A 57,671-nucleotide genomic window follows, 5' to 3' on the forward strand; every position below is an offset into this window, starting at 1 on the left:
AAAATAAGCCCAATTGCATTTTGTCAAAGAATTTATAATGCTCTGCAGTAGAAACGTGTCTTCTCTTTTGGGTAAACCAATCTTTAAAAGTTTTTTTAGGTTTAGAATAGGTAAAACTCTCTGGAGCAAATGCAATTGTGGTGTTGCTCTTGTTGGCGGCTTCGTTTACAAACAAATCATCATCTCCGGAACGTACCTGAATATGATTTATAAATCCGTTTACGTTAAAAAATTCTTCTTTTTTGTAAGCTAAATTTCTTCCAACGCCCATATACGGAAGTCCTGATTTTGCCCAAGAAAAATATTGCACAGCTGTCAAAACTGTTTCAAAACGTATGATTTTATTAAGAAATGATCTTTCTACTTTTTCATAACCGCCGTAACCCAGCACAATTGTTTTTTCATTAGTAAACTGAGAAGTCATGGCAGTAATCCAATCTTTTGAAGCTGGATAACAGTCTGCGTCTGTAAAAAGAAGGAATTCTTTTTTTGCCGCCTTGATTCCGAGTGTTAGAGCATATTTTTTGTTACCCCAGAAAGCTTCGTTGTTTTCAACCTTAACTAAACGGATGTTAGGGTACTTAGTTTCGAATTCTTCAAAAATTTCAAGCGTTTCGTCTCTTGACGCATCGTCAATTAAGACAATCTCGAAATCCGGATAATCTTGTTCTGCCAGCAAAGGCACATATTTTTTTACATTTTCTTCTTCATTTTTGGCGCATACGATAACAGAAACGGGAACGTTTTTTGGTTTGATTTCTTGTGGTCTGCTGAAAGCAAATTTCCCAAAAACTCCTAAGTAGTAACAAATCTGAATGAAAACAATAATAATAAAAGAGTAAAATATGTATATAAGCATCTGTTTTATTTAGTGACTAATAATTCTATTTCTGAGATTGCAAATGTAATTATGAATTCGTTAAATTCAACACCCAAAAGTAATTTACTTTCTGCATTTTGACATTTCTTCTGCAACGGCAATAGACTGAGCATTTTCGGTTTTTTGTAACTCCAAAATTATATTTTTATAGTTCTTGTCGTCACGGTTTTGAGATAGTTTTTTAACTGCCTGGATTTCTTCGATTTCGATTTCCAAACCAAATATACCACGAGCTTCGCGCATTGTTTTTGCAGATAATTCTTCGACTCTCACGGGATTTTCAGAATGGGTTTCGTACTTGTCTACCAATTTTTTTAGCTGTTCAATTGCGGTGGTTTCATCTACAATTTTTATTCTTCCGTAAACGTGTACTGCGGTGTAATTCCATGTCGGAACGTTTTCGTGGTCGTACCAAGAAGAAGAAATATAGCTATGCGGACCTGAAAAAACAGCCAGAACTTTATCGTCTTGTCTGAAACCTTCAGCCTGTGGATTTAATTTTGAAATATGCCCATGTAGAATTTCTTTTCCTTCGGCGTTTACGTCAAGTTCCATTGGTATGTGCGTCGCCCAAAGTCTTCCGTTTGTTTGGTTGATTAAAATTCCGAAACTGTTTTGATTTATGAATGCCTTAATAGATTCTGGATTTTCGTCTTTGTACAAGTCTGGTATATACATGGTTTAGCGATTATGTTAGTGATTTTCCAAAACAGACCGCTTCAAGACGGTCTTTGTATTTTCCGTAATTAGGAATTGTTTTATATCCTTGCTTTTCATAAAACCGAATAGCTTGCAGATTCTTCGCCCTTGTTTCTAGTGCTAACGTAGAAAAACCATTTTCTTTGGCTTTTTCTTCTAGAAAATTTAAAATTGACTGCCCGATTTTCTGCCCTTGATATTTGGCATACATCCTTTTGATCTCTCCAGTTTTTTCATCTATAGGCCTTACAGCTCCGCATCCTACTATTTCATTATTCGTTTCTGCGATAGCAAAAACAAAATCAGGATTGTTGTTTTCCCAATTGGTAAAAGAATTTTTTCCATCGCTTCCAAAACGAATATAAAGATTTTCAGATAGTTCTTCGATTATCGGAGCAGCTTTTTCGTTGTCTGGATTTGTAATTCTAATTTTCAATTGAATTGTTTTTAAAGTTTACGCTAAAATATAAAATCAACAATCCCAAAACAGTAAAAGTTGCTCCTTCGATTAAACATTGCGTGCCGAAATCATCAGAAAATAAAGCTCTTATTGGATGAAACGGACGAGAAATAATTCCTCTTCTAAAGAGTTTTAGTTTTAATAGAATGTACATGACCAAGGCAACCAAAATAGTGTTCAGAGCCGAAAGCTTGTTTTTCCAGTTTAAGAATGAAACTATAAAAATTCCGATGACAAGCCCGATGAATATCCAGATGTAGATTCCGGGAAAAAAGTTGAAAAAATCTTCTTTGGAAGGAAAGGAGTTTTTCCAGCATTCCGATGTTTGATCGTTGAAATGATTTATTGCACAAAGGAATTTTTCTGCAACCGAGAAATACCGCAATTGCAGTATTCCGTTTGTCAGTAAAGTTATTCCGAGGAATTGCAGTAAAATAACTCGAATATCCAGTTTTTTCATTAAATTTTGGTTAGGTAAGTTAGCTGTGTTTAATTTTAAATCACATTCACTTCAGCCTCAATTTGAATGCCAAAAATTTCAAAAACAGCCTTTTGAACTTCTTTTGATACTGTTAAGATTTCCTGTCCAGTTGCGTTTCCGTAATTTACCAAAACCAAAGCCTGATTTTTGTGAACTCCAGCATCTCCAAAACGTTTTCCTTTAAAGCCTGCTTGCTCAATCAACCAGCCGGCGGGAACTTTTACTTCGGTTTCAGAAACTTCGTAAAATTTCATTTCGGGAAATTTTTGATGGATTTTCTCAAATTCAGATTTTGATATAATTGGATTTTTAAAGAAACTGCCGCTGTTTCCTAATTCTTTAGGGTCAGGAAGTTTGCTTTGTCTAATGGCAATTACGGCATTACTGACATCTTTTAAGGTTGGTTCGCTGATATTGTTTTTAGCCAATTCAGCTAGAATATCTCCATAAGAAGTGTTGATTTTATGATTGCGTTTAGTCAATTTAAAAACAACCGAAGTAATAATATATTGGTCTTTTACTTCATTTTTAAAAATGCTTTCGCGGTAGCCAAAACTACATGCCGCATTGTCAAAAGTTTTCATTTCCTGAGTGGCAATATTCATCGCTTCGCAAGAAACAAAAGTGTCTTTAATTTCGGTTCCGTAAGCGCCGATATTCTGAACAGGGGTAGTGCCTACATTTCCAGGAATAAGCGACATATTTTCTAGTCCGCCGAAATTATTGTCGATTGTCCAAAGAACAAAGTCGTGCCACGTTTCTCCAGCCTGACTTTCAACCCAGACAAAATCATCGTCTTCTTTGATTATTTTTTTGCCTTTTAAATCAATATGAATAACCAAAGCATCGATATCTTTCGTTAAAAGCATATTGCTTCCGCCGCCCAAAATAAATTTTTTTTCATTTTTGTTCGCTAACAAAATGGTTTTTAGTTCGTCTATAGAATGAACGGCAACAAATTGCTTAGCATTGGCTTCAATTCCAAAAGTATTATATTTTTTTAAAGAGAAATTGGATTGGATTTCCATAAATAAAAGGCTTTTTAATCTGATTCAAAAGTAAGGATTATAAGTTTTTTTTCTAACCGCAAAGACGCAAAGTTTTCGCAAAGTTCGCTAAGCTTTGCGTTCATTGCGTAAATCTTAGCGAACTTTGCGGTTATATTATGTTTGAGAATCTAGCAACTCATGATATTTCTCCGATATAACCTTCATATTTACATCATAATTCGCATTTTCTTCTACGAATTTTCGGTTTCGGATAATAGCCTGATTTCGAGATTCGGAATTTTCAAAAGACCAGATTAATTCATTGGACAGCATTTCGATATTGTCAACTTCAATCAATTGTCCGTTTTCCCGATGCGCGATCCAGCTTCGATTTCCGGGAATATCTGAAACTATTGGGTAACAATTGCAAGCCATTGCTTCAAACAACGATGCCGAAACGCCTTCTGTAGTTGGCATGCTGATATAGATGTTTGATTGTTGCAATAATGTAGGAAGTTCTGTATTCGGAATTCTGCCTGTAAAAATGACTTTGCTTTCTATTTGAAGTGCTATAGCTAAATTTTTTAAATATTGCAGTCGTGTTCCGTCTCCAACAATTGTCAGTGAAAAATCAATTCCTTTTTGATGTAAAATTCCAAAAGCCTTTAAGATAGAATCATGTCTATATTCTGGTTGAAGAGAGCGCGTCACAATTGCTTCAATTTTATTGGAATTATTAGTTGAAGGTGCAAAAAGAGACAAATCAATTCCTTTAGGAAGAACCAAAACTTTGTTCATATCAACTCCGGAGGCTTTCATGTGAATTGCCATGACAGGTCCCCAAGCGTGAATTAAATGCGCTTTTTTGAAAGCTTGTTGCTGAATGAATTTCTTAAAAGAATATAAAATAGATTCTTCTGGCCATAAATCGGTTCGGCCTTGTTGCGCGATGGCAATCGTTTTAGAGCCAGATATTGAGGCAAGAAAACCATAACTGGTCGTTCTTTCTGCAATAACCATGTCTGGTTTTTCTCTTCGAATGATTTTTCGGATAGTAAGCGGAGCGAACAAATATTCTAAAATGCGTTTGAATCTCTGCGTGTTCGGAGTTTGAAGCTCCCAAGTAATGATTTCAAAATCACCAAATTCTTTCAGGCCTTTCATCCACGTTATGGCGTCGGCGCGGTAAGATTCTCCAAGAAAAAGTATTTTTCTTTTCATTCAATGAATACGTTTTTTGTTGCCACAAATTTCACAAATTTCCACAAATTAATTCGTGTCAATTCGTGTCAATTCGTGAAATTCATGTCAATTCGTGAAATTCGTGGCTATTTTTATTCGTCAGTATCTAAAGCGCGATTGATAAAATCATTTAAAGGTTTAAGAGCAATTAGTTTTTTGCTCATTTTCTTTGCAAAATCTTTTTCCAACACTTCAGAAACATTGTAAACTTGAGTGGCAGTGAAACTTTTCAGTTTTAAGAACTCAATTGCAGGATGGTCTTTTTCGTAACCACGTGGCATGCTTTTTAGAGAATTATTTTCGTTTATATCCAGATTTCCAAACTCTTTTTTAAAGTTTTTGTCGTTTAAGATTTCCTGCAAATCATCATAAAAAAAAGCGATTTCTTTACGGACTTTTTTCAGCTCATCTGAATCTGGCGAATAAAATCCGCCGGCTATAAAACTGGCGCCTTTTTCTATATGAACATAATAACCTGAGCGATTTGCACCTTTCGCACCAGACGAAAGCCAAACGCCTAAATGTGCTTTATAAGGAGACTTGTCTTTAGAAAATCGTATATCGCGATTGATTCTGAATGTACAATCTTTAACCTCAAGTAATTCCAGCGAAGGATCAAGCGGTTTCATGACATCCAAAAAAGCGCTTACCAATTGATGATAGTCTTTTTTGAAAACCTCATATCTCTTTTTATTCTCCTGAAACCATTCTCTATTGTTGTTCTTTTTTAAATCGTCTAAAAATTGCAATGATTCTTTAGTCAGCATATTCTATATTTTTGATTGCAGTTGTTTTTTTTTAAACTCGTTTTTTTAGTTTGCCACGAATTACACGAATTTACACTAATTTATTTTCTTATTTAGCCACAGATTAAAAGATTTACACAGATTGAATCATTTTACTACTTTCAAATTGTGGCAAAAATAATTGGTGTAAATTCGTGAAATTCGTGGCAAAAAAACTTTACAAATTAAAAATCTTATAGGTTTGATGCGTCGATTTTACAATCGCTTCGGTTCGTTCCGGATGAGTGTCAGAAATAAAAAGCTGGCCGAAAGTTTCGCTGTTTACCATTTCAATGATTTTGGCGACACGGGTTTCGTCCAGTTTGTCAAAAATATCATCAAATAATAAAATAGGTTTTACGCCGCTTTGTTTTTTCAAGAACTCAAACTGAGCCAGTTTCAATGCAATCAAAAAAGATTTTTGCTGTCCTTGCGACCCAAATTTTTTAATAGGATGCGAATCGATTTCAAACAACAAATCATCTTTGTGGATTCCGACGCTAGTATAATGAAGTGCCCTGTCTTTGTTGATGTTTTCCTGTAATAGAGTCAATAAATCTTTTTCAAACAAATGGCTTTCATAAACCAATTGCACATTTTCTGCCGATCCCGTTATTGCCTGATGGTGTACATTAAATATAGGTATAAACTGCTCTAGGAAATCTTTCCGTTTTTCAAAAATAGATTTTCCGTATTCGTTGAGCTGTTCATTATATATAGATAAGGTGTCGTTGTCAAAAGTATGATTAAGGGCAAAATATTTCAATAAGGCATTTCGCTGGGTGATCACTTTTTGATATTGAATAAGCTGATGCAAATAAGCGGCATCCAATTGCGAAATCACACTGTCCATAAATTTACGACGGGTTTCGCTTCCTTCGATAATCAAATCACGGTCGGCGGGCGAAATAATCACCAACGGAATAAAACCGATATGGTCTGAGAATTTTTCGTACGCTTTTCCGTTTCGCTTTAAGACTTTTTTTTGTCCTTTCTTGAGGCTGCAAACAATCTGCTCGACCCTTTCGTTTTTTTCGAGTTCGGCATCAATCACAAAAAACTCTTCTCCGTGTTTAATGTTCTGCAGCGCCATCGGGTTAAAATAGCTTTTTCCGTAGGCCAAATGGTAAATGGCATCCAGAACATTGGTTTTCCCGATTCCGTTTTTGCCCACGAAACAATTGATTTTGATGTCGAAATCAAAACTCGCTTCAGAAAAGTTTTTATAATTGAATAATGAGATTTTGTTCAGATGCATTTTTTAGAAGACTCTATATAAATAAAGTTGGAAATTTTGTGTCAATTATTTTTTGCTCAGCCACAAATTAAAAGGATTAAAAGGATTTTTTTGAAAAAATAATCTGTGTTAATCTGTGAAATCTGTGGCTAAAAAATAAATTCTTTAGCTTTCAGAAATTGATTTGAATTGTGGGTGCAAATTACCGAAAATTATCGATATAATTGGCTTTAGGACGATTCTGAGTTAATTTATTTTAACGCTTTCGCGAAAGCACAAATGATTATCGAAAATATTTCTTTTAAAATAGTGATAAAATTGAAATTTTTTATCTCAGTTTCAAGAAAAATTTTATTTTTGCCGTTCACTAAATTAATTTTAAATGGCAACTTACAATAAAAGAGGATATAAGACACCAAAGGAGAAGGAAGTTAAAGAAGTAACTGAGGAACAACAGGTAGTTATTGACGAAAAAGACAGCACTACAGCTGGCGTTTTCTCAAAATTAGACGAGACTGCTTCAAAAACTGAGGATTGGGTGGCTAAAAATCAAAAAATCATTATTGGTTTGGTTGCTGGTATTGCTGTTGCAACTATCGGTTATCTAGCTTACCAAAAATTTATTGAAAACCCAAAACAAGAAGAAGCGGCAAGCGAAATGTTTGTGGCGCAACAAAACTTTGAAAAAGCGCTAAACGGTGTTTCAAGCGATTCATTATATAAATTATCATTGAATGGTTCTGAAGGTAAATTCGGTTTTGTAAAAATCGCTGAAGAATATTCTGGTACAGATGCAGGAAACTTAGCTAATTACTATGCAGGAACTGCTTATTTGAATACAGGAAAATTTGATGAGGCTATTAAATATTTAGGAGAATTCAAATCTGATGACGTAATCTTAAGCGCTCTAGCAAAAGGAGCTATCGGAGATGCTTATTCTCAGAAAAATCAGCAGAAAGAAGCATTAGATTATTATGTAAAAGCGGCAGAATCTAACAAAAACGATTTTACTACTCCTCGTTTCCTTTTAAAAGCTGCTAAAACTGCTTTGGCATTAGGGCAAAAAGAAGATGCATTAAAATATCTTAACGATATAAAAGATAATTACGATACAGCTCCAGAAGCAGCTTCTGTAGACTTATTAATCGGATTAGCGCAATAAAAATTTTAGACTTTAGATTTAAGATTGTAGATTTGTATTTACGAATTTATAGTCTAAATCAAAATACTAAAATATTACAGATGGCTACTGAAAATAAAAACTTGTCAGAGTACGATAAAAACACAATCCCAAATGCGAAAGACTTTCGATTTGGGATTGTTGTTTCTGAATGGAATGATACAATCACAGAAGGACTTTACAATGGCGCTTTTGAAGCTTTAATCGATTGTGATGTTCCTGCCCAGCAGATTATACGCTGGAATGTTCCGGGAAGTTTTGAGCTTATTTACGGAGCAAAAAAAATGCTGCAAACTCAAAATGTTGATGCCGTTATTGTAATCGGATGTGTGATTCAGGGAGAAACAAAACACTTCGATTTTGTTTGCGAAGGCGTGACGCAAGGAATCAAAGATTTGAATGTTCAGACTGATATTCCTGTCATTTTCTGTGTTTTAACAGATAACAATATGCAACAATCAATCGACAGAAGCGGTGGCGCTCACGGAAACAAAGGGACCGAGGCAGCAATTGCGGCAATCAAGATGGCATATATCCGCCAACAGGCTTCAATTTCGCATGCTTTTAATCAGCCATTACTATCATCAGGCGCAATTCAGATTGAAGAAACTCCAATCAAAATAGACAAAGAATAAACACAATTGTTTTAAAATAATAAAACCTATACTGTGTGAAAATGGTATAGGTTTTTTGTTTTTTTTATGACAGCTGTTGTTCCAAAACCAAAGCAAAATTTACTAAATTTGTGCTTCTTGGTTCAAAAAACTTAACCTAATCTTAAAAAATATTTTCGCTTAATGTCAAGTATCATTCAATTACTTCCCGATCACGTTGCTAATCAGATTGCCGCCGGCGAGGTGGTGCAGAGACCCGCATCGGTCGTTAAAGAGTTGTTGGAAAATGCTGTTGATGCAAAAGCAACTGATATTAAATTGATTATAAAAGATGCCGGCAAGTCACTTATTCAAGTAATTGATAATGGTGTTGGTATGAATGTGACCGACGCGCGTTTGTGTTTTGCGCGTCATGCAACTTCCAAAATCCGTCAGGCAGAAGATTTGTTTTCTCTTCATACAAAAGGTTTTCGTGGAGAAGCTTTGGCTTCGATTGCGGCAATTGCCCATATGGAAATGAAGACCAAGCAAGATCAGGATGAATTGGGAACTCATATTATAATCGAAGGAAGTAAATTTGTTTCACAAGAGGCTGCTGTGGTTCCGAAAGGAACTTCATTTGCGGTTAAGAATTTATTCTTTAATATTCCGGCGCGCCGAAATTTTTTAAAATCAGATACTGTAGAATTTCGCCATGTTATGGATGAATTTCAGCGTGTTGCTCTCGCTCATCCTAATATTCATTTCACATTTTATCATAACGGAAGCGAAATGTATAATCTGCCTGCTGCGGGATATCGCCAAAGAATTGTGGGGATTATGTCGGGCAAAACCAATGAAAAACTGGTTCCAGTAAACGAAGATACCGAGATCATCAATATTCAGGGATTTGTTTGCAAACCAGAGTTTGCCAAGAAAAATAGAGGGGAGCAGTTCTTTTTTGTAAACGACCGATTTATTAAAAGCGGTTATTTGCATCATGCCGTAATGTCTGCATACGAAGGATTGCTGAAAGACGGTTGCCAGCCAAGTTACTTCTTGTTTCTTCAGGTTCCGCCAAATACGATTGATATTAATATTCATCCCACTAAAACAGAGATTAAGTTTGATGATGAGCAAGCTTTGTACGCTATTTTGCGAGCATCAATCAAACATAGTTTAGGGCAGTTTAATGTTGCTCCGGTTTTAGATTTTGATAGAGATGCCAACTTAGATACGCCATATCATTACAAAGATATGGAGGCAGAGACACCTACCATTCAGGTTGATACTACTTTTAATCCGTTTACAGACGATAAGACCAATCAGCATTACAGCAAAGCCAGTTCGGGAACTTCTAGTTACAGCAGTTCAGGAGCGTCATCGGGTTCGTCTTATTCTGGATCTTCGTTTTCTGGTTATTCGAAAAGAGTAGAACCAACCGCAAGCTGGGAAAGTTTGTATGTTGGTTTGGATACCGAAAATCCTGAAAGCATCGAGAGTTCTCCTTTTACATTCGAAAATGAAGAGGTTACTTCTTCGCTTTTTAATGAAGATGAGGTAGAGCAGGTAGCACAGAAAACGTATCAAATTCATAAAAAATACATTGTTTCTCCAATTAAATCGGGGATGATTATTGTAGATCAGCAGCGAGCGCATCAGCGTATTTTGTACGAACAGTTTTTGCTGAACATGACAGTCAATCAGGCGGCAAGCCAACAACTGCTTTTTCCTTTAGATTTGTTTTATTCCGCTTCAGAGATGAAACAGATTGAAGAATTAAAACCCTCGCTGGAAACAACTGGATTTGTTTTTGATGATTCGAAAACAGATCATTTAGTAGTGTCGGGAATTCCGGTAAATATTACCGAAAGCGAAGTTTCATTAGTAATCGAGCAATTGTTGAGCGATCTGCAGGACGGAATTCCGGCCAACAGTTTCAGCCAAAATGATACCATTGCCAAATCTATGGCAAAAAGTTTAGCGGTTAAAACGGGATCTTATTTAACCGAAAAAGAGCAGGATAATCTCGTAAACGGTTTATTTGCCTGTAAAGATCCAAATATTTCACCTTTTCAAAAACCTACCTTCATCACCATGCGTGTTGAAGATATAGATAAAAAGTTTGCCTTATGATGAATATGACTCCAGTTGTAAAACAGCTGCTTATAATTAATATTATCTTTTTTATTGGTTCGCAGTTAGTGCCAGTTTCTTATGAGTATTTAATGTTGTATTATCCAGAAAGCGATCAATTCAGGATATGGCAGATTATTACGCATATGTTTATGCATGCACCATGGCCAAATTTTGCTCATATTTTATTTAATATGTTTGCTTTATATAGTTTTGGTTCTGCGTTGGAGCATTTTTGGGGAGGAAAAAAATTCTTGTTTTTCTACATCTCATGCGGATTAGGAGCGGCTTTGTTGCATACGGGTGTCAATTACCTGCAATTACAGTCTCTTTTAAGTTCTGTATCTGATTTAAATTTATCGAAATCTGAACTGCATTTGATTTTGAATGCCGATTATCAGTCTTTGTTTGATGCAAGTGGCAAGATGGTGCAGGGAGAAATCGCAACGATATTGAATAAATCGCATTGTACACAGGAACAGTTTAATGTTTTACAGCAGGCTGGTATAATCATGCAATCACCGGTTTTAGGAGCTTCTGGCGCTATTTACGGTTTGCTGACTGCTTTTGCATTTATGTTTCCCAATGCACAGCTTGCTTTATTATTTATTCCAGTTCCGATAAAAGCGAAATACTTTGTTCCTGGAATCTTAGCAATCGATTTGTTTTTAGGATTCAAAGGCAGTTCTTTGTTTGGAACTGGCGGAACAGGAATTGCGCATTTTGCCCATGTTGGTGGCGCAGTAGCAGGGTTTTTAATGATGTGGTACTGGAAAAAAAATCAATTTAATGGCAATCGTTGGAATTAATTTCTAACTTTAATAATTAATTGTAAAAAACCAACAGAGGCTTTATGAATATTCTTGACGATTTAAAACTGCAATATAGATTAGGCGGTATAGCGATGCGCATTATTTATTGGAATATAGCTTGTTTTATTATTTCTTTGGTTTTTTTCTGGCCGAAATTCACAGGAGCATTTGACTATCCAAGCTGGTTGGCTTTGTCCTCAGATCCTCAGGTTTTTATGTTTAAGCCGTGGACGTTTTTAACTTATGCTTTTTTTCATTTTGATTTTTGGCATTTGTTGTTCAATATGATGGTTCTAAATTTTGCGAGCAACTTGTTTTTGACCTATTTCACTCAAAAGCAATATCTAGGATTATACATTTTAAGCGCGCTTTTTGCCGGAATTGTATTTGCAATAAGTTTTTATTTTTCGGATATTTATGGTTCAATTGTAGGAGCTTCGGCTGCCATAATGGCTGTTTTGGTCGCAACAACAACGTATTCTCCGCTAATGAATGTTCGTTTGTTTCTCTTCGGAAATGTAAAACTCTGGCATATAACGGCGGTAATTTTAGTTTTAGATTTAGTGCAGTTTCGCTCAGGAAATATGGGCGGACATATTTCGCATTTGGCTGGAGCGCTCTTCGGATTTGCTTACATCAAACTGTTGCAGAACGGAACCGATTTAAGTCTAATTATTACTCGCATGTTAGATTTCTTCGCAAATCTGTTTAGAAAATCCCCTAAGACCCCATTTAAAAAAGTTTATAAAAATTACAACAAACCTACAGAAAGAACAACATCAAAAATTGTAACAAAAGACAAAACGCAACAGCAGATTGATGAAATTTTGGACAAAATCAGCCAGTCGGGTTACGATTGCTTAACAAAAGAAGAAAAAGAGTTTTTACTTAAAGCTGGAAAATAATCTTGTAGGGAAAAATTATGAAAAACCTTTCCTGGTTTAATAAAATCATGTTTTTTTTGAACATAGTACTAACTGTAGTTACATTTAGTGTCTATATTCTTCCGTTTTTGGCACCGAAAAGCTTTCCGCTTTTATCGGTGCTTACGTTGTTTATGCCGGCTTTTTTTGTCGCCAACGGACTTTTCTTTGTCTATTGGGCAATTCAGTTTAAGAAACGCCTTATTTTGTCTGGTTTGGTTTTGCTTATCGGGATTACCTTTATCAATAAATTCTATAAGTTTTCTGCAAAAGAATATATCCGAGACGAAAAGGATTTCTCGGTTATGAGTTATAATGTCCGTCTTTTTAATGTTTTTAAATGGCTGGATCGCGACGACATCCCGTCTAATATCAAAAGTTTTATAGACGAAAAAGATCCTGATATTTTATGCATTCAGGAATATTCTAATTCTGCTCATTTGGATTTAAAGGTTTATCCGCATCGCTATATTTTTATTGACGGAAATAAAGTGAAAACTGGTCAGGCTATTTTTTCTAAATTCCCAATTATTGATGAAGGAAATATCGTGTTTCCTAAATCGGATAACAATGTAGTTTATGCTGATATTAAGCGCGGAAAAGATATTATTCGTGTTTACAATATGCACTTGCAGTCGATTAAGATATCTCCTGATGTAAGCGAAATTTCGGATGATATCGACAATGTAAATCAGAAGAAATCACAACGTATTTATGCTCGAATCAGCAAAAGTTTCAAGCAACAGCAAGAGCAGGCTGAAATCTTCAAAGAGCATATCAAAAAATGCAAATACCCAATCATTATTTGCGGAGATATGAATAATAGTCCGTTTTCTTATATCTATAGAAACATAAAAGGAAAACTGAAAGATGCTTTTGAAGAGGCTGGAGAAGGTTTTGGAGCAACTTATAAGTTTAAATATTATCCTGCCCGAATTGACTACATTTTTACGGATAGCAAAATGAAAGTTAAGCAGTTTGAAAGTTTTCCGGATTTCGAAAATTCAGATCATTATCCAATTATGACCAGACTTTCAATTGATTAAATTGATAAAAAGTTGAGGCTTAGATGTGTTGAAAGTGGAATAAAACCTAACAATCTAATAACCTAATAATTTATATTATTTCCTGAGTCTTCAGATAATCCATTGCAAATTTGCCTTCGTTAAAAAGCAAATCCAAAACACTCAAATTGTTGATAAAACCGTGTTTGTCATCAAAAACCTGGGTATATTTTTCGAATGAGTTGGCATCTTTTTTTCCATTTGCCAAATATCTAAAATCGGCAAAATCGGGTGTTTCATGAAAGTATTCAGCTGTTTTCCCGAATTCAATTTTCATTCGAAGACATTTGGTAACAATATCTAAAACTTCGAAATTCAAATCCATCAAGAAAGCATGTTTTTTCTCGAAAATAGGAGTTATGTCATCTTCGAAATATTCAAAGAAAGGAGAGCTTCTATAAGCGGCCTCCAATGATTTAAAATGCTGTTTCTGCCAATCAAATTCATTTTCAATCAAAATGTCTTTTGTTTTTTGATGTGCAGTTTTTGAATGCTTTACAGGAATGTTTAAAAGCTGAATTCCGTTCGGACTATAGATGTAAGTTCGATTTCTATTGGTCTGCTTCTGGAAATTATCTTCCATTTCAAAAGTAATAGTTTCAGATTGTGCCATTACAGCAAAATGACTAATAGAAGGAAAATATGTTGGAAGTAGTAGGGAATTCATGTTTTAGTTTTTGTTTAAACGTTTCAGGTTTCAAATTTCAAGTTTTACACGGACTTGAAATTTGAAACCTGACACAAAAATAACTTTTTTTAATTATTCTTTATTTGCTTTTCTTTTTTTCCAGAAAAACTCTCCAATAAAGTAAGCCGCAAGAAGCATTAAGAAATACTTAAAGTAAGATTGTGGCTGTCCTTCTCCGTCAACAGTTGTAAATACTCTGTCCCATCGGATTTTGTTAATGCCTTTTCCATTTGTATCCCAGCTCAACCAAATAAAGACTGGTTTTCCTACGATGTGGTTTTCAGGAACATATCCCCAATAACGGCTGTCTTCAGAGTTGTGTCTGTTATCTCCCATCATCCAGTAGTAATTCTGTTTGAAGGTATAAGTTGTAGCGGGCTTTCCGTTGATTAAAAATTTAGAACCTTGTAACTCTAATTTATTTCCTTCGTAATTTGTGATGATTTCTTTGTAGAAAGGAAGCGATTCGTTGTTTAATGCTACAGTTTTTCCGGCTTCAGGAATATAAATTGGCCCCATATTGTCCTGGCTCCATTTGTTGATATGTGGGAAAATAGCATTATCATTTCCTTTGTCGATTATTCTTTTGATTCCAGTTACCCCTGGAGTGTTTTTCAAGCGTTCGGCGCCAGCCTCTGTTAAGGCTCTAAAATATATGGTATCTCTTTTTTCGTTGGTTAAAAAACCATCTGTAATATCTAATTCTTTAAAGATTGTTTCGAAGTCAATAGGAGTTTTTCCGTCCAAAGCTACCGAATATGAAAATTGAGGTTTTGCTCTTTCTGGAAGCACCAATTTCTTGCCATTAATAAAAACAAAGCCGTCTTTAATAGATAAGCTGTCTCCAGGAATACCTACGCATCTTTTTACATAATTTGACTTTTTGTCTATAGGCTTAATAACGCCTGGTCTGCCTTTTGGCTCGAAGAAATAATGAACGGTATCTACAGGCCAATTGAAGACCACAATATCGCAACGGTTGATTTTTTCTATTGCTGGAAGCCTAAAATAAGGTAATTGTGGCCAGCTTAAGTAAGATTTGCTTTTTGTAAGCGGAATCGAATCGTGCACCATTGGCAGAGCAACAGTTGTCATAGGTACTCTCGGGCCATAATTTATTTTGCTGACAAATAAAAAGTCACCAATTAATAGTGATTTCTCTAATGATGAAGTCGGAATAGTATACGGCTGAATTACATAAGTGTGCACCAAGGTAGCTACGATAATTGCAAAAAGAAGTGAACTTATGGTGTCGCCAGTCTTATTTTCTGCAGTTAATTTGCGATCTGGATTGTGTTGTAATTTTTGAGTGTAATTGACATAGTAAATGTAAAAACCAAGAGTGACAAGTACTAGAATCGTGTCTAAAGTTGATTTTTTGCCAAAAGATCTTAAAGTTTCAACCCATACAACCGGAAACATTATAAGGTTAATGATCGGAATGAAAAGCAGCAATGTCCACCAAGTTGGTCTTTTGATGATTTTCATTAAAATGATTGAATTGTAAACCGGGATTGCGGCTTCCCAACTTTTTCTTCCTGCAGCCTGATACATTTTCCAAGTTCCGAGAAAATGAATAATTTGTACCGCTAAGAAAAATACGAACCAAGAGTAAAGTGTCATAATAGTATTTTTTATAATTGATTTAAGATTTTAGAAAAACCTTAAAGTTTATTTTTTTATTGTAAGTTTAAAACATCTTTCATAGTAAAAACTCCCTGTTTTCCTGCAAGCCACTCGGCAGCAATAACGGCGCCAAGCGCAAAGCCTTCACGATTATGAGCAGTGTGTTTTATTTCGATGCTGTCGATAGGTGAGTCGTAGTTGACTGTATGTGTGCCTGGAACTTCACCAATTCGTTTTGCTTCGATATGAATCTGATTGTTTTGAGCCTCTTCTAGAGTCCATTCATCATAATTGCTGTTCTGGATAACGCCTTGTGCCAATGAAATCGCAGTTCCGCTTGGTGCATCAAGTTTATGGATATGGTGAATTTCCTCCATTGAAACTTTGTAGGACTCAAACTGGCTCATGATTTTTGCAAGATATTCATTTAGTCCAAAAAAGATGTTTACACCTAAGCTAAAGTTAGAGCTCGAGATAAATCCGCCTTTTTTTTCGCTGCACAAAGCAAGCATTTCGTCGTAATGTTCCAGCCAGCCAGTTGTTCCAGAGACCACAGGAACTCCAGAGTTAAAACAAGCAGAAATATTGGATACAGCTGCAGTAGGGACACTGAAATCAATAGCGACATCGGCAGTTGATAACCCGTCGTAAGTGTTAAATTCGTCTTTTCTCAAAACAATTTCGTGACCTCTTTCTAAAGCAATTCTTTCAATTACTTTACCCATTTTTCCGTATCCTAAAAGCGCAATTTTCATTATGATTTTTATTTGATTTATTTAATAGAGAATTGTCTATTAAAACTTATAATTAAAGGTTAGTCCAACGTTTGGTTTAAATGTTACATCGTTGGGATAAATTTCGGGACGCATAGACAGCCTTTCGTTTACATTAAACTGTATTAAAGCGGCATCTACATTGGCGTCGATAATATTTAAGACATAGAATCCCACTACAAACAAGGCTGATAAATCTCTGTTTCTTTGGTAGAATTTCTGCCCGGCAATAAGTCTGTTGTCGTCCAGAAATTGGTAGTTGTCGTCATTGTAGCCTTCTAGTCTACGTTTGTAGGCATCTCTATATTGGTGGTACTTTTTGTTATTGTCAATATAGAAATACAAACTGGTACCGATTGCTCCATAAACTAACGGTATTTTCCAGTATTTTTTGTTGTATGCCTGACCTAGACCTGGTAAAATAGCCGAATAAAAAGCTGCTTTTGCTGGTGTTAGCGGATCTATTTCTTCTAATGCAGTAGTGTCTTTTACGACCAAAACCGTGTCTTTTTTTACCTGGGCAAAAAGAGAAACGGTTCCTGCTAAAAAGAACAATAGACCGATGGGGACAATTTTATTCACTATCCGTTTATTAATTTTATAATTCGGTTAAAGTCGGCTTCTGAATTAAACGGAATTGTAATTTTGCCTTTTCCGTTGCCTGCTACTTTGATGTCTACTTTTGAGCCGAAATAATCATTAAAAGTATTTTTTTGTGTTTCTCGTACCACAAATGCTGCGTCTGCTTTTGGTTTTCCTTCTGCTTTTGCTGGCACTCCTTCGTGGTAATTCTTCACCAAGGCTTCTGTTTCACGAACAGAAAGGTTTTGGCTTACAATTTTTTGGTAAATATCAGTCTGAACGTCTAAATCTTCAATGTTGATAATTGCACGACCATGTCCCATGCTGATAAAACCGTCTCGAATACCAGTCTGAATAATCGGATCTAGTTTTAAAAGACGTAAATAGTTGGAAATGGTAGAACGTTTTTTACCAACTCGTTCACTCATTTGTTCTTGCGTTAACTGAATTTCATCAATCAAACGTTGGTATGAAAGGGCGATCTCAATAGGATCTAAATCATGACGTTGAATGTTCTCTACCAAGGCCATTACCAATGACTCATTGTCATTAGCAATACGAATATAGGCTGGGACTGTTGTTAATCCTACTAGAGTAGAAGCGCGAAGACGACGCTCTCCCGAGATTAACTGGTATTTGTTGAAATCTAATTTACGAACAGTAATAGGTTGAATTACACCAAGTTCTTTGATAGAAGTGGCTAATTCTCGTAATGATTCTTCATTAAAATTGCTCCTTGGCTGAAACGGATTTATTTCGATAGCACTTATTTCAAGCTCAATAATGTTTCCAACGACCTTGTCAGCATTTTTGTCTTCTACTGATGAGATATCGTTTTCCGGATCTTTTAATAATGCTGATAATCCTCTTCCTAAGGCTTGTTTTTTAATTGCTTTTGTCATAAAAACTATTTGCTGTTTTTCTTTATAATTTCCTGTGCTAAATGAATGTAATTAACAGCACCTTTACTTGTAGCGTCGTAATTAATAATGCTTTCACCAAAACTTGGAGCCTCGCTTAATTTTACATTTCGCTGAATAACAGTATCAAAAACCATGTCGTTAAAGTGTTTTTGAACTTCTTCAACTACTTGATTTGATAAACGTAATCTTGAATCGTACATGGTCAACAATAAGCCTTCGATGTCAAGGTCTGGGTTGTGTATTTTTTGAATACTCTTAATGGTGTTCAATAATTTTCCTAATCCTTCAAGTGCAAAATATTCACATTGAATCGGGATAACTACTGAATCTGAAGCTGTTAAAGCGTTCAGGGTTAACAAGCCAAGAGATGGAGCGCAGTCGATAATGATGTAATCATATTCTTTTTTTGCCTCTTCCAATGCCGCTTTAAGCATATACTCACGGTTTTCTTTGTCAACCAATTCAATTTCGATCGCAACAAGGTCAATGTGAGCAGGTATCACATCTACGTTTGGAGCTGTACATTTTAAAATGGCTTCCTTTGGTGTTACAGTATGCTCAAGAATTTGATAAGTCCCAGTTTCAACTGTTTCTACATCAATTCCAAGACCAGATGTGGCATTGGCTTGAGGATCGGCATCGATCAATAATACCTTTTTTTCTAAAACACCTAATGCGGCTGCAAGATTTACTGATGTAGTAGTCTTTCCAACGCCTCCTTTTTGATTAGCAATAGCAATGATTTTGCCCATTTATTTTCTGAATTTTGAACCGTAAAAATACAATTATTTATGGTTTTTGAAAATCTATTTTGTTAACATTTATGAAACTTTGCTTTATCGTGGTTTCATGGTGCTTGACAGATTTTTAATTTTTCTTTTAAGCGAATTATTAACGGAATTTCTTTCTGCAACAATTGTTTTTTTTACTTGTAGGCTGTAAATTTTAATGATCAATGCTGTGTTTTGGCTATTGTTTTGCTTTTAAATCACGAACTAAAGTCATTGTGAAATACAAAATAGTTAACCCGCCTAAAACAATACAAACCCACATGAACCAAGATTGTTGCCAAAACGATGTTTGACGGATTGTGTTTTTGACATCTTTTTTTTGCTGGATATCATAAATCGAAGTTTGAGGAAGAACAGTTGGCACGCTGTTTTTAAAACTTGAAAGATCGTATTCAGGTGCATTCAGATTTTTTTGGCCGGTTTTAATTGTGTAGCTTTCGTCTGCGCTCAAATCGGCTATAAGGGATATCGGTTTTTGGTAATACTTTACAGAATTGATTTTTAAGGGCGGATTGTCATAATTTTCGATTTTTACAAAGAACTCTTTTTCGTAAATTTCAGAAAAGTTAAAAGTGTTTTTTGTACGCGAATTTAAATTAAACGAAACAATTTCTTCGTCGTATAAAACAGTTTTACGTTTTACCGTTTTTTTTGATTTTTTATAAAGAATGGCTTTTCGGTCGTAATAATTGGGTTGCGAAATTTTAAAAACGATTTGATTAATCACTTGCGGTGTGTCAAAAAGAAAATGAATTTCGGTTGTTTTGTCATCCAGATTTTCTTTCGCATATGACTGTTTCGGAACTACTTCTGCCAATTTATCTGATTGAATACTAGTAACGAAAGTTCCCGCTTTAAGGATGTTTAAAGGAAGTGTTTTTTGATCGTCAAAATCAATTTTTAAGAATTTATAATTACTGAGAGGGTATGAAATAGTTTTGACGACCGTAGGTTCTGAATTACTATTTAGTTCCGTTAAGATCTGCATATCTGATATTCCGAACCATTCTTTTTGGTCGTTACTTCCTGAAATGGTGTATTTTTTTTCTGAATTTGAATTGGCGATAAACAGAGAAATCTGATTGTTTTGTTTAGCAGACGCCACTTCTATAATGATGGAAGTACTTTTCTTTGGGGTAGCTTTCTTGGAGATTATAGTATATTCCTGAAAAAGATTTGAAAAAATTGCTTTATTATTTTGAATAAAATAAGGGACTTCTTTTCCTTTAGAGTCAAAAATTCGGATGTCGCTTAAATCATGCTTAGAATAGGATCTAATTTCTGGTGATAAAACAATTTCATGAAAACCACTTGCAGCAACTTTTTTTAGTTTTCCACTAGTGTGATATTGTCCAAAAGTTAAATGGAAACAAAGTAGTAAGAATAAATAATTATTGAGCTTCATCGGTTTCTGTTGGTTTTGTTTCGTCTATTACTAAGACTTTGATTTTCTGGTATACAAATGAAATGATCAGAACCAGAATTCCTAAAAGTATAAAAGAAATTATTTTTCCTGTTTCAGAAATATTGCTGATGTCATACAAAAATAGTTTTAATACGGTTAAGCCTAATAATGAAAGCGCAATGATACGCAGTGTTTTGATTTGTTTTTTTATTCCGATAATCAAAAAAACAAAAGCTAATATTCCCCAAAGAATCGGATAACCCGTTTTAACGATTTTGGTTCTGGCAATCATCAAATTATCATAAGCAGTCATCTCATTGTTTTGATTTATAGGTAGGTTCAGGAATTTCAGCCCGTGAAGCATTAATTCTGTACTGGCTATATAAATGACAATAAATGCGGCTGACCATGAAAAAGCTTTTTTTGCGAAAGCAGGAAAGGCAGGTTTTTCGGAATTTATTTTATAGAATAAATATCCAAAATAAATTATCAAGAATAAGTGAATATAGTGTAGGTAGAATGCGATTGGTTGTGCCTTGCCTGAAAGGGCAATGTCCATATTTTCTTCAAAGGCATAATGCGAAAACCAGAAAGCAAATAATAAGATGTTGGTCACTGCAATAATTGAAGCTGTCTTGAATCCGTTCTCGGTTTTCGTTTTTGAGAAATATCTCGCCAATAATGCGGTAAACAGTAAATGAAAAAGAACAGGAAGCGATGCTGCTGAACTCGCATTTTCGATAGCATTATTGGCCTGATAGGTCACTTCGAAGATTCCGGTGAGATAACCAATCACAAAGGCTAAACAGAGAATGAAGTTCCTGTATTTTTCAGGATTGAATCGTAATTCTAACAATTCGGTAGTTTCGGTTTCGTTTTTTAGTAAAAACCACACAGCAAAAAGCGATGCAGTAGCAAAGGCGCCAGTTGTAAAAATTGGATTCAGAATGATGTTAGCAACGCCTTCTAGGTTGTAATATTTATTCCAGTCCATAATTAGACTGATAATCATGAGGCAGTTTACAATTACAGATCCAAAACGATAACTGCTGATTTTTGATTTCTGCGAAAGCCAAAGCAATAAAACTGCTTCTGCAGCCCAAAAGAGCGTAATGTAATTTCCTTCAAACTGAATTGGAACGGCAAGCGTGACAAAGGTAAGCGTTAAGCCAATAAGGAGATATATAGCTTTTTTGTCCAAACCAAACTTTTTATAAAGGAACCAAGCATATATCAAATTGAGTAAAGCAATTGATGCAGTAAATAATCCTCTCAATTCTGGATGATAAATGTTTAATATCGACATCCCGGAGGCATAAAACAAAAAAGTATTGCTCGCTAAGATTGTCAACTGGACATTAGAAAATTCTCCTTTTGTTCTAATGTTGTTGACGATATTCATTAGAATAAAAATTAAATAAAATACAAATCCGAAAACAAATGCTCCCAGATAATGAGGTTTAGCCGATTGTAGTTCTCGAAAAAGCCAGCCTCCGTACAATAAAACTGTAAAAATGTACGAAAGCAGATTTACAAGATTCCACTTTTTGTAATAAGCCAACGCGAGTATCCCTATATTAAGTATTCCGATATAAGTAAGCAAAACGACATAATTTCCTTCGCCAGTACTCACCATAAACGGAACCGCAAATCCGCCGATAAGAGAAAGTACTGCTAATTCTATTCGGTTATAAGACAAAGAAATCAAGGCGCTAAAAGCAGTAATGATTACCATTATGCTAAAAGCTACGCTTTGGTTGAATAAGTGATAATCATGAAAAGCAATTCCGATTGTAAAGTAAAATATTGCAATGGCTCCTGCTACAATTACAGAACTGAAGGCTGCATAACTTTTGCGTAGTTTATGAGCAACGCCCATCACTAATGCGCCAGCTAAAATTCCGATTCCAACTCGTGCCGGTTCGTTAATCCAATCTTTATCGATAGCATATTTTACGAAATAGCTGATTCCTAAAACTAGAATTAGAATTCCGATTTTGTTGATCAGGTTTTCACCAATAAATTTTTCCAGATCTGGGTTTTGTTCTTTGAATTTTTCCCAGAATGTTTTTTCTGGAACTGGCGGAATATAAGGTTTTGACTCTGGTATTGGTTGAGAAGTTTTGTCAAGAGGATCTAAGGAGAATATCGGTTTCTTGTTTATTTCCGGTATTTCTTCTTTTATTATTGGCGTTGGAGAAATTACGATTTCTTCCTGTTTATCAGATTTAATTTCTTCTTCATGAATTATAGTAGGAGGTGGAGCAACAGTTTTTTTGATGATTTTCTCTGTTGGATGCTCTAGCGTTTTAAGATTCTCTATTTTAGTACTAAGCTTATGAATGTCGTTTTCCAAAACGTCGAAACGTTTTTTGATAGTGTTGATCACATAAATTAATAAACAAATAAGTACGGCTAGTAAAAATCCTTCCATAATAGAATGAGTAATAGTTTTAAGACGTTGTAAATATAATAACATTTTAACAGGAAAGCTCTTTTTTGGCTTTTTTCTGATTAATAAGAAGGGTGTTTGAATTGTATTTTGAAGAAATAACATATGCCGCAAAAAAAATCTTTTTTGAAGTGGCTTTTGTTGGTGTTGCAGAGTTCTCGCTCCACAACATTTCGTATTGATCCTTCACATCGGGACGCGATGAGCGTTCGTTATTTTGAAGCAAAAAAAAAGTCTTTCCAGAATTGAAAAGACTTTTGTCGGGGTGGCAGTCCCGAAAGTTTTCGGGAGAACCTGCGGCCTTCCCGATCCAAATCGGGACGCGATGAGCGTTCGTTATTTTGAAGCAAAAAAAAAAGTCTTTCCAGAATTGAAAAGACTTTTGTCGGGGTGGCAGGATTGGAACCTGCCGTCTTTCCCGATTCAAATCGGGACGCGATGAGCGTTCGTTATTTTGAAGCAAAAAAAAGTCTTTCCAGAATTGAAAAGACTTTTGTCGGGGTGGCAGGATTGGCACCTACCGTCCTTCCAGATTCAAATGGGACGCTATGAGCGTTCGTTATTTTGAAGCAAAAAAAAAGTCTTTCCAGAATTGAAAAGACTTTTGTCGGGGTGGCAGGATTCGAACCTGCGGCCTCCTGCTCCCAAAGCAGGCGCGATAACCGGGCTACGCTACACCCCGAAAGCGGATGCAAAGATATAAATAAATTTTGTTTACAAAAGGAAAATCGAAAAATAAATAAAAGTTATTTACAGATAGTTATTTCGGATTTATTTTCGGGTGAATTTTTTATAATTAAGCTTACATTTGCATCACAAAACAATACTATATTATGTCAGATACAATTGAAAAAATTAAATGTCTTATTATAGGCTCTGGTCCTGCGGGTTATACTGCGGCGATTTATGCAGCCAGAGCAAATATGAATCCGGTTTTATATCAGGGAATGCAACCTGGCGGACAATTGACGACTACAAATGAAGTAGAAAATTTTCCGGGATATGTTGATGGAGTGACAGGACCGGAAATGATGATACAATTACAAGAACAAGCAAAACGTTTTGGAGCTGATATCCGTGACGGATGGGCTACAAAAGTCGATTTTTCTGGAGATCTTCATAAAGTTTGGATCAATGATTCAATCGAACTGCATTGTGAAACGGTTATTATTTCTACAGGCGCATCTGCAAAATATTTAGGATTGCCATCAGAACAGCATTATTTAAATATGGGTGGAGGAGTTTCTGCTTGCGCAGTTTGCGACGGATTCTTTTATAGAAACCAAGATGTTGTAATTGTTGGAGCTGGAGATTCTGCTTGTGAAGAAGCACACTATTTGTCTAAACTTTGCAAAAAAGTTACGATGTTGGTTAGAAGCGAAAAATTCAGAGCTTCTAAAATTATGGAAGAACGTGTTCGCAAAACTGAAAATATCGAGATTTTAATGAATCACGATACTGTAGAAGTTTTAGGAGATAACAATGTAGTACATGCTATTAAGGCATTGAACAAAACAACTGGAGAAACAATCGAAATTCCAGCTACAGGTTTCTTCGTGGCTATTGGTCACAAACCAAACACTGATATCTTCAAAGATTATATCACGCTTGACGAAACGGGTTATATCGTAAATACTCCAGGAACATCTTATACAAACGTACCAGGTGTTTTTGTAGCGGGAGATGCAGCTGACCATGTGTATCGTCAGGCTATTACTGCTGCAGGTACTGGATGTATGGCAGCATTGGATGCTGAGAGATATTTAGCATCTAAAGAATAATTAGTTTCAAGTTTCAGGTTTTCTTTTGTTTCAAGCTATTGGAAAACCAAAAAAAATCAAATAAAAAATCCCAGTTTCAAGCATTGAACTGGGATTTTTCTTTTATATAAGTTTTGGTTTGTCAACCTGAAACTTTAAACCTGAAACCTGAAACAAAAAAGCTTATTTAAGTTTCTTAAACAACTTTGCTTCCTCAGAGAAACGAGTCAATTCGATTTTAGGATTTCCGAAGATTGAGATTTCCGATTTATCACCAACAGCGATTGAAAGCGTAAGTTCTGCAAAAATGGTTCCAGTCGAAGAATTTTCTGCAGTTACATTAGCATCTTTCAAAGTAAATTTTGTTCCGGTGAAAACCGAATTATTATCTAAGCGGATAGTAGCTTTTTCCGCAATTCCTTCAATGGCAGCAGTCGCTTTTTGATACAAATCGCATTTGAACTTAATAGCCGAAACCAGTGTTTTTATAGAAGAATTTTTGCTCAGCTGCAGACTTCCGTCTTCTGTTTTTAGATTCAATTCTGTTTTGGTTTTATCATCAGCGATTAAGCTAAACTTTTTTGCATTTGCGTTGAGAAACAATTTCGAATAATCAACACAATTAAAAGTTATGTTGTCCAATTGAAGTTCCTGAATAGCATAAACGATAGCCTCGTTTTTGGTAATAACTTTGTTTAAAGTGCTGGTGTAGGTAACGCGTACAGCCAGTTTTTTATAAATGGAAGATTCTTTGTTGGTATAAAGACGAAGCGTTTTTTCTCTCAAATCCATTCCAATGATGTCGTGCAGATTGTCATCAGCTTCAATCTTGATTTCGTTTTTCTCTCCGCGTTCTAAATAAACTTCTAAATTGTCATCAACTTCAATGGCATCAAATGCTCCGACTTCTTTGATAGAAGTTGTTACAATTTTAGAACCTTTAATTTTCTCTCTTTTTTGGGCAAAAGTAAATGTTGTAACAAATAGTAATAGGAGCAGCGCTGTACTTTTTTTCATTAATTCTAGATTTGATTTGGGCAAATATAAAAAAATCATCCACTTTTGGTGAATGATTTCGTTTATATTTAACAGATAAATTGCTTTAGTTAATACCGACGCTTCCTCCAGATTTTGCAGATTTTTCTACCGTTTTAGGAGAGCCGCTGTAGTTAATGCTACCACCGCTAGAAGCTTCTGCTTTCAGGCTTACAATGGCATGTACATTAACGCTTCCGCCGCTAGACGCATGTGCATCTACATCATTTGCAAGCAATTTGTCGGCATTGATATTGGCGCCGCTCGATGCAGACGATTTTATTCTTAAAGCTTTTCCTTCGGCGCTTATAGAACTTCCGCTTGACGATTCTAAAGAAATATTATCAGATTCTATATCGACATCCATTGTTGCGGCACTTGAAGTTTCAAGGCTGATGTTTTCTCCAGTGATAAGGTTTTTAGTCGTAATGGTCGAAGCGCTTGAAGCCTCTAGTTTGTCGATAATAGGCATTTTAACGGTTACCTTTTTCATTGTAATATTTCTGAATGAACTGAATTTGCATTCAATTTTAAGTGTTCCGTTTTCTACTTTCGTAATAATTTCATTTTGAAGATTATCATCTGCTTCAACTGTAATTTCTGTAGAATCTGATTGTTCTATGACCACATCTATTGCATTGCTCACCTTAACATTTTTGAAGTCGCCGTGAACAATTCTTTTTTCTGTTGTCACATTACCGCTTCCTTCTATAGCGTTGAAGTTGTAATTGCAAGATGCAAATAATAGAGCAGTAATTGTAACAATAATAAACTTTGTAATCTGAATGATTATTTTTATCATGGCTTTGGTTGTTAGTTGATTTTGATTATAACTCCGTTTTTATCTGTGGTTAGTCTTCCTTTAGTTTTTTTACCGTTTAAAACTTCTTTCCCGTTTATTTTTATAAAAACTTCTTTTACGGTATCGTTTTCAACTGTATGTATTTCGTTCTCGTATTCTTCATTGTACTCAGTATCATGATATTCATTTTCATCTGAAGGGCAATTTAAACATCTGATTTTTGAACCTTGTACTTTATAGTTATAATCACCGCTGAAGTGCAGGTTAAAGAAATCATTTTCAGAAGCATCATAATCTTTTACAGAAGCATCTGGTTTAAATAATTGTCCTTCTGGCAAATACAAATAAATGTCTACCTCTTGGCCTCTGAATTTGTTTTTAACATCTGTCAGAAAATAATTATCCAAAATTAACTGATTTCCTGTTATCTGATACTTAAAATCAATTTTTTCTGCTCTTTTTTTTGCGTTGGTAAACGAATTACCTCTGGCACTTTTCTCGATCTGTAAGTATGGCGCTGTCTCATCTGTGCGAAGGACATGTATGCGTACATTTGTTGAATAAATTACATCGTTTCCGGCAGAATCCTGAACAAACTTAAATTCTCTGTGCTGATTTAGGCTTTTTGCGTAATAGTCGCTGTATCTGAATTTTACAAATAACGTATCTTTTGGCGTAATGGCAATTGATTTTTTCTCTACCGTTTTGTTGTCATACGAAACCTCAGTCGCCTGCTTGATTCCGATACTGATTAGTATTGCAATGGCAATAATCCAAACAGCTAGCAGTGTATATTTGGTAATGTTTCCAATTGACTTTAGATTTGGAGACAACAATTTAAATCCTAAAAGAGTTAAGAAGAAAAATGGTATTCCGATTGCAAAAAGCATTAACAAACCAAACGACCAAATCGGATATTCTGTAAAATAACCCGCTTCGATAAAATTCTGCCACGGAAAATCAATAAAAAGATTAGTGCCTAAAGTAAAAACTCCAATTAATAACATGATTAAAGTTGCAAGTCCAGACATGATCAAAATAACTCCTAGGAATTTTGCAAATATTTTAAAAAGAGTCATTATAAAATCTCCAAATGAGCTGCCGATTCTCTCAGCACCAGACTTTACCTGGTTTCCCATTTTGTCATAGTCTGCATTTTTGAATTTTTCAGACAAGGAGTCGATTTCCTCGCGAACTTTTTTTTCGATGTTCGAAATGGTAACTGGCTCACCAGTCATTTCTAGTTTCTCAGAAGTAGTAACAGCTTCAGGAGTTACGATCCAAAGAACAAAATAGGCCAATATTCCAGTTCCGAAACCTGCAAAAACAAAGATCAAGAATACGATTTTAATCCATACCGCATCAATTCCGAAATAGTGCCCCAAACCAGTTGCAACCCCGCCAATCATACCTTTTTCTTTGTCACGGTATAATTTTTTATGTTTTCTGGTTGCAAAATCATTATAAGACTGATTTGTCGTTTCTTCGTCATCAATTCTATAATCCTCGGGCTGTCCCATAACCGCAATCACTTCGTCAATGTCTTTCAGTCCCACAACATGTTTTTCGCTTTTTTGTTTTTCTGTTAATAATTCAGAAAAGCGCATTTCGATATCTTTTAAGATTTCATCCTGACCAGATGAGTTGCTAAGAGATCTTTTTATGGCGTCAAAATATCGTGTAAGTTTTAAGTACGCATCTTCATCAATGTGAAAAGACATACCGCCTAAGTTAATATTTACTGTTTTGTTCATGACTTATTGATTTTGATTGGTGATTAGTTTTACGGCATCAGATAATTCTGTCCAGGTGCCGCTAAGTTCGTTTAAAAATGTTTGTCCTATTTCGGTTAATCCATAATATTTTCTCGGCGGTCCAGAAGTAGATTCTTCCCAGCGATAATTTAGCAAGCCGTCGTTTTTCAGCCTAGTTAATAACGGATATACAGTTCCCTCAACAACTAGTAATTTTGCGTTTTTTAAAGTGTCTAATATTTCTGATGTGTAGGCATCTTTTTCTTTTAGAACAGATAAGATGCAAAACTCAAGAACACCTTTGCGCATCTGTGCTTTTGTGTTTTCAATGTTCATAATTTCATTTTGTTTTTTTTTGATTGAACAATTCGTTTTTTGATTGATGATGATTTGATTGATGATTGATGATTGTTTCGAATTTATTCTTTAAGAATTAACCCGTATAACGTATAACTTTTAACCTTTTTAAGGATTACTTTATAAAAGGAATCGTAAGCGGATATTTGTAATATTCTCCGGTTGATGCTTTTATTGAAGCATAAATCACTAAAAAGAACTCAACAAATTTCAACAATCCGAAAAGCAGAACAGCCGTAATTCCTACACTTAAAAGGCCAATGCTGCCATCGAGATTAAAATTTCTGATTATAAAATCTTCGTCATTGATAATTGCCTGCAGCGGAAGGTTCTGAAAAAATACCGAAATAAAAATCGGAATTGCGATTAATGCCAAAATCAGAGTGTACAGCAATAAGCTTAACTGAAAATTTAAAGTCTGTTTTCCGTGGTGATTGACAAATTCAGATTTTTCCTTATAGCTTGTCCAAATGATGATCGGAAAAATATAATTCCCAAACGGAATAATGTACTGACTTAATGTACTTAAATGTGTGAACGCCGCAGTGTTCTTTTCTGATGTTTTTTCCATGATGAGTGGTGTTGATGTTTCCATGATTAAAAGTATATAGTAATTTCTTATGCAAATATATGTCTAAAAAACAGTATCTTGTTTTGCATAGTACCAAATATTAACAAAAAATTAACAAATTACTTTTGTTAAAGGAAGGTTTAAAATGTTGAAAATCATAAAGAATACTCGATTTTACTGGGCTTGTATCTGTTAAAAAAATATTTATTGTGCGTGCATAGTTTTTTTGTATTTTTACTAAAAAATAAAAAGCATATGGCACTTTCGGTATCAAAATTCAATAAATTCGTCTTTTTCAAACTGCCTTCGGCATTCCTATGTGGTGTGCGTGTAAAAGCAATAAACGAGACCAGTTGCACGGTTACAGTCAAACACAGATGGATTAATCAAAATCCGTTTAATTCGATGTATTTTGCGGTTCAGGCAATGGCGGCAGAGTTGACGACCGGTGCTTTAGTGATTTCTCAAATTCAGGAAAGCGGAAGAAAAATATCGATGTTGGTTGCCAATAATAAAGGAAATTTCACTAAAAAAGCAACTGGCCGAATCACTTTTGTCTGCAATGACGGACATGTAATTGCCGATGCCATCAAAAAAACTATTGAAACAGGCGAGGGACAGACTTTTTGGATGAAATCTATCGGAACCAATGAAGAAGGTGTTCAGGTTTCTGAAATGGATTTTGAATGGAGTATTCGGGTGAAATAGGGTGTTGTATGCCACGAATTCCACGAATTAGCACAAATTGAAATGCAAAGTAGCTAGTGAAATGTGTGGAGAAAAAACATAAAAATAGGCTTCGAATAATTTCGGAGCCTTTTTAGTTTATGATTTATTCTTACTTTTTAGCACAACAAGCTTTTTTATCTTTTTTGCTTATTTTTTTGCAGCAAGCCTCTTTTTTAGCTTTGTCTTTTTTAGCCGTTTTTATATCCTGTGCGTTAACACCAATTGTAAATAAAGCCACGGTAAGGAAAGTAATTACTTTAGTCATTTTTTGTTTTTTTAAGGGTTGAGATTGTTGTTTTTGATGAATCAAATATAATGGGATTTTATTCTTGTAAGAATAGGTTGGTTGTTAATGTTTTTGTAAAAATAGAAGTCATCATTCGCAATGTTTGCCGCTTTCTGATTTAATCTATATGAATCTGCGTCAAAAATTTATAAGCAAAAGGATTTCAAGCTCACAATAGCTATCGGGATTAAAGGATTTTAGTAGTTAACCCGTTGGGTGTAATTAAAAAATAAAAGCATTTTAACACATAGAAGCATAGTTTTTTGTGCCGAAAAAAGAAAATGGAAGAAACAAGTTTCCACACATAGCTAAACTATGTGCATTTAGACTAGTGAAACGCCTTTTTTAAGTTTAGTTAAACTATGTTTCTATGTGTTGAAAATAATTTCACCCAGCGAGTTAGTAGTTAAGAAAAATCAATAATTCAAATTCAACCCAAAACCAATTCCCATGTCGCTGTCGTAATGTGTAGTGATGCCAAAGTTTCGGGCCACAATGTATTTCAGACCAGCCATATATTCTTTGTCGGTATTCCACATTAGATTCATCCTTAAACGTCTTGAAAGCGGAATGTCTTTTCGCTCAAACTGAAGACGCACATTTCCATCGGTATAAACTTCAACCTGAGCTTTGACAAGCATTGGCAAAGTATACTCAAGTCCAGCGCTAAAAACCGAACGATTGTCTTTGGTGTTTTTTTGTCCGAACAGATTTTGTTCCTGCTCGTCCATTCCCATTTTTCTGTATCTCCAGTCGAAACCAATAAACGGCATCAGCCATTGATTTTTACCAATATATCTACCGATATGCGTTTCGGTTTCATAACCATGTTTGTCGTTGTAACCCAATCTCCATTCGGTTCCAATGCTCCATCTGGTATTGCTGTACATCGCTTCACCGTCGTTTCCGTTAGAAGCAAAATCATTTTCTGCCATAAAATGAAACATACGGTCATCCATTTTGAGCATTTTATAAGCCATTTCTGGATGATGAATCAACGGATTTGGAGCTGAATTTTCATAACTAAAAATACGTCCCATTCCCGCCATCATATGGTATAAAATATGGCAGTGAAAAAACCAGTCACCATCTGCATTTGCTTCAAATTCGATGGTATCGGTTTCCATCGGCATAATATCGATGACGTTTTTCATCGGTGAGTAATCGCCTTGGTCATTCAAAAGCCTGAAATCGTGACCGTGCAAATGCATCGGATGGCGCATCATCGAACCGTTATATAATGTGATACGAACAATTTCTCCTTTTTTGATTAAGATTTTATCAGTTTCAGAAACCACTTTGTTGTCTAAACTCCAAACATATCGGTTCATGTTTCCAGATAATTCAAAACGCAGTTCTTTAACGGGCGCATCTTTAGGAAGATTAGTTTTAAACGGCGATTTTAGCATTCCGTAATTGAGCGTGACGATTTCGGCTGTTTGGGTGCTGTCACTTTCCATTTTCATTTCTTCCATATCATGATTGGAATGATCCATTGCGGGTTTTGTATTTTCGTCTTCACCAGAAATTTCTGGATACATAACGGCATTCATATCCATTTTGTTCCAAGACATATTCATGCCCATGTCGTTCATTTCGCCGTTCATTTTCATCATGTCGTTCATCATTTTCATTCCTTCAAAATATTTTAATTTCGAAAGATGACGGATCGGCTGTTTTTCGCCTTCGCCTAAAAATAATGACGTAAATCCTGTTCTGTCTTCGGCTGTAGCCAGAAAAGCAAAAGATTTATTGTCTTCTGGAAGGGTTACCACAACATCATAAGTTTCAGAAACGGCAATTATCAAACGGTCGACTTCTACAGGCTCAACATCATTTCCATCACCGGCAACAACCGTAATTTTTCCGCCGCCATACGTCAGCCAGAAATAACTGGAAGCACCTCCGTTGGCAATTCTTAAACGCACTTTTGAACCGGGCTTAAAATCAGAGAACTGTTGCTCGTTTTTGCCATTAATGTGAAACTTTTCATAGTAGACATCGCTTACGTCCATGGCGTTCATTCGTTTCCATTCGTTGGTGATTTTGGTCGAAAAATGACCTTTTTTGATGGCTTCGGCATAACTTTGCGTTGTTCCTTTTTTAATGGCAAACCAATCATTGGCATTGTGCAGCATTCGCTGAATATTTTCAGGTTTTAACTCCGACCATTCGCTGAGAATAACTGGAATAGTAGGTAAATCATCAATTCCTTTTCGAATCGTAGGGTCGTCTTTCTTTTTGTTGATGATAAAAAGTCCGTATAAGCCAATCTGTTCTTGTAGACCGGAATGGCTGTGATACCAATACGTTCCGTTTTGAATAATTGGAAAAGAATATTTATAAGTAGTTCCTGGTTTTATTGGCATTTGGGTTAAATAGGGAACACCATCTTCTTTATTAGGAAGGAATAACCCGTGCCAGTGCATTGCTGTATCTTCATTTTTTAATTCGTTATGCACATAAATTTCGGCAATATCTCCTTCGGTAAAAGTTAGGGTCGGCATCGGAATTTGGCCATTAACCGCTATAGCTCTTTTTTCTTTTCCCGAAAAATTGACAATGGTATCACGCACATATAAATCGTATCGAACAACTTTTTGGGCATGTAGCGATATTGTGGCAAAAAAGAGTAAAATAATATATTTGAGTTTCATCATTACAATTTTAGATTTCTAAGTCGCAACGCATTTACGATTACAGATACAGAACTGAGGCTCATGGCCAAGGCGGCTAGCATTGGCGAAAGCAAAATTCCGAATATAGGATATAAAATTCCTGCCGCAATTGGCACTCCTAACGTATTGTAGATAAAGGCAAAAAACAGATTTTGTTTGATGTTTGACATTACGGCGTGGCTGAGGTTTTTGGCTTTTACTATTCCGTTTAAATCTCCTTTTACGAGTGTAATTTTGGCGCTTTCAATGGCGACGTCTGTTCCGGTTCCCATCGCAATTCCGATGTTTGACTTTGCAAGAGCAGGAGCATCGTTAATTCCGTCTCCCGCCATGGCTACGATTTTACCTTCGGCTTGCAGGCGTTCGATTTCTTTTAATTTATCTTCTGGGAGACAATCGGCTTTAAAAGAACTTAAATGCAAATGATCGGCAACGGCTTTTGCTGTATTATGATTATCGCCCGTTAGCATGATTACTTCCACGCCTTGATTGATTAATTCTTCTATGGCTTTTGCACTGTTTTGTTTAATAGCATCAGTAATGGCTACAAAACCCATAATTTCTTTTTCAATAGAAATATAAGAAATAGTTTTTCCTAGATTTTGTTCGGCTGTTACCTTGTTTTCTAAATCTTGATTGATAGAAACACCGATTTCATTCATTAGTTTTTTATTTCCGAGCGCCACTTTTTTATTTTCGATAATTCCAAGAACTCCTTTTCCTGCAATAGTTTCAAAACCGTGAACTTCTTTTAGCGAACTGTTTTTTGCTTTCGCGAAATGAACAACTGCTTTCGCCAAAGGATGTTCGCTATGCTGATTTAACGAAGCAATAAGTTGAAGCAGCAAATCTTCGTTATTATTAAGGGCATATATTTTTTCTACAGATGGTTTTCCTTCCGTAATCGTTCCGGTTTTGTCGGTAATCAGAACATCTATTTTGTTCATGTTTTCGAGAGCTTCGGCATTTTTTATCAGAACTCCATGTTGCGCTCCTTTTCCAACTCCAACCATAACCGACATTGGTGTTGCTAATCCTAAAGCACAAGGGCAGGCAATGATTAAAACAGCAATTGCATTAATCAAACCATATATATAAGAAGGTTCTGGACCAAATTTCGCCCAAAGAAAAAATGTCAGAATTGAGATTAAAACAACAGTAGGAACAAAATATTTGGCTACTTTATCGGCTAGTTTCTGGATCGGAGCTCTCGAACGGCTGGCATCATTCACCATTTGGATAATCTGCGAAAGCATAGTTTCTGAACCCACTTTTTCGGCTTTCATTACAAACGATCTGGTTCCGTTGATGGTTCCTGAAATTACAGAATCTCCCACTTTTTTATCAACAGGAATAGGTTCTCCTGTAATCATCGATTCGTCGATATGGCTTTCTCCGGCAGTAATTTTTCCGTCTACTGGAATTTTTTCTCCCGGTTTTACACGTAATAGATCTCCTTTTTTTATGTTATGAATTGAAATTGTTTTATCAGTTCCGTTTTCGACTAAAGTTGCTTCGGTTGGAGCTAATTTCAATAATTCCTTGATAGCGCCATTGGTTTGTCCATGTGCTTTAGCTTCTAGTAACTGTCCGAGGATAACCAACGTGATGATGACCGTTGCCGCTTCAAAATACAAATGAATGGTTCCGTGATGCGACTTGAATTCTGCTGGAAAAATATCAGGGAAAAACATTCCGGCGATACTAAATAGGAAAGCGACACTGGTTCCGATTCCGATAAGAGTAAACATGTTTAAATTCAACGTTGCAATAGATTTATAAGCGCGAACAAAAAACATCCATCCAGCATAAAACAATACTGGAATTGAAAACAGAAACTGTACCCAATTCCATTTTTCAACCGACATTATATTGTATAAAGGATTATTCGGAATCATTTCTGACATTGAAATAATAAAAATCGGAAGCGTAAACAATACGGCGATTTTCATCTTTTTCAATAAATCTGTATAACTTTTGTTGTCTTCTTCTGAAGCTTGCATCGCAACGAGATCCATACCGCAAATTGGGCAATCTCCAGGTTCGTTTGAAATAATTTCCGGATGCATGGGACAGGTAAACTGTGTATGGCTGATAGCGACTTGAGGCACTAGATCCATACCGCATACCGGACAGTCGCCAAATTTATCGTAGGTCTTATCTCCTTCGCAATGCATAGGGCAGTAAAACACTCCTGTTGCATTATGTGGCATGCTATTTTCTTTGGCGTGATTGTGATGTGAATGGTCTTTTTTGGATGAACAGCAGGATTTTATAGCATTTTCGCCTGAGTTTTCTGCGGTTTTCATTTCAATAGTGTAGTTGCCAACAGCCGATAAAGCTTCTTGAAGTTTTTCGGTTGTGACATGTTTTTCCATCGTAATGGTCGCTTCTCCCGGATTTAGATTTACTGCAGCTTGAATTCCCTCAATTTCATTCAAAGTATTTTCAACTTTGGTTCGGCATCCGTTGCATGACATTCCAGAAATTATATAGTGATGTTTCATTGCTTTGTTTTTTGGTTTACAATGCAAATTTCCGAACTAAGGTTTACTTCGGTTTGTAAAATTTTGAGAATGATTTGTAAGATTTACTAAAAGAGTTGAATTATTCTCGCAAAGTCTTGAAGTCGCAAATTTTTTTATTTCGCTCAGATTAAAAATAATTTAAGCTGATATAAAAATAAATCTGCTCAATCTGCATAATCTGCGAGAACATACTCTTTTTAGATATTCAATTTACTCTGGATAAAAAAACTTTGTGTTTTTGCGAGGGATTTTTAACATAGCGCAAGGTTTCAGCCTTGGGTACACATATATTGAAACTCCGGCAGATTTAATTTTCATGACCTAAAAAATATCTGCCGAATCTGCTTAAATCATTTTAAATCTGCGTGAAACAAATAGTACAGCATATATTATTTCTCGCAAAGTCTTGAAGGCGCAAAGTTTTTTGTCACGCAGATTTAAATTATGCAGATTAAGCCGATTTATTTTTATATCAGCTTATATAAAAGTTAGCCACAGATTAAAAAGATTATGCAGATTTTTAAAATCCTTTTAATCCCTATAATCTGTGGCTAAAAAAACTTATCGGTTAAATCAGAAACTATATATTCTCAATCTGAATTCGTTTTTTATCTTTTGATTGTTTAAAAGAAGTAGGAGTAAAGCCTGTAATTTTCTTGAATTGATTGCTTAAATGCGCCACATTGCTGTAGTTTAGAATATCCGCAATTTCGCTCAAGGAAAGCTCATTGTATATCAATAACTCTTTTACTTTTTCAATTTTCTGGCTAATGAAATATTTTTCAATCGTAGTATTTTCAATTTCAGAAAACAAATTGCTCAGGGAATTGTAATCTTGATTTAGATTTTCTACCAAATAATCAGATAGATTGGTTTTTAACTCATTGTTTTTATGATGAACCAAGTCGACAATCAGATTTTTAATCTTCTCTATTGTTTTGCTTTTTTTATCATCTAATAAGTCAAAACCCAAATCCTGCAAATTTTGAAGTAGTGTCTCTTTCTGGTTTTCGGTTATTTCATTTTCTAATTCCACTTCGCCGAGCTCGACAGAAATAGTCGGAAGTCCGAGTTTTTCAAACTCAGACTTCACGACCATTTTGCATCGGCTGCATACCATATTTTTGATATAAAGCTTCATTCTTTATTTGATGGTTTCAACCACATTTCCGCAAGTCAGCATAGAAGAGCCATAGTATGGATTTTTAACCGCTTTTTCTTTGCTTAGCCAATCAGCATCGGCCATTGGGCAATATTGTTTGTAAACTGCCTGATCTGGATTTGAGACTTTCATCAAATCGTAAGTGTTTTTAGATAACGATTTAAAAGATTCGCGCTGTTTCTTGATATCTGTATTTGATGAAATGGCTTTTGCATCTGCAGTCAATTTTTTAACTACTTTCATCCAAACTGTATGTTCGTTGCTTTTAAGTTTGTCCATTTTTACTGCGTTGATCGCTGTAAGTAAAGTGGCCGCTTTTGCCGAAGCAGATTTAGCGTCACTTTTAATTAAAGCATCTTTTACTCCAAAATAATTATCAAAAACAGATTGTAATTCGCTAGCCACTAGAATGTTTTCTGTAGTGGTTTGTGTCTTAATTCCGTTTGCTGTAATAGTGTTTGCAGAAGATAATATTGCGATTGCCGCTAAAATAGCTGTAATGTGATTTTTCATTTTTATTTGTTTTTACAAAAGGAAAACGTTCCCTTTTAGATTAATTTTTATTGAATATGAAAGTATGCAACAGCACCCACTGATGGCTGTTACAGAATAGAAATCATATTTTAGGCGGTGACCATATAGTAGTGAAACCAGCAGAAATATTGGCTTCGTTGTAATAATTGATTGATTTTTCTATAGAGAAATTAAAGTTGTTTTGAAAAGTAAAATCAGTTAAAGCTGGAACATTCAACTGAAATGATGAGTTTGTACAGTTGCTGTGACTACATTTTCCGTCGCAATTGTGTTTTTTCTTTTTTGATTTTGAAGTCTCCTTGCAGCAGCTTTTTGTACAGCAATCTTTTTCTTTTTTGTCTGTATTGATTTCTTTTTTGTGTGAAATTTTTTCAGATTGCCTTCCACATGAATATCCATACGTCGGAATCAGAAAGAAGCCAATCGTTATTAAAAATGATAGTATGTAGATTTTCTTGGTCAAAAGGAAAACTTGTTTGTTGTACAAATTTAGATAAAAATATTCAGGCAGAATGCTCTTTTAGGATTTCAATAACTAAAGCTTTTTAAAATCAGTTGGTTTCATATTTCTCTTCTTTTTGAAATAGTTCGTCAAATGGCTTTCGTCTGTAAAACCAAATTCATAAGCAATCTGCTTAATTGGCAATTGATTGTTTTGAAACCTTTTCTCAATCAAAGTTGTTCTCAAATTATGGATGTAATCTCTATAACTGATGGCGAAAGTCCTTTTGAAATAAGCACTGAAATACGTTTGAGCAATATTAAAATGTGCTGCAATTACTTTTATTTGAATCTGTTTTGGCTGGTAAATATTCTGATGAATGTAATTTGCAATTTGTTCATTATCAATATGGGCAGAAGTCATCTGCAGGTTCATGCATCGAATAGTTTCTTTTATCAGACCGAAAATGGAAAGAATTTGGTAAAAAACGATAGGCGAATTGGCAACATCAATATATTGGTCGTATTTTGTAATATTCTCGACAGTGTTTCTAAGAATCGTTTTGCAGGGTTCGTCAAATTTCAGAACCGTTTCTTTTAAGATTTTATCCCGCATAAAATTTTCTGGAGTGTGAATCAGGAACTCATCACAGGTCAGGTTTTGTTTGGAATTGAAATAATTGTCAGTGAATTTGATGAAGATAAAACGTGTACTTTTCTTTATGTCAAAATAATGTTTATCGTCTGGCGAAATCACAAATAAATCACCCGCTTTATAATGAAGCAAATTGTTATTGATGTGATGAATACCGCTTCCCTTTTTTATGTATATGATTTCATAATAGGTGTGCGAATGCGGAGGCAGATGAAATTTTTCCTCTTCAAATTCATCTAGCATTAGTGTTTTGAATTGATTCAGCTTCGGCATAACCTATTTTTACAAATTTATATCGTAAATGTACAATTTATTTCGGCTATAGGGGTTTTAAATTTGCAACGTAGAAAATTTATTCCTTTCTAAATTAATCAAATGAAAAAAAGTCTTATTGCGCTCTCATTAGGAGGGCTAACTATTGGAATTACAGAATTTGTAATGATGGGCCTTTTGCCTGACATTGCCTCAGATATGAAAGTTTCGATTCCCACTGCAGGATATTTAATCTCTGCTTATGCGCTTGGGGTTGTTATTGGAGCACCGTTGCTGGTTATAATCGGAAGAAATTATGCACCTAAAAAGATGCTGCTGATTTTGGCCTTAATGTTGACAGTTTTTAATGCATTGTCGATCATCGCTCCAGATTATAATTTTCTGTTTGCCTCAAGATTTCTTTCAGGACTTCCGCACGGAGCCTTCTTTGGTGTTGGTGCTGTAGTAGCGAGCCGTTTGGCCGACAAAGGAAAAGAGGCGCAGGCAATCTCCATAATGTTTGCCGGATTAACAATAGCCAATTTGATTGGTGTTCCGATTGGTACTTATATTGGTCATCATTTTATCTGGCGTTATACTTTTGTAATTATTGCTCTTGTTGGTGCGCTTACGTTATTGGCAATTTATTTCTGGATGCCTAATCTTGAAAAAGGCGAAAGCGTCAACATGAAGACGCAGCTGTTGTTTTTTAAGAAAACAGAAGCTTGGCTGATTATTGGAATCACAGCCATTGGTTTTGGTGGCTTGTTTGCTTGGATCAGTTACATTGCTCCTTTACTGATAAATGTTTCAAAGTTTGCTCCAGAAGACGTATCGACTATTCTTATTTTAGCCGGATTCGGAATGGTGGTTGGAAATTTTGCTGGAGGAAAACTCGCAGACCGTTTCTCGCCAGCTCCCACAACACTGGCTTTGCTGCTAATAATGTCTGTAGATTTGATTCTGGTTTATTTCTTTTCATTTAATCAGTACGTTTCATTGTTTCTTACTTTTTTAACGGGAGCTATCGCATTTTCGGTAATTGCGCCAATCCAGATGCTGATGATCCGTACGGCAACAGGGGCGGAGATGATTGCTTCTGCCTCGCTTCAGGGAAGTTTTAATATCGGCAATGCTCTTGGTGCTTTTTTAGGAGGACTTCCTCTCACGGCTGGATTTAATTATGCTTCTCCAAATTTGGTTGGCGTGGCAATGTCTGTGATCGGAATGATTATTACCTTAATTTTAATGAAACTTCATAATAAGAACTTACAGCTGAAGACTGTTTAAAAAAAAACACTTTTTGAGGAGCCCTTAACTTTTGTTTAAGGGCTTTTTTATTGGGCATCTTAATCATGTCTTTATAATGAGACTTCTGTTTTAGAAGCATTTTTGCTCTAAGTCAGAAAATACCTTTTAAATTATTGCTTGTTTTCCAAAATAAAAGTCAATCTTTTGCTGAATTTAAGTGTGAAAAATACACCTAATAATTTCGTAATTTATATTCATGTAATCGATTGTTTTTTTTGCAAAAATCAAATCAAATTAGCGATTAATAAAAATATATTTAATATTTTATGTCGGTATAAATTATATATGTGATATAAAAAACCGAGTATTTTTTTGATATGTAATTTTTTTTGGGATTTTTTTATGATTTTTTCTTTTTCGTTTAAAAAAAATATCTATGTTTGTGTAATCGATTACAACTTTTAGTTTTATGTTCGAAATCGATTAAGTAGCAGAAGGTAAAAAAATCGCTCATGTTAAGCTACTATTGCTTTGAAGTAATTTTATTACTGTTAAAATCAATTTTTAAAACTATACTATATGATTCAAAAATTACCACAAAAAACCACTTAACCACAAAAAACTTAAAAATTTAGTAACTTAAACAATCAACCATGAACTTTAAAGATTTATTAAACAAAAGAGCAAATTTCTGCTCTGTACTTGTTTTCTTACTGTGCTTGCTGAGTAATCAGATTTATGCACAGAGCACTACAATAGAGGGTACCGTTAAAGATGCCGCAGGGCTGTCTCTCCCTGGGGTAAATGTCCTGGAGAAAGGAACTAAAAACGGAACTTCTACAGATTTTGACGGACATTATAAGTTGAAATTAACCAATCCAAAAGCAGTTTTGAGTTTTTCTTTTATAGGATTTAAAACGGTTGAGGTTCCTGCAGACGGAAAAGCAAAAGTAAATGCAACGATGACAGAAGATTCGAACAGCTTAAATGAAGTTGTTGTAATTGGATATGGAACCTCTAAGAAATCTGATTTAACTGGAGCGGTTTCGACTATTTCGGGTAACGATTTAAAGAAAGTTCCGGTAGCAAATGTCGCTGAAGCTTTAACAGGTCGTATTGCTGGGGTGCAGGTTACTGCAGCAGAAGGATCTCCAGACGCAGATATCAGAATTAGAGTTCGTGGAGGAGGATCTCTAACTCAGGATGCTTCGCCATTAATTATTGTGGATGGATTTCCGATCAATAATATGAATGATATTTCTTCATCTGATATTGAGACGATGACTGTTTTAAAAGATGCTGCTTCGACTGCAATTTACGGATCACGTGGTGCAAATGGGGTAATTCTTATTACAACTAAAAGTGGTAAAGATGGTAAAATTGCGGTAAACTTCAATATGTTCTACGGTATGAAAACGATGGCCAAACAAATAGATGTTTTGTCGCCTGAGGATTATACTAAGTGGCAATACGAGTATGCTTTGCTTTCGCAAACGGGAACAAAAGTTCCTAGCAACCCAACTTCATATACTAGATATTTTGGAAATTGGGAAGACCACGATATGTACAATGGTCTAAGAGGTAATGATTGGCAAAAACAGATTTTTGGACGTACAGGAGAGGTTCAAAGCCGTGATTTAGGAATCAGAGGTGGAACTGATAAGCTTAATTACAACTTTAATTATGCTCATTATGATGAAAAAGCCATTATGATTGGTTCAAATTACAAAAGAAACAACTTGGCTTTGGCTTTAAAAAGTAAATTAAGTGATAAGATTGATGTTGGGTTTACTATGCGTTATTCTGATACAGAGATTGATGGTGGAGGTGTAAATGAGCAAAATGAGAAATCTTCTTCAGATTCACGTATGCGAACTATTGTTGGTTATGCACCAATTCCAGTTTCAGGATTGACCTCAGACGACGTTTCTGGAGATGGTACAGATGTCTTGATTAATCCTTTAAGATCAATCTATGACAATAACCGTCAACAATTTCGTAAAAACTTTAATATGTTGGGAAGTTTTGGATGGGAGCTTGTAGATAATTTAAAACTGAAAGTAGATTTAGGTCTTGATAACTACAACAGCTTGGATTACCGTTATTATGGACGTAGCACTTATTATGTGGCTAATGCTCCAGCTAGTGGATTGCAAGGTAAACCAGCTATGGTTATAACAGATGGTAAAGAAAGACGTTTTAGAAATGCTAATACATTGAATTATGATTTCAAAAAAATAATGGGTGAAAACCATCATTTGACAGCTTTAGTTGGACAAGAAAGTATCAATTATGAGGTAAATACTGTAACTTCTACTATTCATGGATATCCTTCTTTCTTCGATTTTAATCAAGCAAAATCACTTACATCTCAAGGAACACCACAAGCAGTTGACAACTATTATAGTCCAGACGACAGATTGTTATCATTTTTTGGACGTGCTAATTATGATTACAAAAACCGCTACATCTTATCAGCTACATTCCGTGCCGATGGATCTAGTAAATTTTTGAGTCAAAGTCGTTGGGGATATTTCCCGGCTTTTGCAGCAGGATGGAAAATTTCAGAAGAGAGTTTTCTTAAAGATAAATCATGGATAGACCTTTTAAAAGTAAGGGCTAGTTATGGTGAAGCAGGAAATAATAATATACCAGTAGGACAACAAACTCAGATTTTTCAATCTATACCAACAACTTGGATTAATGGCGTTACTAGTGTTTGGGCTATTCCAAAAACAATGCCTAACCCTGATTTGAAATGGGAGACTACAGTAACTCAGAATGTTGGTTTGGATTTTGGATTTTTCAAAAATCGTTTAAGTGGTAACTTTGATGTTTACAAAAATATTACAAGCGATTTATTAATCAATTTCCCAGTTCCAGGATCTGGATATGAATTCCAATACCGCAACATGGGAGAAACTCAAAATACTGGTTTTGAGGCTACTATAAATGTTGTAGCTATTGAAAAACCTAAATATGGATTGAATTTTTCATTCAATATGGGAATGAATAAAAATCGTATCAATTCATTAGGAGTTATGAGCAATTTTGGACAAGGTACGGGCTGGGCATCTTCTCAAATAGGAGATGATTATCTAATTGCTGTTGGTTCTTCACTTGGTACTATGTACGGATATAAAAATGATGGTAGATATGAAGTTTCTGACTTTGATTATGTTGGAGGCAAATATGTTCTAAAAGCAGGGGTAACTCCTACTGCTACTACTCTAGTTGGAGATGGAAGCTCTATTAAACCTGGAGATATGAAATTAAAAGATGTTAATGGAGATGGTAAGGTAGATTTAAATGATAAAACAGTTATTGGTAATGTTAATCCTAAAAGTACAGGAGGTTTTGTTATCAATGGAAATGCTTACGGATTTGATTTAATGGCAGCTTTTAACTGGAGCATTGGTAATGAAGTTTATAATGCTGATAAGATTGAATTCTCAACAGCTACAGCTTCTGGACAGTATAAAAATTTAAATTCTACAATGGCTGATGGAAAAAGATGGACGAATTTAGATCCAGCTTCAGGTCAATTAGTAACAGATCCAGATGCATTAGCGGCTCTAAATGCTAATACAACTATGTGGTCTCCATATATGAGAAGCGCCATATTTACAGATTGGGCAGTTGAAGACGCATCTTTTTTAAGATTAAACACGTTAACATTAGGATACACAGCCCCAGAGATGTTTACATCTAAACTTGGAGTCTCTAAATTAAGATTCTACTTAACAGCGACCAATGTATTTGTTTGGACTAACTATTCGGGTTCTGATCCGGAAGTTTCAACTAAACGAAAAAATCCTCTTACTCCAGGGGTTGATTCAAGTCCTTATCCAAGAAGCAGACAAATGATTTTTGGGATGAATCTTAATTTCTAATTTTAAATTATCACAAAATGAAACATAAAATAATAATTGCAGGATTGATAATTTCAAGTCTATTTAGTTCTTGCCAACAATTTGAAGACGACTATTTAGAAACAGACGCACCATCAACATTAAAGCCAGAATTAATCTTTTCTGATGCTGAACTTGCAAAAGGAGCTATTGACGGAATAAAAGTGCCATTTGCTGAAACAAACTCGTATAGAGGAAGATTTTTGCCATATTATGGATTAAATACAGATGTAGAATGGTACAATGCTTCACAAACAGCTGGAGATAAAGCAGATTTGTGTGTTTATGATGCAAAGCCTAGTAATACAGAGATGAATACTGTTAACAATGCTTATGCAATGATGTATTTAGGTATTGAGAGAGCAAATATTTGTATTGAGGGTATACGCAAGTATGGTAATGCAAAACCAGGTACAGAAATGGGACAATTATTGGGAGAGGCATTAACGCTCAGAGCAATTTACTACGCCGATTTACTTAAATCGTGGGGCGACGTTCCAGCCCGTTTTGAGCCTATTACTACTGCGACGTTATATTTGCCTAAATCAAACAGAGATGTTATTTACAAACAATTAATTGAAGATTTAGGAGAGGCATCAACATTAGTAGCATGGCCGAATGAAACTTCTTATACAAATACTGTAGAACATGTTAATAAAGCTTTTGTAAAAGCATTTAGAGCACGTCTAGCATTGGTGGCAAGCGGTTATCAGCAATACCCTGACGGAGTTAGAAGAAGTAACGATCCAGAACTTTCGGTTGCTAATATGTATGCCTTGGCATTAAAAGAATCTCGTGAGGTGATTCAAAGTGGTTCTGCTCATTTAGAATCTACTTTTGAAGGATTATGGAGAAAATACAATGAAGAAGTTACTACTGCTGGTGGCGAATCACTTTGGGAGCTTCCTTTCGCAGATGGACGTGGTAGAATGCTCTTTACATTTGCTGTAAAACACACAGCGGCTCAAGACCAATTTCAGGCTAATGGGGCTAATCGTGGAGGTGTAGCTGGACCATTACCATTTGTTTTCTATGATTATGATCAAGTTGATACTCGTAGAGATGTTACTTGTGTACCTTATAAATATGGCACAGCAAATGCGAACTTTATAGCTAAACAAGAGTTGGGTACCTTGGATACTTGGTATTTTGGTAAATATCGTTATGAATGGATGAAACGGTATGTAACTTCTACTAATGACGATGGGGTAAATAAAATGTACATGCGCTATGCTGAGGTCCTTCTTATTGCCGCTGAAACAGCAAATGAACTAGAGGGGCCTGGGGCAGCAATGCCATATCTTAAAGAAATTCGTCGCCGAGCATTTTCTGCAGCAGATCAAGCTGTTAAAGTTGAAAATTACGTTAATAATTTGACCAGTAAAGAATCGATGTTTAATGCTCTTGTTGAGGAGAATAAATATGAATTTACAGGAGAAATGGAGCGTAAGCAAAATTTAATTCGTTGGAATTTGTTAAAAGTTAAATTAGATGAAGCAAAACAAAAAATGGCAGATTTATCAACTCGTTCAGGGGCTTATTCTACTGTGCCAACAACTTTATATTACAAATACAAATCCGATAATGTTAGTTTAGATGTATATGGATTGAATAGAGGAGAAACAACAAATCCTGGATCGACTTATTCTTCTGTTGTGTGGACATGGACAGGTACAGCTGCTGATACTAAGATAAACTCGTTGTACAAACCGGGAGTTAATCCTGATAACAGACAATTTTGGCCAATATGGCAAGTGTTTCTTGATGGAAGTAATGGTCAGCTGAAAAATGATTATGGTTATTAATATCTAGAAAATAAAAAAGTTATTAAGATGAAAACAAAATATATATTTACAGGATTAATAGCCCTATTACTACTTGCAGTTGGAGTTTCAAGTTGTGAAAGTTACAATGAAGAGTTATTAGACGGTGTAGGAAATACGAGAGAATTCTCTCCAATTGGACTTACGGCTAGAGTTAGAAATTCAACCACAGTTGAATTAAACTGGACGGTAAAAGCTGATGAAAACGCAGATCATTATGTGGTGGAATTTAGTCCAGATGACCCGGAGTTCAAGACTATTTACAAGACAGTAAATGTAGCGCCTACAGAATTACCTATACAAGTGCCATTAGAAGGGGAAACAACTTATTCCATTAGAGTAAAAGCAGTAAGTGCCTTCGGACTAGAAGATTCAAAATGGACAGTTACAACGGCTACAACATTATCGGAACAAATTTTCTTTCCAATTAAGCCGGAAGAAATTCAAGCAAGGTCTGTTACTTTGCGATGGACACCTAATAGTAATGTAACTCAAATTTTAGTCCAACCAGGTGATGTAATTCACACTATAACACCAGAAGAAAAAGCTGCGGGAGTTGCAATTGTTACGGGTTTAACCCCAGAAGTAAGTTGTACGGCTACTTTAAAAAATGGAACTAAAACTAGAGGGATACTAACTTTTATGAGCGGTGTTGATCTCACAAAAGGTATAGTTGTTAATCCGGGAGATGATTTAAATGCTAAAATAGCTCAGGTAACAGCTGACTCAAGATTATTGCTTATGCCAGGTATTTATCAGACAACAGGTGAAATATTGGTTAATAAAAAACTTGTTATTAGAGGAGTAAGGCCAGAAAATAAACCTAAACTTACTGTAAAATTCACTGTTACGAATAATCCTGCTAATCCTGGTGATGCAGTGAATTTGTCTTTGATTGATTTGGATTTGAACGGAACAGGTTTGACAGGAGGTGCTATCACAATCGGAACAGCACAAGCGCAGCCTTTAGGTGATATTTTAATAAGCAACTCTTATGTTCATGACTATCCTTCTCAACTTATGTATGGAAATGCATCAGCTAGATTGAAATCATTTACTATAGACAATAGTATCATTAAAAATGTAAATACTGCTGGAGGTGCTGATTTTATCGATTTTAGAACTACATATGTTGAAAGTGTTACTTTAACAAAAAGTACATTTGATAATTGTTCATCACGTGATTTCATACGTTTAGATGCAGCTTCTGGTTTCTCAGGAGGAAGTCTAACTAGTAATGTAGTAATTGATGGTTGTACGATATACGCTCCTACATTGGTACTTGCTAGTAGAATTTTGTATGTGCGTTTTGCAACGAACGTTTTAGCGGTACGCAATACATTGCTAGCAGTGGGGGCAGCAGTATATACAAACCAAGTTGCAACAAATGCTCCAGGATTTGGAAATAATAATAATTATAATTCACCAAATTTAAAAGCGGCATTAACTAATAATAGACCAGATACTGGTGCAACAACACTAGATCCTCAATTTGCAAATGCAGCAATTGGAGATTTTACATTAGGAAACCAGACTTTGATTGATAATAAAGTTGGAGACCCACGTTGGATAAAATAAAATTTCATGGTTAGTTAATACGAAAGAGGGATGCAAAATAATTGTATCCCTCTTTTTTTGGCTTTGTCTAACACTTAGAATTATTCTATCTCAAAATCAAATTTTTGTAATAAACCTGCAAGTGCCGAATGGGAAACTTTGGTTCCTTTGATTTTGTTTTCTGATGGGTCGAAAGCGTAATTTTTAGACGTTCTGAAATCGGTTTTTTCTAAAATACTTTCCACGAAAGTGGCACCAGAAAGATCGCAATTTTTGAAAATCGCTAAAGATAAATCGCTGTTCGAAAAATCTGTTTCTCTTAAAGAGCAATCTTTAAAGTTGGTTTTCTTGAGTTTTTTGTAAATAAACGTAGCGTAATCTAAGATGCAATCTTCAAAATTCATAGAGAATAAAAAACTGTTACAGGCACTAAAGTCGAGCCCCATTAGCTTGCATCCAATAAATTTGATATTTTTCAATCCTGTATTTCTTAAATTGGCTAGGGAAAGATTGCAGTTTTTAAAAGCGCAATCCAGAAAATCATTATGGCTCAGGTCGCTTTTAGAAAAATTACAGTTAGTGAATTCGCAGTTAACAAATTCGGTATTCGACAAGTTTTGTTCCGAGTAATCTACGTTATCAAAAGTTCGATTTTGATATAATTTGATTTCCATATTCTTATGAAGAGGTTGAGGCTAATTCTGATTGTTCATACAATACAAACCCGTTGGGTGAAATTATTTTCAACACATAGAAACATAGTTTAACTAAACTTAAAAAAGGCGTTTCACTAGTCTAAATGCACATAGTTTAGCTATGTTTGGAAACTTGTTTCTTCCATTTTCTTTTTTCGGCACAAAAAAACTATGCTTCTATGTGTTAAAATGCTTTTATTTTTTAATTATACCCAACGGGTAATACAAATTATATTGTACTATTTGCCGTTGTGCGTCAGTATTATACCGTGTGTTTTTTGGATTTAATTAGTTAGTTGATTTGTTATGGTTTTACTCTAATTCGATACAGTCAAAAATGCCGTTGTTTAGAATTAGATTCGGAATATCAAGATCGCTGTCGATTCTTAAAATATTATCACAGTCTTCAAGATCAAAATTCCACAAAGTGCCTGGTAATAATTCGTTAAGTAAGGCAGAAGCCGATTCAAATTTTGACGGATTGTCAACAGAAGTTTTAAAGACATAAATCATAATTTGCATTTTTTTAAAAGGCAAATTTCTGAAAAAAGCCAAGCTGTTTGTTAGGATGTAATAATCAATAATTAGGACTTATCAATCATTTTTCGATATCGTATCGGTGAAATTCCTTCTGCTTTTTTGAAGAAGCGACTAAAGTAAGACTGGTCTTCGAAACCTACTTGTGTTGCAATTTCGCCTACAGAAAGTGTGGTTTGAAAGAGTAAATATTTGGCTTCTAACAGTATGTTTTCGTCAATCCATTTCACAGCCGATTTTCCGGTTACTGTTTTGACGCACTTATTTAAATGATTTGGGGTAACATTTAATAGGGAAGAGTAATAATTGACTTGATGCTGTGTTTTTATATAATCATGAATCAGTTCCGTGAATTTTGATGTTATAACCTCAGCAGCCGAAATGCCTTTTACCGTTTTTACCGTGTTTTTATTCATCTCGTAAAAAAGAGTAATCAGGTACGATTGTACAATATTAAGATCTGTAAATGCAGTTTCAGAATATTCTTTTTTCAATCTTTTTAAAATATTGACAATATCTTTAATGTCCTCAGGAGGAAGGCTTATTTTCGGATTTCCCGAAATCTTCAAGAAATCGAATTCATTTAAAAGTTCCCGGCTTCCATATTTCCTAATCAAAATATCAGGATGAAACTGACAGATATATCCTTTGTGTATATTGTTGACATTTTCGAGAGAAAAAATCTGTCCAGCCGGCACCATAATCATTTCGTTATCTCTAGTGATGTATTCCTGATGCCCCAACTTCATAACATGTTGCCCCGAAGCAATAAAAATTAAGGTATGGCAGGAGTGCTTAGAAGGTGGTACTGGATGCTGCATCTGCATGATTTCTTCGATTTCGAGACAAAAGAAATGGTCAGAATTGGATTTGAAAAGCAGGTGAATAGGATTGTATTCTCCCAGAAACTTTTCCCGAAATCCTGATGGGCTGTAGGTTTCTACTTTTTCAGTCTTTTTTGTTTTCATCAGTAATATAATCTAAAATCGAGTAGTTTGCAAAGATTGTAATGTTTGGTATAAAGATCTTCGACCACTTCAATAAGATTATCGTTTTCCTGATACAAAGAGAAAAAAGCTTTGTCAATCGTGCTGCAGCTGGCGATTTTGTTATAAGTTGAGCCGTAACCAGAAATAGCTCTTGCGCCTGTAATGTCTAAGAAATATTGTGCTTCTTCTTCGTTTAGGTCTAAAACTTTTAGATTGGCAAAATGAATGATTTTGCCTTTCATTTTCCCCTCAAAAAGTTCTGCGATTTCTTCTATGCTGTAGTAATAATCATGAAGACAGATGTTGTTTTCCTGTCCCGGCATGGCAAGATAAATGATTTCGTAATCCTTAAAATTATGATCTTCGTAAAGCAAAATATTCAGACTCTCTTCCAAGCCTTCAATAGTATCGCATGTTTTATGAATACTCGAAATTCCTTGGTCTATTGCAAGTTCTTCGAGGCATTTTACCACATTTGTAGTAATATGATTTTCTACGTCGGCGACACCTTCAAGGCAAAAAATAAACTTTTCGTTATCCATAAATCCAGATTCTGTTTTTGCTTAAGTCTAATCTTCAGTTTTACAAAAGTATTTTTTCTGAAAGAAATTTTGCTATGGAATGCCGATTTTAACTTGTTTTTAATTTGAAGATATAGGATAATGAAATCTTTAAATCAAGAATCAAAATAAAAAAAGCGAATCAGTTTTTGCACTGATCCGCTTTTGGTTTTTAATATGGTTTACTGATTGCTTTTCTTCAATGCATCCAATAGTTCTGCAAGATCGACAACTCCGTAAGTAGAGCAGTAGTCTGATACAGCATAAGGCAAAATAAGGCTATTGTTATGAATAATGGCACCACAAGAATATACTACATTCGGAACATATCCTTCGCGTTCATCTTCTAAGGGCGAAAGCAATGGCTCCTTCAATCTTCCGATTTCTTTAGAAGGATCATCAAGATCAAATAAAGATGCTCCAATGCAATAACGGCGCATGGTTCCGACCCCGTGTGTGATTACCAGCCAGCCTTCTGTTGTCCATAGGGGAGAACCGCAGTTTCCGATTTGTGTGAATTCCCATGTGTATCTTGGTTCCTGAAGCAAAATCGGCGTGTTCCATTGAGTGACACGTTCAGAATACATAATATAATTGTTTACACCGTCTATACGGGCCAGCATAGCATATTTACCTTTTATTTTTCTAGGAAACAAAGCCAGATTTTTATTTTGTGCACCAGCTCCATGCAAAGGCATAACTCTGAAATTATAAAAATCTTCGGTAGAAATTAATTTAGGAAGTATTGTATGACCGTTGTAAGCTGTATAGGTTGCCATGACGCGTGCAGAATCGTCGTCGTCGACAAAACGCACAAAACGAGCATCTTCGATTCCGCGGCTTTCAGAATCCGAAATCGGAAAAATGACACGTTCAGTAATGTCAGAATCGTGCTTAAACTGCAAGTCGTAAAAAGAATTCGCAAGCCATAATATTTCCTGAAGCGCTATTCGTCTTTCTTCGCGAATTACAGGGTCGCTAAGGTTTTGTTTTAGTATGTTTTTTAAAACGGCAAATTCAAATTCATTCGGAAGATCCTGCATGATTTGGACAATGTATTTGTCTGTAGTATGCATCTCTGACAATTTGGTCAAAAATCGTTCTTTATTGAATAAAGTCTTGTGCTCGATTTCGGCCTTGTCAATATGATTACCAATTTTCATGATATGAAGATTGTTGTCGCGGTCCAAAATTCCTCTTCTAAAAACGATGGAAGAGATATGGCCTTCTCCTGTGGCTCGAAAAGAAATAATAACTCTCTTTTCGCCTGCTTCGAGTCCGGTTTGGTCAAAATCTTCAACAATTGAAGGATTAAAAATTGCGGCAGATTCAATTGCATATTCCATTGTGCAATAGGATCCAATAAGCATTTTACGGTCGAGAGATAATGCTTCGTAATCTATCTGCATGGCTTCGATTACGGGTCTGATTTTTTCGCAGTGTCTGAAAAAAACTGCTGAAATATTTCGATGACGTCTTGCAAACTCTCTTAAGGTTTGTTCCAAAGTCTGCAAAACTTGTTTGTCGTCGAGCATCATGATACGAGTTACCATCTGCTGGGTTCTTTCGTAACCGTTCATGAAATAACGAGCAACAACTCTTCTGGAATCGGGTGTAAATTTTATGTTTTTTCGGGTGACGGATACTCGCATAGATTTTAATTTAGTTTTAGAATTCGACAGCAGATTTCTTTTGTGAGTCTAAATACAAAATTATCAGGAATATAAATCCTGATACGAGCTTTTTTGCTTAGGACGAAATCTGTTTCTAACAACAAGTTAATAATTTTGTTAAAGAAAAAAGCCTAATTTTTTATTAAAATTGTTTTTCCGCATTTATTTCTTAATTGATGAAAGAATAAAATTACAGAAAAAGGAATCTCTAGATTTTCAATGAATTGAATGCGGTTTTACAGACAGAAGAATTTGAGCAAAGTGGCGATTATAACAATTGGAAAATTTATTGTAAGCTAAATAAATCGGTTTGAAGCAATAGTTGGTAAATTCATATGTAAAGTTTGTACTTTTGCATTTATGAATGATAACTTTATAAATGAGTATTTTGGCATAGGAATACAAAATGGTAAGACACCCGAAAATTTGGGAGTTTTGTGGCGTTCGGCTCAAAACATGGGCGCTACTTTTATATTTACCATTGGTAATCGATATGCTAAACAAGCATGTGATACTCATGATGCTGTAAAAGCGATTCCTTATTTTCATTACGAAACTTTTGAGGATTTCTATGAAAATTTACCTAAAGGAGCAAGATTAGTGGGAGTAGAACTGGCAGAAAAAGCCTCTGATTTAGAAACTTTTGAACATCCAAGAAGATGCGTTTATTTATTGGGGGCAGAAGATCATGGTTTGTCCAAAAATGCAATGAGCAAATGTCATAGTTTAGTGAAATTTAAATCAGCAAAAAGCCTAAATGTGGCGGTGGCAGGAACTATCATTATGTACGACAGAAATTTGCCAAAGCCACGTTCATAAAAAAGGTTTTTTATCAATTAGTTTTAGTAGCTATTTAGTAGTTGTTATTCCTCCATTTTATATGAATTGATAAATCGAAAATTCTTCTCTAGCTTTTTTTTTCTGAAAACTTTATATTTCCAGGATTTTTCATTTTTTGAAATGGAATCTCCGACCAATAATTTAAAAGTGTCTACAGCGGTAATGTTAATTTGCAGGTCGTTTGGTAGATAGTATTTACAAGTTCTCTTCTGTCTATTACTGCTGTCTATAATTTTTGCATCTATTTTTGAATTATAAAATCGCTCTCGAGCTCTATTTCCAATCAATCCAAAAAAGCCTAAAATGATAAAAGGAAGCGAAATCACTAATATCTGAATGAATTTATTAGATTTCATATTTTCCTGACAGAATTTTTTATTCATTCTTTTTAAGATTAAGGTAATACATTATGTAACTTTATCAGATTCCACAAAGTGAATAAGCAGTAAAACAAAAAAGCATTCAAATATCTAACCGATTTATTAAAGATTTTCATGAAATTGTAGCATAGTAATTCGTAATTCTGTTCTTATTAAGCGTCTTTCCATGCGGTTTTAATTTTACTTTATAGCAATTAAATAATTTTCCCGTTTAGCACAAAATTGCCAAGGACAAATTATATCTAAATTGCACTAAATAGCAATGCCTTGTATAGCTATTAGCGGTAATTTTAATTAATTTCAAAGATGTTGGATTTTTCTATATTTTTAATATCAGCCTCATATTCTTTAGAAGTAATTACTCCTTTGTCTTCAAAGTAAAATTTTAAAAAAATCTTTGAAACACTGATAGGAATTGTGTTTGAGGTTTTAACAGTTCGATTCAATCCACTAAAAAGGGGCTGTAGCTGAAAGTAAGAATATTTTTTATATTTTTCATTTTCTGAAAATTTATAATAACCTTTGATTATTCTACTTGAAGTGTTGTTTTTAAAATCAAACTTTACTGTTGTAAATCCGTTTTTAGGATCGGTTTCTAAGTCACATTCGGAAAAGTCCTCTTCTATGTCTTTTGTTTCAATATTTAAAGTTTTGGATTCACCAGGTATAAAATATTTAAAGCAAACATTTTCATAATAGTACGGAGAAGTTGCGTTAAAACAAATAATATTGTAATGTACAGAGGTTTTGAGCTTATATTTCAGCTTAACACTTTTACCTGCGGGTAATTTTTTATCAATTAAATTTTCATTAAATATTTGTCCGCAATAAGGTGCTTTAAGTATAGAGTCATATTCAATTATGTAAAAATTTGTAATTGGAGTTTTAGTATTATTTTTCACAATTATTTGACTGTGAATTTTAAAACTTATCAAAATTAAAATTGATAAAAGTGTTGTTTTTTTCATGTTTTTTCTTTGTTATTATAGTATTTCATATCTTGAAAATGTTCTTATGAGAGCTATGCGAATGTCTCCTGACTTCGCACCCGCAATCTAAATCAAATATAAACAAAAAAAGCTCCAGATTTCTCTGAAGCTTTTGTCCCTGTAGCGGGAACAGGACTCGAACCTGTGTCCGCCGCGGCGGATATGAGCCCGCCGCGCTAAATCTCAGAAATAAGATTTTTTATGAATTCTCTTCCTATTCCGGTTTTTAAATATTTTTCTCTTTTTATTGCTTCGGTTTTAGAATTAAAAAATTCAACATGAATAACTATCCATGGTCTGAATTTTAGAGTATAACCTTTTGTCCCAAGAAAATTATGTGATTTGAATCTATCAATTAAGTTAGAAGTGAAGCCAGTGTAGGTTTTCTTAAATTTTTTAGAATAAAGAATGTAAACAACAAATTCATCCATATTACAAAATGCTATAAACAAAAAAAAACACCACTTGCAATAAGTGGTGTTTTTCTTAGTAGCGGGAACAGGACTCGAACCTGTGACCTTCGGGTTATGAGCCCGACGAGCTGCCTACTGCTCTATCCCGCGATGTTTCGGGTGCAAAGATACACACTAAATGCATTTTTACAACAGTTTTTATGATTTATTTTTGTTTTTTTAATTTAAAACGCTGATTTTTAGGTTTTTATGTTTGATTAAAAGAGCTTTTTAAACTTCATATGATAGTAATTCTTCGTACGGATTTCCTTTTAAACCCAATAATAAAGCAAAGGCAGGTTCTGTTTTATGTCCGTTTTGTTTTAGTTTAATGATCTCTACACGAAAATTTTCACCTTTTGAACGAAGGATTTTAGCTTCAACAACCATGTGTTTATAAGCATTTTGATTTTGCGTTGGAATATTTTGTCCAAATATTTCAATTTCGAATTCATCTAGTCTGAAACTCGCAACGACGCTTTCCTGAGCATTAATTATGTTTTCTTTTATCCAAAAGCCATTGTATTTTTGAAAAAGCAATTTTACTTTTTCAATAAAATAAGTTTTGTTTTTCCAATAGCAAATAATATCCAAATCACTTCCGTCAATATCGATATTTATCGGAATTGTTCCGGTTATGAGAGCGTCAAATTCTGCCAGATTTTCCAAAACTTTATAGTGGGTAAGAACCTCAAAAGCCCGTTTTTGTTTTAGATTTCCGTTTTTTAGATAGGCGATTTTTGTAAAATCAGTCATTATAGTTCTTGGTTTCTTTAATTTCGTCTTCGAGTCTTTTTCTGATATCGATTTTGGCTTTTGTAAAAACAAAAATAGTGGTCAGATATTCTCTTGCATACTTGTTTGTAATTTGTCCGCCAATTACCGAAGTGCCGAAAAACGGAGATGTTTCTGCAAATTCCTTGCTTTCTTCATCAAACTCCTTTATGCGAATCAGGTTTTTATACGGGATGCTAAGGTCAAACCAGTTTACGTAATCGGCATTAAAAGAAACGGCTTTTATCCCTTTTTTTGAATAAAAATTAATAGCTCCCGCCTGACCGTAATTATCGCACAAAACAAGAGTTTCTTTTTGATTCGGAAGCAAATTGTAAATTGAATCGGTTTTGCGTGCCAATTCTTTCCATCCGAGCATATCGGCAAAATCTTGAGGCAATTTGTGATTTTTTCCGTCTTCCCATCGAAGCATTCCTAACTTTTTATATTTTTCCTGATGAGAAGCGATGTATTGCGGACTTTTATTTGGAAAGACAATATCGTACATCGGAATAAAAAATAAAACGGGAAATAATGCTACAACTGGCCTTAAGAATCTCTTCCTGTCTTTTTCTGAAATATCGGACAAAAACACAGAGCCAAAAGCGATATAAATTGGGTATAAACCGATGGCATAATAAGCTTTGGCTTTGAAATAAATAAAAATCAGAAGAGTGAAAACTAATGAAAAGGATAAAAACTTAAATTCTTGAAAAGGTTTATAAAACAACAACGCATAAAAACCTGCAAGAATTACCAATATCGAACCGATAAAAAACAGCAGTTGTTCTTTTAAAAAATCGATACGATTTACGTTTACCAATTGTGTTTCTGACAGCTCTTTCATATGATGAACAATCGGGAAATTATTATTGTACTGCCATAAAAGATTCGGAAGCATTAGAACTAATCCGAAAATTAGAGCGATGTATAATTCTCTTTTTACGAATATCATTCGCTGTTTTGTCAGTAGTATTGCAGGTACGATTCCGAGCAACAGAAATACGATATTGTATTTGTTTAGAAATCCGAAAGCAAAAGTTATTGCGGCGAAAAAAAGCCATTTTGTTTTTTCAGAACTAAAGTATCGAATTAAAAAATAGTAAAACAAAGTCCAGCAAAGAACATCAAGCGAATTGGGCTGAAAAAGCATATTCAGCCTTAGCAAACACGAAAATAAAATACAAAGAGCGCCTAAAGTCAGGGCATAGAAGCCACCTTTTAGATGTTCGATTGTTTTCCAAACAACTAAAAGAGTTAGAGCACCAAATAGGGCAGGGAAGAACTTTATCCAGAAAACTGAATTTCCGAGAAGAAAAATCAGATAAGAAATCCATGAGGTTACTGGCGGAACAGACAAATAACCCCAAGCCAAATGATGCGCCTGGTCGAGATGTAAGTATTCATCACGTTGTAAATCGTATGCAGCGTTTACCAAAAAATAGTGTAGCGCAAATTTTAAAATAATAAATCCGATTAAAACAATGGTTTTCTTACTCATTCTAGTCTGGTTTGGAGCGGGTTAAATTTTAGTTTCAGCTAAGATATTATTTATTTTGAAAATTGTTTTAGAAATTAAAATGCGTCAAAATAAAAAAGCTCCAGATTTTCTGAAGCTTTTCAATGTTGTATAACGTGCTAATGCAAGAAATTATTCTTCTAAAGCGGTTTCAAATTCCATGTGGTCAATAACTTCTGCTGCTGGTTTTTCAGGTTTAGAAGCTTTCAAGGAGTTGAATCTTTCCAGCATTTCGGTTTCGCCTTCTTCGCCACTGAAATAAGGGAAAACATCCATAATTGGTGTTTCTGAAATTGCAGGAATTGAGTATTCTCCCATAGTGTTTTTCATTATATGAAGCGTATTGTCATAAGCTTCGCGAACATCATTTGCCTGCACCAGCATATACATGCTAGTTTTTCTTTCCTTACCGCTTTCTTCATCATAAGCAATTAAGGTGATTTTAGATTTAAACCAACGGTCAGCGTTTTCAAAAGGATGAATTTCAGCATAATTGGCCACTTTGATAGATGTGATTTTAAACTCTTCACTAGTATAAGCGGCCATTTCTTCATTCATTCTTTTCTCAGCTTCTGTATACGACAAAGCATCAACCAAATACGGTTCTGTTAATACTTTTTGTCCTCCAGTTTCATCTGTTTTTCTATATTTTACTTTGCATTCGTACCAAACTACGCTCATCTCTTTTTAAATTTTAAGGATGTCAAAGATAAATTTTCACACAGAAATAAATCTTAATTAGCACTATAAAATATTCACAAATTAAGATGATTATAGTAACCTTTTGAGGTTCTGTATTTTAGTGGTTTGTTTTTGAAAATAGGATTTTATTTATAGATGTTGCGTTGTTTTTTGTTTTGAAATTAAAACAAGTAATTAAAAATCAATACGTTGTTTTTTGAGATTCTTTTTTTTGCCTTTTTTTCATTCTTTTTTTAAACCAGCGCTCTGTTTTTCACGTAAGTGTTGAGAGACGATATCTGGGAGTGGGGCACATTCGAAATGAAATGATTTGTGGAACAATGAATCATGCTGCATTACCGATATCGTCTTTTTTATATTAAAAATTTAAGACGAATCGTATTGGGAAAATTAAACATTCAGAGATTAAAAGAAACTTTGAATTATCTGGAAAGCAAACAGCGTGAATTGAAACGAAATGAGCGACATGATACGCGAAGCATAGAATCTATGATCAAGTACTTGAAAAAAGACATGATTGAACAGTTTAAGCTAACGGAGCATCTTTTTTATATTAAACAAGAAAGCAAAGACACAGAAGTTTTTATAAAAAACGTAAAAGAAATCATAGAATGGTATCCAGATTTTTTTTAAGAAAATCAGTTCATATTTTTTGATTTCTAGATTGGTAATCTAAAAAATGATACAATTTAGAACAGTGATTTTGAAGCCGTTTTTGTGCTGTATGACTAATTTTGAGAAATAAAATTTCATT

Annotated in this window: 53 protein-coding genes and 2 tRNA genes (1 of these 55 only partly in view); 14 read left to right on the top strand and 41 right to left on the bottom strand. The window is 34.8% G+C overall.

Annotated features, from left to right (window positions below; genetic code table 11):
* The 8 genes from E0W73_RS12430 to recF all read right to left on the bottom strand — a co-directional run.
* On the bottom strand, positions 1-859 hold the 5' portion of the coding sequence (locus tag E0W73_RS12430) for a glycosyltransferase (protein WP_135222404.1). It extends 248 nt beyond the left edge of the window; 859 of the gene's 1,107 nt are visible here — the first part of the coding sequence; its start codon is at positions 857-859; its stop codon lies beyond the left edge, outside the window.
* 84 nt (positions 860-943) lie between these two features.
* Complete coding sequence (locus tag E0W73_RS12435; protein ID WP_135222405.1) at positions 944-1,558, bottom strand: FMN-binding negative transcriptional regulator; 615 nt, start codon at positions 1,556-1,558, stop codon at positions 944-946.
* A gap of 10 nt (positions 1,559-1,568) precedes the next feature.
* Positions 1,569-2,015: a GNAT family N-acetyltransferase gene (locus E0W73_RS12440; RefSeq protein ID WP_244248482.1), complete on the bottom strand. Its 447-nt coding sequence runs from the start codon at positions 2,013-2,015 to the stop codon at positions 1,569-1,571.
* Positions 2,005-2,499, bottom strand: a complete 495-nt coding sequence (locus E0W73_RS12445) for a hypothetical protein (RefSeq protein ID WP_135222407.1) — start codon at positions 2,497-2,499, stop codon at positions 2,005-2,007. Before E0W73_RS12445 ends, E0W73_RS12440 begins: the two co-directional genes overlap by 11 nt.
* A 35-nt stretch (positions 2,500-2,534) precedes the next feature.
* On the bottom strand, positions 2,535-3,548 hold the full coding sequence (gene murB / locus E0W73_RS12450) for a UDP-N-acetylmuramate dehydrogenase (RefSeq protein ID WP_135222408.1): 1,014 nt from the start codon (positions 3,546-3,548) through the stop codon (positions 2,535-2,537).
* A 135-nt stretch (positions 3,549-3,683) separates the two neighbouring features.
* Positions 3,684-4,730, bottom strand: a complete 1,047-nt coding sequence (locus E0W73_RS12455; RefSeq protein WP_135222409.1) for a glycosyltransferase — start codon at positions 4,728-4,730, stop codon at positions 3,684-3,686.
* Between the two features lie 113 nt (positions 4,731-4,843).
* Entirely contained in the window at positions 4,844-5,518 is a 675-nt protein-coding gene (locus tag E0W73_RS12460) for a DUF2461 domain-containing protein (RefSeq protein WP_135222410.1), read from the bottom strand.
* 196 nt (positions 5,519-5,714) lie between these two features.
* Complete coding sequence (recF, locus tag E0W73_RS12465) at positions 5,715-6,794, bottom strand: DNA replication/repair protein RecF (RefSeq protein ID WP_135222411.1); 1,080 nt, start codon at positions 6,792-6,794, stop codon at positions 5,715-5,717.
* 361 nt (positions 6,795-7,155) lie between these two features.
* On the opposite strand from recF, the gene E0W73_RS12470 reads away from it, so the two are divergent.
* The 6 genes from E0W73_RS12470 to E0W73_RS12495 all read left to right on the top strand — a co-directional run bounded on the left by E0W73_RS12470 (position 7,156) and on the right by E0W73_RS12495 (position 13,463).
* Positions 7,156-7,935, top strand: a complete 780-nt coding sequence (locus E0W73_RS12470) for a tetratricopeptide repeat protein (protein ID WP_135222412.1) — start codon at positions 7,156-7,158, stop codon at positions 7,933-7,935.
* An 80-nt stretch (positions 7,936-8,015) separates the two neighbouring features.
* Positions 8,016-8,588, top strand: coding sequence for a 6,7-dimethyl-8-ribityllumazine synthase (gene ribH, locus E0W73_RS12475; protein WP_135222413.1), 573 nt, complete (start codon positions 8,016-8,018; stop codon positions 8,586-8,588).
* A gap of 162 nt (positions 8,589-8,750) precedes the next feature.
* Entirely contained in the window at positions 8,751-10,682 is a 1,932-nt protein-coding gene (mutL, locus tag E0W73_RS12480) for a DNA mismatch repair endonuclease MutL (protein WP_135222414.1), read from the top strand.
* Entirely contained in the window at positions 10,679-11,491 is an 813-nt protein-coding gene (locus E0W73_RS12485; protein ID WP_162847701.1) for a rhomboid family intramembrane serine protease, read from the top strand. The genes mutL and E0W73_RS12485 overlap by 4 nt, the downstream gene beginning before the upstream one ends.
* Positions 11,492-11,535: 44 nt before the next feature.
* Complete coding sequence (locus tag E0W73_RS12490; protein ID WP_135222415.1) at positions 11,536-12,399, top strand: rhomboid family protein; 864 nt, start codon at positions 11,536-11,538, stop codon at positions 12,397-12,399.
* 47 nt (positions 12,400-12,446) lie between these two features.
* Positions 12,447-13,463 carry an endonuclease/exonuclease/phosphatase family protein gene (locus E0W73_RS12495; protein WP_135222546.1) on the top strand — a complete coding sequence of 339 codons (1,017 nt, stop codon included), beginning with the start codon at positions 12,447-12,449 and terminating at the stop codon, positions 13,461-13,463.
* 70 nt (positions 13,464-13,533) lie between these two features.
* Here E0W73_RS12495 and E0W73_RS12500 read toward each other — a convergent pair whose 3' ends face one another.
* From E0W73_RS12500 to E0W73_RS12540, 9 genes are all read right to left on the bottom strand, one after another.
* On the bottom strand, positions 13,534-14,148 hold the full coding sequence (locus E0W73_RS12500) for a WbqC family protein (protein WP_135222416.1): 615 nt from the start codon (positions 14,146-14,148) through the stop codon (positions 13,534-13,536).
* A 93-nt stretch (positions 14,149-14,241) separates the two neighbouring features.
* On the bottom strand, positions 14,242-15,792 hold the full coding sequence (lepB, locus tag E0W73_RS12505) for a signal peptidase I (RefSeq protein ID WP_135222417.1): 1,551 nt from the start codon (positions 15,790-15,792) through the stop codon (positions 14,242-14,244).
* A 56-nt stretch (positions 15,793-15,848) separates the two neighbouring features.
* A complete protein-coding gene (gene dapB, locus E0W73_RS12510) occupies positions 15,849-16,550 on the bottom strand; it encodes a 4-hydroxy-tetrahydrodipicolinate reductase (protein WP_135222418.1) in 702 nt (233 codons plus the stop codon).
* A 39-nt stretch (positions 16,551-16,589) separates the two neighbouring features.
* Positions 16,590-17,150 (bottom strand): DUF5683 domain-containing protein, encoded by a 561-nt coding sequence (locus E0W73_RS12515; RefSeq protein WP_135222419.1) that lies wholly within the window; start codon positions 17,148-17,150, stop codon positions 16,590-16,592.
* A complete protein-coding gene (locus E0W73_RS12520) occupies positions 17,150-18,052 on the bottom strand; it encodes a ParB/RepB/Spo0J family partition protein (protein ID WP_135222420.1) in 903 nt (300 codons plus the stop codon). The genes E0W73_RS12515 and E0W73_RS12520 overlap by 1 nt, the downstream gene beginning before the upstream one ends.
* A gap of 5 nt (positions 18,053-18,057) precedes the next feature.
* The gene (locus E0W73_RS12525; RefSeq protein ID WP_135222421.1) at positions 18,058-18,825 is read right to left on the bottom strand and encodes a ParA family protein; all 768 of its coding nucleotides are present in this window, start codon (positions 18,823-18,825) and stop codon (positions 18,058-18,060) included.
* A gap of 217 nt (positions 18,826-19,042) precedes the next feature.
* Positions 19,043-20,269 carry a DUF3999 family protein gene (locus tag E0W73_RS12530; RefSeq protein WP_135222422.1) on the bottom strand — a complete coding sequence of 409 codons (1,227 nt, stop codon included), beginning with the start codon at positions 20,267-20,269 and terminating at the stop codon, positions 19,043-19,045.
* Entirely contained in the window at positions 20,256-22,703 is a 2,448-nt protein-coding gene (locus tag E0W73_RS12535) for a DUF2339 domain-containing protein (RefSeq protein ID WP_135222547.1), read from the bottom strand. Before E0W73_RS12535 ends, E0W73_RS12530 begins: the two co-directional genes overlap by 14 nt.
* A gap of 625 nt (positions 22,704-23,328) precedes the next feature.
* Positions 23,329-23,403 (bottom strand) — tRNA-Pro (locus E0W73_RS12540).
* A gap of 151 nt (positions 23,404-23,554) precedes the next feature.
* Between E0W73_RS12540 and trxB the strand changes: the two genes are divergently transcribed.
* Positions 23,555-24,502, top strand: coding sequence for a thioredoxin-disulfide reductase (gene trxB / locus E0W73_RS12545; protein WP_135222423.1), 948 nt, complete (start codon positions 23,555-23,557; stop codon positions 24,500-24,502).
* 162 nt (positions 24,503-24,664) lie between these two features.
* Here trxB and E0W73_RS12550 read toward each other — a convergent pair whose 3' ends face one another.
* From E0W73_RS12550 to E0W73_RS12570, 5 genes are all read right to left on the bottom strand, one after another.
* The gene (locus E0W73_RS12550; protein ID WP_244248483.1) at positions 24,665-25,498 is read right to left on the bottom strand and encodes a GIN domain-containing protein; all 834 of its coding nucleotides are present in this window, start codon (positions 25,496-25,498) and stop codon (positions 24,665-24,667) included.
* A gap of 85 nt (positions 25,499-25,583) precedes the next feature.
* Complete coding sequence (locus E0W73_RS12555) at positions 25,584-26,318, bottom strand: head GIN domain-containing protein (protein ID WP_135222425.1); 735 nt, start codon at positions 26,316-26,318, stop codon at positions 25,584-25,586.
* Between the two features lie 11 nt (positions 26,319-26,329).
* On the bottom strand, positions 26,330-28,072 hold the full coding sequence (locus tag E0W73_RS12560) for a PspC domain-containing protein (RefSeq protein WP_135222426.1): 1,743 nt from the start codon (positions 28,070-28,072) through the stop codon (positions 26,330-26,332).
* A gap of 3 nt (positions 28,073-28,075) precedes the next feature.
* Positions 28,076-28,408, bottom strand: a complete 333-nt coding sequence (locus tag E0W73_RS12565) for a PadR family transcriptional regulator (protein WP_017498072.1) — start codon at positions 28,406-28,408, stop codon at positions 28,076-28,078.
* 136 nt (positions 28,409-28,544) lie between these two features.
* Positions 28,545-29,000 carry a DUF4870 domain-containing protein gene (locus E0W73_RS12570; protein ID WP_135222427.1) on the bottom strand — a complete coding sequence of 152 codons (456 nt, stop codon included), beginning with the start codon at positions 28,998-29,000 and terminating at the stop codon, positions 28,545-28,547.
* A 255-nt stretch (positions 29,001-29,255) separates the two neighbouring features.
* Here E0W73_RS12570 and E0W73_RS12575 point away from each other — a divergent pair, with 255 nt between their 5' ends.
* Entirely contained in the window at positions 29,256-29,708 is a 453-nt protein-coding gene (locus E0W73_RS12575; RefSeq protein WP_135222428.1) for a DUF4442 domain-containing protein, read from the top strand.
* A 130-nt stretch (positions 29,709-29,838) separates the two neighbouring features.
* Here E0W73_RS12575 and E0W73_RS12580 read toward each other — a convergent pair whose 3' ends face one another.
* From E0W73_RS12580 to E0W73_RS12610, 7 genes are all read right to left on the bottom strand, one after another.
* Positions 29,839-30,039 carry a hypothetical protein gene (locus tag E0W73_RS12580; protein ID WP_135222429.1) on the bottom strand — a complete coding sequence of 67 codons (201 nt, stop codon included), beginning with the start codon at positions 30,037-30,039 and terminating at the stop codon, positions 29,839-29,841.
* Between the two features lie 392 nt (positions 30,040-30,431).
* Complete coding sequence (locus E0W73_RS12585) at positions 30,432-32,672, bottom strand: multicopper oxidase family protein (protein ID WP_135222548.1); 2,241 nt, start codon at positions 32,670-32,672, stop codon at positions 30,432-30,434.
* Between the two features lie 2 nt (positions 32,673-32,674).
* Positions 32,675-35,200 (bottom strand): heavy metal translocating P-type ATPase, encoded by a 2,526-nt coding sequence (locus tag E0W73_RS12590; protein ID WP_135222430.1) that lies wholly within the window; start codon positions 35,198-35,200, stop codon positions 32,675-32,677.
* 601 nt (positions 35,201-35,801) lie between these two features.
* A complete protein-coding gene (locus tag E0W73_RS12595) occupies positions 35,802-36,362 on the bottom strand; it encodes a helix-turn-helix domain-containing protein (RefSeq protein ID WP_135222431.1) in 561 nt (186 codons plus the stop codon).
* Positions 36,363-36,365: 3 nt separating this feature from the next.
* The gene (locus E0W73_RS12600; protein ID WP_135222432.1) at positions 36,366-36,896 is read right to left on the bottom strand and encodes a DUF3347 domain-containing protein; all 531 of its coding nucleotides are present in this window, start codon (positions 36,894-36,896) and stop codon (positions 36,366-36,368) included.
* A gap of 103 nt (positions 36,897-36,999) precedes the next feature.
* Positions 37,000-37,380, bottom strand: a complete 381-nt coding sequence (locus E0W73_RS12605; RefSeq protein ID WP_135222433.1) for a hypothetical protein — start codon at positions 37,378-37,380, stop codon at positions 37,000-37,002.
* Between the two features lie 72 nt (positions 37,381-37,452).
* On the bottom strand, positions 37,453-38,286 hold the full coding sequence (locus tag E0W73_RS12610) for an AraC family transcriptional regulator (protein WP_135222434.1): 834 nt from the start codon (positions 38,284-38,286) through the stop codon (positions 37,453-37,455).
* 102 nt (positions 38,287-38,388) lie between these two features.
* Here E0W73_RS12610 and E0W73_RS12615 point away from each other — a divergent pair, with 102 nt between their 5' ends.
* The 4 genes from E0W73_RS12615 (at position 38,389) to E0W73_RS12630 (ending at position 46,828) form a co-directional block, all read left to right on the top strand.
* Complete coding sequence (locus tag E0W73_RS12615) at positions 38,389-39,555, top strand: MFS transporter (protein WP_135222435.1); 1,167 nt, start codon at positions 38,389-38,391, stop codon at positions 39,553-39,555.
* Positions 39,556-40,169: 614 nt separating this feature from the next.
* Complete coding sequence (locus E0W73_RS12620) at positions 40,170-43,409, top strand: SusC/RagA family TonB-linked outer membrane protein (RefSeq protein ID WP_135222436.1); 3,240 nt, start codon at positions 40,170-40,172, stop codon at positions 43,407-43,409.
* A 17-nt stretch (positions 43,410-43,426) separates the two neighbouring features.
* Entirely contained in the window at positions 43,427-45,232 is a 1,806-nt protein-coding gene (locus E0W73_RS12625) for a RagB/SusD family nutrient uptake outer membrane protein (protein WP_135222437.1), read from the top strand.
* A 27-nt stretch (positions 45,233-45,259) separates the two neighbouring features.
* Positions 45,260-46,828 carry a DUF4957 domain-containing protein gene (locus E0W73_RS12630; RefSeq protein WP_135222438.1) on the top strand — a complete coding sequence of 523 codons (1,569 nt, stop codon included), beginning with the start codon at positions 45,260-45,262 and terminating at the stop codon, positions 46,826-46,828.
* 80 nt (positions 46,829-46,908) lie between these two features.
* On the opposite strand, the gene E0W73_RS12635 is transcribed toward E0W73_RS12630, so the two are convergent.
* The 5 genes from E0W73_RS12635 to E0W73_RS12655 form a co-directional block, all read right to left on the bottom strand.
* Positions 46,909-47,481 (bottom strand): pentapeptide repeat-containing protein, encoded by a 573-nt coding sequence (locus E0W73_RS12635; protein ID WP_135222439.1) that lies wholly within the window; start codon positions 47,479-47,481, stop codon positions 46,909-46,911.
* Positions 47,482-47,814: 333 nt separating this feature from the next.
* Positions 47,815-48,015 carry a hypothetical protein gene (locus E0W73_RS12640; protein WP_162847703.1) on the bottom strand — a complete coding sequence of 67 codons (201 nt, stop codon included), beginning with the start codon at positions 48,013-48,015 and terminating at the stop codon, positions 47,815-47,817.
* A 71-nt stretch (positions 48,016-48,086) separates the two neighbouring features.
* The gene (locus E0W73_RS12645; protein WP_135222441.1) at positions 48,087-49,007 is read right to left on the bottom strand and encodes a helix-turn-helix domain-containing protein; all 921 of its coding nucleotides are present in this window, start codon (positions 49,005-49,007) and stop codon (positions 48,087-48,089) included.
* The gene (locus tag E0W73_RS12650) at positions 49,007-49,570 is read right to left on the bottom strand and encodes a DUF6642 family protein (RefSeq protein WP_135222442.1); all 564 of its coding nucleotides are present in this window, start codon (positions 49,568-49,570) and stop codon (positions 49,007-49,009) included. Before E0W73_RS12650 ends, E0W73_RS12645 begins: the two co-directional genes overlap by 1 nt.
* 200 nt (positions 49,571-49,770) lie before the next feature.
* Entirely contained in the window at positions 49,771-51,240 is a 1,470-nt protein-coding gene (locus E0W73_RS12655) for a glycoside hydrolase family 130 protein (protein ID WP_135222443.1), read from the bottom strand.
* A gap of 381 nt (positions 51,241-51,621) precedes the next feature.
* Between E0W73_RS12655 and E0W73_RS12660 the strand changes: the two genes are divergently transcribed.
* Positions 51,622-52,080 (top strand): RNA methyltransferase, encoded by a 459-nt coding sequence (locus E0W73_RS12660; protein WP_135222444.1) that lies wholly within the window; start codon positions 51,622-51,624, stop codon positions 52,078-52,080.
* Positions 52,081-52,124: 44 nt separating this feature from the next.
* Here the strand turns inward: E0W73_RS12660 and E0W73_RS12665 are convergent, their stop codons facing one another.
* The 7 genes from E0W73_RS12665 to E0W73_RS12695 form a co-directional block, all read right to left on the bottom strand.
* Positions 52,125-52,484 carry a hypothetical protein gene (locus tag E0W73_RS12665; RefSeq protein WP_135222445.1) on the bottom strand — a complete coding sequence of 120 codons (360 nt, stop codon included), beginning with the start codon at positions 52,482-52,484 and terminating at the stop codon, positions 52,125-52,127.
* Between the two features lie 287 nt (positions 52,485-52,771).
* On the bottom strand, positions 52,772-53,449 hold the full coding sequence (locus tag E0W73_RS12670) for a hypothetical protein (RefSeq protein ID WP_135222446.1): 678 nt from the start codon (positions 53,447-53,449) through the stop codon (positions 52,772-52,774).
* A gap of 197 nt (positions 53,450-53,646) precedes the next feature.
* Positions 53,647-53,901 carry a GIY-YIG nuclease family protein gene (locus tag E0W73_RS12675; RefSeq protein ID WP_135222447.1) on the bottom strand — a complete coding sequence of 85 codons (255 nt, stop codon included), beginning with the start codon at positions 53,899-53,901 and terminating at the stop codon, positions 53,647-53,649.
* 59 nt (positions 53,902-53,960) lie between these two features.
* Positions 53,961-54,033 (bottom strand) — tRNA-Met (locus E0W73_RS12680).
* 120 nt (positions 54,034-54,153) lie between these two features.
* The gene (locus E0W73_RS12685) at positions 54,154-54,678 is read right to left on the bottom strand and encodes a DUF4269 domain-containing protein (protein WP_135222448.1); all 525 of its coding nucleotides are present in this window, start codon (positions 54,676-54,678) and stop codon (positions 54,154-54,156) included.
* Positions 54,671-56,197, bottom strand: coding sequence for a glycosyltransferase family 39 protein (locus tag E0W73_RS12690; RefSeq protein ID WP_135222449.1), 1,527 nt, complete (start codon positions 56,195-56,197; stop codon positions 54,671-54,673). The genes E0W73_RS12685 and E0W73_RS12690 overlap by 8 nt, the downstream gene beginning before the upstream one ends.
* 150 nt (positions 56,198-56,347) lie before the next feature.
* Positions 56,348-56,896 (bottom strand): DUF4494 domain-containing protein, encoded by a 549-nt coding sequence (locus E0W73_RS12695; RefSeq protein WP_135222450.1) that lies wholly within the window; start codon positions 56,894-56,896, stop codon positions 56,348-56,350.
* A 402-nt stretch (positions 56,897-57,298) separates the two neighbouring features.
* Between E0W73_RS12695 and E0W73_RS12700 the strand changes: the two genes are divergently transcribed.
* On the top strand, positions 57,299-57,550 hold the full coding sequence (locus tag E0W73_RS12700; protein WP_135222451.1) for a hypothetical protein: 252 nt from the start codon (positions 57,299-57,301) through the stop codon (positions 57,548-57,550).
* Positions 57,551-57,671 lie beyond the last annotated feature (121 nt).

Source organism: Flavobacterium foetidum (assembly GCF_004634245.1).
GTDB classification, from domain to species: domain Bacteria; phylum Bacteroidota; class Bacteroidia; order Flavobacteriales; family Flavobacteriaceae; genus Flavobacterium; species Flavobacterium foetidum.

Coding starts and splice junctions, on each gene's coding strand:
- E0W73_RS12550 (WP_244248483.1), bottom strand. CDS start 25,498: ATGAAAAAAAGTACAGCGCTGCTCCTATTACTATTTGTTACAACATTT.
- E0W73_RS12500 (WP_135222416.1), bottom strand. CDS start 14,148: ATGAATTCCCTACTACTTCCAACATATTTTCCTTCTATTAGTCATTTT.
- E0W73_RS12595 (WP_135222431.1), bottom strand. CDS start 36,362: ATGAAGCTTTATATCAAAAATATGGTATGCAGCCGATGCAAAATGGTC.
- E0W73_RS12585 (WP_135222548.1), bottom strand. CDS start 32,672: ATGAAACTCAAATATATTATTTTACTCTTTTTTGCCACAATATCGCTA.
- E0W73_RS12640 (WP_162847703.1), bottom strand. CDS start 48,015: ATGATTTATGTCTTTAAAACTTCTGTTGACAATCCGTCAAAATTTGAA.
- E0W73_RS12615 (WP_135222435.1), top strand. CDS start 38,389: ATGAAAAAAAGTCTTATTGCGCTCTCATTAGGAGGGCTAACTATTGGA.
- E0W73_RS12565 (WP_017498072.1), bottom strand. CDS start 28,408: ATGAACATTGAAAACACAAAAGCACAGATGCGCAAAGGTGTTCTTGAG.
- E0W73_RS12620 (WP_135222436.1), top strand. CDS start 40,170: ATGAACTTTAAAGATTTATTAAACAAAAGAGCAAATTTCTGCTCTGTA.
- E0W73_RS12575 (WP_135222428.1), top strand. CDS start 29,256: ATGGCACTTTCGGTATCAAAATTCAATAAATTCGTCTTTTTCAAACTG.
- recF (WP_135222411.1), bottom strand. CDS start 6,794: ATGCATCTGAACAAAATCTCATTATTCAATTATAAAAACTTTTCTGAA.
- E0W73_RS12470 (WP_135222412.1), top strand. CDS start 7,156: ATGGCAACTTACAATAAAAGAGGATATAAGACACCAAAGGAGAAGGAA.
- E0W73_RS12610 (WP_135222434.1), bottom strand. CDS start 38,286: ATGCCGAAGCTGAATCAATTCAAAACACTAATGCTAGATGAATTTGAA.
- E0W73_RS12535 (WP_135222547.1), bottom strand. CDS start 22,703: ATGGAAGGATTTTTACTAGCCGTACTTATTTGTTTATTAATTTATGTG.
- E0W73_RS12665 (WP_135222445.1), bottom strand. CDS start 52,484: ATGAATAAAAAATTCTGTCAGGAAAATATGAAATCTAATAAATTCATT.
- E0W73_RS12445 (WP_135222407.1), bottom strand. CDS start 2,499: ATGAAAAAACTGGATATTCGAGTTATTTTACTGCAATTCCTCGGAATA.
- E0W73_RS12435 (WP_135222405.1), bottom strand. CDS start 1,558: ATGTATATACCAGACTTGTACAAAGACGAAAATCCAGAATCTATTAAG.
- E0W73_RS12495 (WP_135222546.1), top strand. CDS start 12,447: ATGTTTTTTTTGAACATAGTACTAACTGTAGTTACATTTAGTGTCTAT.
- murB (WP_135222408.1), bottom strand. CDS start 3,548: ATGGAAATCCAATCCAATTTCTCTTTAAAAAAATATAATACTTTTGGA.
- E0W73_RS12645 (WP_135222441.1), bottom strand. CDS start 49,007: ATGAAAACAAAAAAGACTGAAAAAGTAGAAACCTACAGCCCATCAGGA.
- dapB (WP_135222418.1), bottom strand. CDS start 16,550: ATGAAAATTGCGCTTTTAGGATACGGAAAAATGGGTAAAGTAATTGAA.
- E0W73_RS12650 (WP_135222442.1), bottom strand. CDS start 49,570: ATGGATAACGAAAAGTTTATTTTTTGCCTTGAAGGTGTCGCCGACGTA.
- E0W73_RS12625 (WP_135222437.1), top strand. CDS start 43,427: ATGAAACATAAAATAATAATTGCAGGATTGATAATTTCAAGTCTATTT.
- E0W73_RS12630 (WP_135222438.1), top strand. CDS start 45,260: ATGAAAACAAAATATATATTTACAGGATTAATAGCCCTATTACTACTT.
- E0W73_RS12490 (WP_135222415.1), top strand. CDS start 11,536: ATGAATATTCTTGACGATTTAAAACTGCAATATAGATTAGGCGGTATA.
- lepB (WP_135222417.1), bottom strand. CDS start 15,792: ATGACACTTTACTCTTGGTTCGTATTTTTCTTAGCGGTACAAATTATT.
- E0W73_RS12560 (WP_135222426.1), bottom strand. CDS start 28,072: ATGAACAAAACAGTAAATATTAACTTAGGCGGTATGTCTTTTCACATT.
- E0W73_RS12570 (WP_135222427.1), bottom strand. CDS start 29,000: ATGGAAAAAACATCAGAAAAGAACACTGCGGCGTTCACACATTTAAGT.
- E0W73_RS12675 (WP_135222447.1), bottom strand. CDS start 53,901: ATGGATGAATTTGTTGTTTACATTCTTTATTCTAAAAAATTTAAGAAA.
- E0W73_RS12685 (WP_135222448.1), bottom strand. CDS start 54,678: ATGACTGATTTTACAAAAATCGCCTATCTAAAAAACGGAAATCTAAAA.
- E0W73_RS12525 (WP_135222421.1), bottom strand. CDS start 18,825: ATGGGCAAAATCATTGCTATTGCTAATCAAAAAGGAGGCGTTGGAAAG.
- trxB (WP_135222423.1), top strand. CDS start 23,555: ATGTCAGATACAATTGAAAAAATTAAATGTCTTATTATAGGCTCTGGT.
- E0W73_RS12460 (WP_135222410.1), bottom strand. CDS start 5,518: ATGCTGACTAAAGAATCATTGCAATTTTTAGACGATTTAAAAAAGAAC.
- mutL (WP_135222414.1), top strand. CDS start 8,751: ATGTCAAGTATCATTCAATTACTTCCCGATCACGTTGCTAATCAGATT.
- E0W73_RS12530 (WP_135222422.1), bottom strand. CDS start 20,269: ATGAAGCTCAATAATTATTTATTCTTACTACTTTGTTTCCATTTAACT.
- E0W73_RS12455 (WP_135222409.1), bottom strand. CDS start 4,730: ATGAAAAGAAAAATACTTTTTCTTGGAGAATCTTACCGCGCCGACGCC.
- E0W73_RS12520 (WP_135222420.1), bottom strand. CDS start 18,052: ATGACAAAAGCAATTAAAAAACAAGCCTTAGGAAGAGGATTATCAGCA.
- E0W73_RS12670 (WP_135222446.1), bottom strand. CDS start 53,449: ATGAAAAAAACAACACTTTTATCAATTTTAATTTTGATAAGTTTTAAA.
- E0W73_RS12555 (WP_135222425.1), bottom strand. CDS start 26,318: ATGATAAAAATAATCATTCAGATTACAAAGTTTATTATTGTTACAATT.
- E0W73_RS12590 (WP_135222430.1), bottom strand. CDS start 35,200: ATGAAACATCACTATATAATTTCTGGAATGTCATGCAACGGATGCCGA.
- E0W73_RS12695 (WP_135222450.1), bottom strand. CDS start 56,896: ATGAGCGTAGTTTGGTACGAATGCAAAGTAAAATATAGAAAAACAGAT.
- E0W73_RS12485 (WP_162847701.1), top strand. CDS start 10,679: ATGATGAATATGACTCCAGTTGTAAAACAGCTGCTTATAATTAATATT.
- E0W73_RS12655 (WP_135222443.1), bottom strand. CDS start 51,240: ATGCGAGTATCCGTCACCCGAAAAAACATAAAATTTACACCCGATTCC.
- E0W73_RS12690 (WP_135222449.1), bottom strand. CDS start 56,197: ATGAGTAAGAAAACCATTGTTTTAATCGGATTTATTATTTTAAAATTT.
- E0W73_RS12600 (WP_135222432.1), bottom strand. CDS start 36,896: ATGAAAAATCACATTACAGCTATTTTAGCGGCAATCGCAATATTATCT.
- E0W73_RS12660 (WP_135222444.1), top strand. CDS start 51,622: ATGAATGATAACTTTATAAATGAGTATTTTGGCATAGGAATACAAAAT.
- ribH (WP_135222413.1), top strand. CDS start 8,016: ATGGCTACTGAAAATAAAAACTTGTCAGAGTACGATAAAAACACAATC.
- E0W73_RS12635 (WP_135222439.1), bottom strand. CDS start 47,481: ATGGAAATCAAATTATATCAAAATCGAACTTTTGATAACGTAGATTAC.